At 41.6% G+C, this 57,671-nt stretch carries 40 protein-coding genes (1 of these 40 running past the window's edge); 7 read left to right on the top strand and 33 right to left on the bottom strand.

All coding sequences use genetic code 11. The annotated features are described in order from the left end of the window. Positions 1-92: 92 nt before the first annotated feature. Entirely contained in the window at positions 93-656 is a 564-nt protein-coding gene (locus AQ505_RS15685) for a gluconate 2-dehydrogenase subunit 3 family protein (RefSeq protein WP_062549044.1), read from the bottom strand. 4 nt (positions 657-660) lie between these two features. Then, positions 661-2,340, bottom strand: a complete 1,680-nt coding sequence (locus AQ505_RS15690; RefSeq protein ID WP_062549045.1) for a GMC oxidoreductase — start codon at positions 2,338-2,340, stop codon at positions 661-663. A 187-nt stretch (positions 2,341-2,527) separates the two neighbouring features. On the opposite strand from AQ505_RS15690, the gene AQ505_RS15695 reads away from it, so the two are divergent. Beyond that, positions 2,528-3,373, top strand: a complete 846-nt coding sequence (locus AQ505_RS15695) for an AraC family transcriptional regulator (protein WP_062549046.1) — start codon at positions 2,528-2,530, stop codon at positions 3,371-3,373. A 92-nt stretch (positions 3,374-3,465) separates the two neighbouring features. On the opposite strand, the gene AQ505_RS15700 is transcribed toward AQ505_RS15695, so the two are convergent. The 4 genes from AQ505_RS15700 to AQ505_RS15715 all read right to left on the bottom strand — a co-directional run bounded on the left by AQ505_RS15700 (position 3,466) and on the right by AQ505_RS15715 (position 10,326). Next, positions 3,466-4,413, bottom strand: coding sequence for a metallophosphoesterase family protein (locus tag AQ505_RS15700; RefSeq protein WP_197286190.1), 948 nt, complete (start codon positions 4,411-4,413; stop codon positions 3,466-3,468). A gap of 7 nt (positions 4,414-4,420) precedes the next feature. Continuing rightward, positions 4,421-5,929 carry a SusD/RagB family nutrient-binding outer membrane lipoprotein gene (locus AQ505_RS15705; protein WP_062551059.1) on the bottom strand — a complete coding sequence of 503 codons (1,509 nt, stop codon included), beginning with the start codon at positions 5,927-5,929 and terminating at the stop codon, positions 4,421-4,423. Between the two features lie 10 nt (positions 5,930-5,939). Further along, positions 5,940-9,077: a SusC/RagA family TonB-linked outer membrane protein gene (locus AQ505_RS15710; protein ID WP_082461567.1), complete on the bottom strand. Its 3,138-nt coding sequence runs from the start codon at positions 9,075-9,077 to the stop codon at positions 5,940-5,942. Between the two features lie 166 nt (positions 9,078-9,243). After that, complete coding sequence (locus tag AQ505_RS15715; RefSeq protein WP_062549049.1) at positions 9,244-10,326, bottom strand: sulfatase-like hydrolase/transferase; 1,083 nt, start codon at positions 10,324-10,326, stop codon at positions 9,244-9,246. 194 nt (positions 10,327-10,520) lie between these two features. On the opposite strand from AQ505_RS15715, the gene AQ505_RS15720 reads away from it, so the two are divergent. Further along, positions 10,521-12,881: a mechanosensitive ion channel family protein gene (locus tag AQ505_RS15720; RefSeq protein ID WP_082461569.1), complete on the top strand. Its 2,361-nt coding sequence runs from the start codon at positions 10,521-10,523 to the stop codon at positions 12,879-12,881. 17 nt (positions 12,882-12,898) lie between these two features. Here AQ505_RS15720 and AQ505_RS15725 read toward each other — a convergent pair whose 3' ends face one another. Continuing rightward, the gene (locus AQ505_RS15725) at positions 12,899-13,429 is read right to left on the bottom strand and encodes a Crp/Fnr family transcriptional regulator (RefSeq protein WP_062549050.1); all 531 of its coding nucleotides are present in this window, start codon (positions 13,427-13,429) and stop codon (positions 12,899-12,901) included. Between the two features lie 331 nt (positions 13,430-13,760). Between AQ505_RS15725 and AQ505_RS15730 the strand changes: the two genes are divergently transcribed. Both AQ505_RS15730 and AQ505_RS15735 read left to right on the top strand, forming a co-directional pair. Continuing rightward, positions 13,761-14,351, top strand: coding sequence for a hypothetical protein (locus tag AQ505_RS15730; protein WP_062549051.1), 591 nt, complete (start codon positions 13,761-13,763; stop codon positions 14,349-14,351). Positions 14,352-14,490: 139 nt separating this feature from the next. Further along, positions 14,491-14,937, top strand: coding sequence for a DUF11 domain-containing protein (locus tag AQ505_RS15735; RefSeq protein ID WP_157262409.1), 447 nt, complete (start codon positions 14,491-14,493; stop codon positions 14,935-14,937). A 26-nt stretch (positions 14,938-14,963) separates the two neighbouring features. On the opposite strand, the gene AQ505_RS15740 is transcribed toward AQ505_RS15735, so the two are convergent. From AQ505_RS15740 to AQ505_RS15790, 11 genes are all read right to left on the bottom strand, one after another. Continuing rightward, on the bottom strand, positions 14,964-15,755 hold the full coding sequence (locus AQ505_RS15740; RefSeq protein WP_062549053.1) for a sterol desaturase family protein: 792 nt from the start codon (positions 15,753-15,755) through the stop codon (positions 14,964-14,966). A 1-nt stretch (position 15,756) separates the two neighbouring features. Further along, positions 15,757-18,045, bottom strand: coding sequence for a Gldg family protein (locus AQ505_RS15745; protein ID WP_062549054.1), 2,289 nt, complete (start codon positions 18,043-18,045; stop codon positions 15,757-15,759). A 10-nt stretch (positions 18,046-18,055) separates the two neighbouring features. After that, positions 18,056-20,908 (bottom strand): M16 family metallopeptidase, encoded by a 2,853-nt coding sequence (locus tag AQ505_RS15750; protein WP_062549055.1) that lies wholly within the window; start codon positions 20,906-20,908, stop codon positions 18,056-18,058. Then, on the bottom strand, positions 20,847-23,513 hold the full coding sequence (locus AQ505_RS26955; RefSeq protein WP_231634898.1) for a MutS-related protein: 2,667 nt from the start codon (positions 23,511-23,513) through the stop codon (positions 20,847-20,849). Before AQ505_RS26955 ends, AQ505_RS15750 begins: the two co-directional genes overlap by 62 nt. A gap of 2 nt (positions 23,514-23,515) precedes the next feature. Continuing rightward, positions 23,516-25,825 (bottom strand): Gldg family protein, encoded by a 2,310-nt coding sequence (locus AQ505_RS15760; protein ID WP_062549056.1) that lies wholly within the window; start codon positions 25,823-25,825, stop codon positions 23,516-23,518. 14 nt (positions 25,826-25,839) lie between these two features. After that, positions 25,840-26,763, bottom strand: a complete 924-nt coding sequence (locus AQ505_RS15765; protein WP_062549057.1) for an ABC transporter ATP-binding protein — start codon at positions 26,761-26,763, stop codon at positions 25,840-25,842. Between the two features lie 63 nt (positions 26,764-26,826). Beyond that, the gene (locus AQ505_RS15770; RefSeq protein ID WP_062549058.1) at positions 26,827-27,585 is read right to left on the bottom strand and encodes a DUF4397 domain-containing protein; all 759 of its coding nucleotides are present in this window, start codon (positions 27,583-27,585) and stop codon (positions 26,827-26,829) included. A gap of 18 nt (positions 27,586-27,603) precedes the next feature. Continuing rightward, entirely contained in the window at positions 27,604-29,049 is a 1,446-nt protein-coding gene (locus AQ505_RS15775; RefSeq protein WP_197286192.1) for a RagB/SusD family nutrient uptake outer membrane protein, read from the bottom strand. An 11-nt stretch (positions 29,050-29,060) separates the two neighbouring features. After that, positions 29,061-32,513: a SusC/RagA family TonB-linked outer membrane protein gene (locus AQ505_RS15780; RefSeq protein WP_062549060.1), complete on the bottom strand. Its 3,453-nt coding sequence runs from the start codon at positions 32,511-32,513 to the stop codon at positions 29,061-29,063. Positions 32,514-32,703: 190 nt separating this feature from the next. Next, positions 32,704-33,879 carry a FecR family protein gene (locus AQ505_RS15785; RefSeq protein ID WP_062549061.1) on the bottom strand — a complete coding sequence of 392 codons (1,176 nt, stop codon included), beginning with the start codon at positions 33,877-33,879 and terminating at the stop codon, positions 32,704-32,706. 121 nt (positions 33,880-34,000) lie between these two features. After that, the gene (locus AQ505_RS15790; RefSeq protein ID WP_062549062.1) at positions 34,001-34,594 is read right to left on the bottom strand and encodes an RNA polymerase sigma factor; all 594 of its coding nucleotides are present in this window, start codon (positions 34,592-34,594) and stop codon (positions 34,001-34,003) included. 401 nt (positions 34,595-34,995) lie between these two features. Between AQ505_RS15790 and AQ505_RS15795 the strand changes: the two genes are divergently transcribed. Together AQ505_RS15795 and AQ505_RS15800 are read left to right on the top strand one after the other, a co-directional pair. Further along, positions 34,996-35,934, top strand: a complete 939-nt coding sequence (locus tag AQ505_RS15795) for a hypothetical protein (protein ID WP_157262411.1) — start codon at positions 34,996-34,998, stop codon at positions 35,932-35,934. A 125-nt stretch (positions 35,935-36,059) separates the two neighbouring features. Then, positions 36,060-36,665, top strand: a complete 606-nt coding sequence (locus tag AQ505_RS15800; RefSeq protein ID WP_062549064.1) for a DUF6624 domain-containing protein — start codon at positions 36,060-36,062, stop codon at positions 36,663-36,665. 55 nt (positions 36,666-36,720) lie between these two features. Here the strand turns inward: AQ505_RS15800 and AQ505_RS15805 are convergent, their stop codons facing one another. From AQ505_RS15805 to AQ505_RS15840, 8 genes are all read right to left on the bottom strand, one after another. Next, on the bottom strand, positions 36,721-37,065 hold the full coding sequence (locus AQ505_RS15805) for a response regulator transcription factor (protein WP_231634899.1): 345 nt from the start codon (positions 37,063-37,065) through the stop codon (positions 36,721-36,723). 101 nt (positions 37,066-37,166) lie between these two features. Continuing rightward, positions 37,167-38,984: a right-handed parallel beta-helix repeat-containing protein gene (locus tag AQ505_RS15810; protein WP_062549066.1), complete on the bottom strand. Its 1,818-nt coding sequence runs from the start codon at positions 38,982-38,984 to the stop codon at positions 37,167-37,169. Between the two features lie 186 nt (positions 38,985-39,170). Further along, complete coding sequence (locus tag AQ505_RS15815; protein ID WP_157262413.1) at positions 39,171-39,716, bottom strand: hypothetical protein; 546 nt, start codon at positions 39,714-39,716, stop codon at positions 39,171-39,173. Positions 39,717-39,741: 25 nt separating this feature from the next. After that, entirely contained in the window at positions 39,742-40,080 is a 339-nt protein-coding gene (locus AQ505_RS15820; RefSeq protein WP_062551062.1) for a gamma-glutamylcyclotransferase family protein, read from the bottom strand. A 222-nt stretch (positions 40,081-40,302) separates the two neighbouring features. After that, a complete protein-coding gene (locus tag AQ505_RS15825) occupies positions 40,303-42,759 on the bottom strand; it encodes a multicopper oxidase domain-containing protein (RefSeq protein ID WP_231634900.1) in 2,457 nt (818 codons plus the stop codon). 110 nt (positions 42,760-42,869) lie between these two features. Continuing rightward, positions 42,870-43,358, bottom strand: a complete 489-nt coding sequence (locus AQ505_RS15830) for a DUF3347 domain-containing protein (RefSeq protein WP_062549068.1) — start codon at positions 43,356-43,358, stop codon at positions 42,870-42,872. A 107-nt stretch (positions 43,359-43,465) separates the two neighbouring features. After that, positions 43,466-43,930: a hypothetical protein gene (locus tag AQ505_RS15835; protein ID WP_062549069.1), complete on the bottom strand. Its 465-nt coding sequence runs from the start codon at positions 43,928-43,930 to the stop codon at positions 43,466-43,468. A gap of 80 nt (positions 43,931-44,010) precedes the next feature. Next, positions 44,011-44,976 (bottom strand): helix-turn-helix domain-containing protein, encoded by a 966-nt coding sequence (locus AQ505_RS15840; protein WP_062549070.1) that lies wholly within the window; start codon positions 44,974-44,976, stop codon positions 44,011-44,013. A 120-nt stretch (positions 44,977-45,096) separates the two neighbouring features. On the opposite strand from AQ505_RS15840, the gene AQ505_RS15845 reads away from it, so the two are divergent. After that, positions 45,097-46,248 carry an FAD-dependent oxidoreductase gene (locus AQ505_RS15845; RefSeq protein WP_062549071.1) on the top strand — a complete coding sequence of 384 codons (1,152 nt, stop codon included), beginning with the start codon at positions 45,097-45,099 and terminating at the stop codon, positions 46,246-46,248. Between the two features lie 79 nt (positions 46,249-46,327). Here AQ505_RS15845 and AQ505_RS15850 read toward each other — a convergent pair whose 3' ends face one another. From AQ505_RS15850 to AQ505_RS15880, 7 genes are all read right to left on the bottom strand, one after another. Then, positions 46,328-48,142: a serine hydrolase gene (locus tag AQ505_RS15850; RefSeq protein ID WP_062549072.1), complete on the bottom strand. Its 1,815-nt coding sequence runs from the start codon at positions 48,140-48,142 to the stop codon at positions 46,328-46,330. Between the two features lie 147 nt (positions 48,143-48,289). Continuing rightward, positions 48,290-50,023 (bottom strand): DUF4091 domain-containing protein, encoded by a 1,734-nt coding sequence (locus AQ505_RS15855; protein ID WP_082461574.1) that lies wholly within the window; start codon positions 50,021-50,023, stop codon positions 48,290-48,292. Positions 50,024-50,119: 96 nt separating this feature from the next. After that, the gene (locus AQ505_RS15860; RefSeq protein ID WP_062549073.1) at positions 50,120-51,274 is read right to left on the bottom strand and encodes a DUF3095 domain-containing protein; all 1,155 of its coding nucleotides are present in this window, start codon (positions 51,272-51,274) and stop codon (positions 50,120-50,122) included. Positions 51,275-51,435: 161 nt separating this feature from the next. Continuing rightward, the gene (locus tag AQ505_RS15865) at positions 51,436-52,272 is read right to left on the bottom strand and encodes a glycerophosphodiester phosphodiesterase family protein (protein ID WP_197286193.1); all 837 of its coding nucleotides are present in this window, start codon (positions 52,270-52,272) and stop codon (positions 51,436-51,438) included. Between the two features lie 59 nt (positions 52,273-52,331). After that, the gene (locus AQ505_RS15870) at positions 52,332-53,627 is read right to left on the bottom strand and encodes a purple acid phosphatase family protein (protein ID WP_062549075.1); all 1,296 of its coding nucleotides are present in this window, start codon (positions 53,625-53,627) and stop codon (positions 52,332-52,334) included. Positions 53,628-53,650: 23 nt separating this feature from the next. Then, entirely contained in the window at positions 53,651-55,123 is a 1,473-nt protein-coding gene (locus tag AQ505_RS15875; RefSeq protein WP_062549076.1) for a SusD/RagB family nutrient-binding outer membrane lipoprotein, read from the bottom strand. 12 nt (positions 55,124-55,135) lie between these two features. Continuing rightward, on the bottom strand, positions 55,136-57,671 hold the 3' portion of the coding sequence (locus AQ505_RS15880) for a SusC/RagA family TonB-linked outer membrane protein (protein WP_062549077.1). Its footprint extends 917 nt past the window's final position; 2,536 of the gene's 3,453 nt are visible here — the last part of the coding sequence; the start codon falls outside the window, past its right edge; it ends in the stop codon at positions 55,136-55,138.

The raw sequence follows: 57,671 nt of genomic DNA on the forward strand, positions 1-57,671 counted from the left end.
AAACGGGGCCGTTTTACTGAAAAGAGAAATATCCCTAGCCTTAAGTAATTAAGAGTAGGGATATCTCTACGCAAACGTTTGTTTACCTGTATTTAGGCCCAGGATTTGTCTCCTTTTTTATAGGGAACACTCCCTTCAAATCGCCCAGGCGCAGCCACATAACGCATGGCTTTTGTTGCGCCTATTTCAGAAGTAAAATATCCGAAAAAGGCCAGCTGCTTCATCATGGTAAAATAATGAGATGGCAAATCTCCCTTGTTCGCCTGATGGACTTTTGCTGCTTTATCCAATGCGAGCAGCAGGGACAAGCGCTGAGGGGAGCTTGCTTTTAGAAAATCGGTACCATGCATTTTTTTACAGGCTGCATCCAACTGTATGATTCCTTCCTTAAAGACTTTCTGATCTTTTTCTTCATAACAATCCTCCACAATCACGGTCATGAATGCGCCAACTTTTGCCGCTTTTGCACCTGGGCTTTTGGCTGTATCTGGCAATATTGTATCGGCTACTTCGTCTAAAAAATCCTGATCCTGCTTCGTAAATAAGGTCTGCTTTGCTCCTTTTTTAGGGCTGCAGCCAGTCAGCAGTACATCAGCGCCAATCATCGCCCCACCCGTGAGCAGAGCGATCATTTTCAAAAGTTCTCTTCTATCCATAAAATCAGCTGTTATTTTTCTTTAGTTCAGACACGGCATGGTCCGCTGCCCTGGCGGTTAAAGCCATATAAGTAAGGGATGGATTCTGACAGGCAGAGGAGGTCATGCAAGCACCATCGGTCACATAAACATTGGTACAATCCCATACCTGGTTCCATTTATTCAGCACTGAAGTTTTAGGATCTCTGCCCATTCTTGCGGTCCCCATTTCATGAATTCCGTGTCCTAAAGCATGGCCACCATCATAGGTATTTACGTTTTTCACGCCAGAAGCTTCCAGCATAGCACGCATTTCTTCCTGCATATCTTTACGCATTTTCAGCTCATTCTCTTTCATTTCTGCATCCATATTCAGTACTGGCAGTCCCCATTTGTCTTTCACATTTTTATCGAGTGATACTCTATTTTCATGATAGGGAAGTATTTCACCGAATCCGGTGGCACCGATTGTCCATTGCCCAGGTTCGGTTAAAGCATCTTTTAAGTCGCCGCCAAGCTGTAATTCGGCAATCTCTCTGCCCCATCCTTGTCGGCCGGCACCTCCCTGATAACCGAAACCACGCAAGTAATCCCGTTTATCACCGCCTAGATTAACGAATCTGGGGATGTAAAACCCATTCGCTCTTCTGCCATACACATACTGGTCTTCAAAGCCTTCTACTGTTCCTGAGGCTCCAATATTATAGTGGTGGTCCATCACATTGTGTCCCAACTCCCCACTGCTGCTGCCCATACCTTCCGGCCAGACCTCCGTAGCGGAATTCATCAGAATCCAGGCTGTATTTAAAGTCGAGGCGCATAGAAAAATTATTTTACTTTTAAACTCGATAGTTTGATTGGTTTCGGTATCCAAGATCTCTACACCAGTTGCCTTTTTAGTATCCTTATCGTACAATACCTCTTTTACCAATGAGTAAGGACGAACGGTCAGATTTCCTGTTTTCATGGCCGCGGGTAACGTAGAAGATTGCGTGCTAAAATATCCACCAAAAGGACATCCTTCCCAGCAGCGGTTTCTAAACTGGCATTTTGTTCTGCCTGGAATCTCGGCGGTCAGGTTGGCTACCCTTCCAATGATTAAATGTCTTTTTTCATGGTATTCTTTTTTTATCCTTTCGGCGATGTCTTTTTCCACGCAATTCAATTCCATAGGTGGCAAAAACTGACCATCGGGCAATTGCGGAAGCTGTTCAATAGAGCCGCTGATTCCTGCAAATTTCTCTACATGGTCATACCATGGAGCGAGGTCATCATAACCAATTGGCCATGGCACACCCACATTATCTTTTTCATTCGCTTCGAAATCCATCGGACTCCATCGGTAAGATTGCCTTCCCCATAAGATAGAGCGGCCGCCCATTCGATAGCTGCGCCACCAGGTAAAAGGTTTGGTTTCTGTATAAGGACAATCCTTTTCATTTGCCCATCCATCCATGACTTCTTCGGCAGCTGCCCAACCCCGGTGAATCACCGGATTATTCTTTTTCTGTTCTTGTGTGGTACGTCCGCGATGTTCCATTTCCCAGGGATTTTTCTGAGCGGTTTTATAATCTTTAACATGATCATAAGGCCCTCCCCGTTCTAACATGATTACTTTTAGTCCCTTTTCACAGAGTTCTTTTGCGGCCCAACCTCCGCTTATGCCGGAACCGACAACAATGGCATCGTAAGTGTTATTTTCCAATTTGTGTGTGGTTTATTTTAATTAAATCGCCTGCACCCATCCTTAACGTAATTTTAAATGTACCTAATTACCATACTCCTATTCAACTGTTATATGGCTAAAAAAATATGTTATCTGATCAATTATTAGAATAAATACCCTTATTTTAGGTTAGAATAGCAGATGACCAACACACAAAACAGCTTTAATGAAAACATTAATACAAAAAATTTATGTGGAAGAACACCATTCTTTTGCTTGCCGGACTTATAAAACACCCAATTTTGAAACGGCCTGGCACAAGCATCTGGAATGTGAATTGATCCTGATCACTGCAGGAAATGGGACAGCTTTAATCGGTGATTACATTGGAGAATATAAGGAAGGGGATGTGTTTTTCCTGCAGAGTAATGTGCCGCATTGGTTCAGAAAATTGCAGAATAACGCCATTGGCAGTGCCATTGTCCTACAGTTTTTAAGTGAGTTCTGGGGCGATGATTTTTTATCCTTACCGGAGATGAAACCTATTGCAAGGTTATTAAGACAGGAAAACACCGGGATTCAGCTACAGGGAACTTTATCTATGGAGATCACTGCCATCATCCGTCAACTAGAATATGCGGAAGGTCTGGATCGCATTCAGCTCCTTTTGAATGCGATGCTGCGCATCGGTAGCTCTGCTGAATACAAGGTCATCACCATGGCGAGCAGCACAGGAAATAGCTCTGCGGAGAATTCAGTCATAGAAACCATCATTGATTACTCCTTTAAGCACTTCCAAAGTCCCATCTCCCTAAAGGAAATCTCCGGAATCACCAATATGTCTATTCCTGCTTTTTGCCGTTTTTTTAAGCGCAACATTAAAAAAAGCTATCTAGATTTCCTCAAAGAGATTAGAATTGGCCATGCCTGTAAACTATTAAGGGATACGGATCGTGCAATTTTAGACATCTGTTACAACAGCGGTTACAATAGCTGGGCGAATTTTAGTAAACAATTCAAGGTGGTCTCGAAACTCAATCCTTCAGCCTATAGAAAGCAGTATAAAAAATAAGGCTGGTGGTCAAATACTTTCAATAAAAAAACTCCCTTGAAACGTATTTCAAAGGAGTTTTTAAATGATTATTCCTGTTTTATCTGATCATCCTAACCGATTTTGATCATCCTGTCCGAAATCACTGGCGTAGTTGGATAACCTGGATAATCTGAACCTGCGTATTCCTTACTGCCATCCATATAGGTAGAACTTTTCCCTTTTACCTTCATCGTTCCATTGGCATAAATCGTCACCAATGCCCAAAGCGGATCCTTTGTATGCGCAAATTCATAATCTCTCCCTTTCCTGCCAAACTGATAAGCGGCGCTATTGATCTGAATGTAATTGATGCCATTGTATACGTTATGGTAATCTTCATGATTGTGTCCACTAAAAACAGCTTTGATCTTTTCAAAACCGGCCTTTTTATTGGTTCTCTCAAAAAGCAGGCGCAGCATGGCACCTTCTCGGATTCCATCCAGGTCGTTATCAATTCCCTGGTGACAAAAGATCATCACTGGCAAATTGGTGCTTTCCAATTCATTTTTGAGCCATTGGTACTGGGTCGAACTGATTGACCTGGGATAACCTTTAGACGTATCATTCGCTGGTCTTTCATTTCCATTTAAGATGATAAAATGATAGCCCTTCAAATCAAATGAATAATAAATCCCTTTTGACTTCCAGAAATCTACCACCTGATCATGGCTAAAACCTCCATCCACATCATGGTTACCGATGACGTGGTGCTTTTCGCCATTAAATTTATCCCAGGTTTCCATCAGCGTTTTGTTTGCGGGTTTAGGCGTACAAAAATCGCCGATTTGCAGGATAAAATCAGGCTTTACGCTATTCATTTCTTCCACGAAAGCCTTTACTCTGGCTACCCCATCTTTAATCAGGTCATGGTGTAAATCCGTGAGTAAGCCAAAACTTAAAACTGCTTTTGCAGGGAGTTCTGAGGCGATTCCAGCAGCGGCCTCCAAAGGAAGTGCATGAAGTCCTGCCACTCCTGCCAGCATCAATCCTTGCTTTAAAAAACTTCTTCTTTCTTGCATTTCCATTCTATTTTACTGCCCAGGTTAGTCCATTTTGATTGTCCGCTCCAGCAAATTGACGCTGCAATGCGGCTTTTAAATTTACATCATTTACGGTATATTCTCCTGTTGGATAAGCCCATCTTGTTGGAATCAAATTATTATTGGCATTGGCTGGACCAATATCAAACTTAGGAACTCCTGTTCTTCTGTAGTTGTAATAAGCCTCACGACCAGAATTCTGAAAGAAAGCTACATATTTTTGTTCCAGAATCTGATCCAAGCCTGCTTTAGTATTTCCAACATAGGCATTTTTTGTCAGGAAAGCTGAAATTACAGTGGGGCTGGTGATGCCATAAAACTTGATGGATTCGGTGATGCCCTGTTCGTAATAACTGGCTGCATTTCCTGTTGTCCAGCCTCTGTTGATGCCTTCGGCGATGATAAAATTAGTTTCATAGGCACCCAGCTGAACCGCAGGAATCCCTGAAGGTGAAGAAAGCCAGTAGTCAAAATTGATCATACTCAGTTTTCCGGCAATGGCCTGATCTTTTAAGGTAGTCTGCAATTCGCCGGTGCGTCCTCCTTTAAATGAGCTGAATTGACTGGCATAACCAGGGTCACCACTTAATTTGGCAGAATCAGTCGGCAAGGCCACTACGAATACCCTTGGGTCATTTGTTTTGGTCAGAATGTTCATATAAGTTGCTCCCAGATTATTCCGAAGGTCCTTTTTCAATACGACACCATTGGTTGGCCATAGCGGATAGTTATTGGAAACATTCGAAGTATTGTAAACCAGCTGGAAATTATCCGCATTGCTCAGGATCAATGGGTATTTGGCGGGATTGGCTACAATTGCAGCAAACTGTTCTTTTATTTTCAAATCCGGCGTATCATCGGCACGTTTACTTAAAGAGATCAATACCCTCAGGTGTAAGGAGTTGACCAATTTCTGCCATTTGGCAAGATCACCACCATAAAAGAAATCACCATCCACCTTGGCCTGTGCCAATACAAAGGGCGTTAAATCCGTATTTGCTTCTTCCAGCAATTGCAGCGACTGGCGATAAACTTCTTTTTGTTCATCATATTTAGGCTTAAAATTAGCTTCTGATGCCCCTTTTAAGGCTTCACTCATCGGAATATCGCCAAACATTTCCGTGGCAGAGATGAAGAAATAAGCTTTAAAAAACTTGGCCAGCGCCAGGTATGCTGTAGCAGGCTGTCCTACCCTCATCGCTTCGATTTCCATGCGCTGCACATTTCTCAATTGCGTATAAGCTGCATAATCCGAGGTGGTCCAATTGTAAGACTGGTTTCCATAGTAAGCTTCGTTCATTACCATAAACTGGTTATGGCGCTGATCTGTAGTCCATGGTGCCTGCGAGCTGTTTAGCAGTAAGCCTGTAAAAATCAACTTCGGCGAGACATTTAGGATGGCAGCAGGATCTTTTTGCAATGCTTCCGTTTTTTTGCAGGAAGAAGATGCGATGATCAGCATACCTGCTAATATTGAATATATTTTAGTTTTCATAAGTCTAATTTTAGAAAGTAACATTTAAGTTGAGACCAAAGCTTTTTACCGATGGCGTCTGCAATCCGGCTCCGGATATAAACTGATCCAGGTCCATATTTCTGGTTCCTTTACCTGTGAAATAAAGGAGGTTTCTACCTACTAATGATAGACTTGCTGCACTCACAATCTTTGTTCTTTGCATGAAGCTTGCTGGCACACTATAGGTCAGCACCACTTCTCTCAGCTTCACAAATGTTCTGCTGCGCATCAGTTCATGGTTTGATCTGTTAAAGTTTCTGGCCCAGGTCTGGTACAATACCGGCACATCATTATTGGCAAAAACGCGGGTATCAGAAATCACATTACCATCCTGATCGGTATTTAAAGCACCGCTAACGATCTTTAACCCATCTGTCATCACACTGCCTTTCCAGCTGGAATTTGCTCTGTTCTGCCAGTCCAGCAAACGGTAAGGGCTATCAGATGCTGGGGCAGTTCCGGAGTTCCATTGAGAATCATCCACTGCATTTGCAATCTTTCCTCCAAAACGACCATCCACCTGGAAGCTCAATCCGATGTTTTTGTATTTGAAGGAGTTGTTGATACTCGCTACAAAATTATTATCGCTATAGCCAACAAGGCTTCTATAAGGATTTAAAGCAGGTAATCCATTTGTACCTACAATCATTTTTCCGTTAGGATCACGCTGGAAATCGGTAATAAAATAACCATCGGCTCTATCTCCTACTTTGATCAGTCCATCTCTTTCCAGGATACCGTCAATTTTATTCAGCCAGCGGTGATTTGTTGACCAGTTCAGCACTACATTCCATAAGAAATCGGTGGTCTTTACCGGACTTCCGTCTACCGTTAATTCCAGTCCTTTTCTCACATAAGTGAACGCATTTTTTTGAGTAGAAGTCACTCCTGAAGTCGGACTCACCGTTAGGTTGACAATTTCCGGCCCTTCAATATTATAGAATGCGGCGGCATCAAATCCGATCCTGTTGTTTAAGAATCTGGCTTCCAGTCCTACCTCTGTTGTTTTCACCCTTGCGGCTAAAATGTCAGGATTGGTCAGCACGCCACTATAGGTTACCCCTGTATTGTTGTTCCATCTGGTGGAATAAGGCGTATACGTGGAATTCAGTTTGTAGATGTCGTATTGGGCATCTTCTTTGGCAAGATCAGAGGCTACATTGGCATAAGAACCTCTCATTTTCAGGAAAGAGATCTCTTTTGGCAGCTCAATCATTTGAGAAATCACGGCACTTAAAGACGCTGAAGGGTAGAAATAGGCATTGTGTTTTTCAGGCAAAGTACTTGATTTATCATACCTGCCTGTTAAGTTCAGGAACAAATAGTTCTTATAATCAAGGTCGATCAAACCGTAGGTACTGGCGACTTGTCTGTGCCCATAATCGTTGGTTGGCACCGAAGGCAGCACAGTATTGGCCAGGTCATATACCCCTGGAACGATCAGTCCACCATTAGTACTTGCACTTAATGAGCTAACTTTTACGGTTCTTAAATTTGCAAAAACTGAGGATTTGAATCCAAAATCTTTAAATCTATCGGCATAGCTGAATGAAGCTTCTGTATTGTTTTCCCAGAACTTATCGTACACTTCCTGGTAGCCACCTACTTGATTTACACCATCATTATAGAAGTTCCCTGATACCGGAATTCGCTTAGTGCGGGATCTGTTCCAGGTACTCACATTACTTCTCAGGTTAAAATTCAACTTATCGGTAATGCTGTATTTCATGGAAAGATGTCCGTAGATATCGTCTTTTGCATAGCTGTGCAAGTTTTCATAAGCCGTAAAATACGGGTTGTTATAAATCGTATATTCTCTGTTATACTGCTGAATATTTTCCTGACCAGGTTTCCAGTAATTCTGAAGGTCTCTGACATCGTAATCTGCGCCACCCCAGATGTTCATCAGGTATACATAGCTGTTAGGGCCATAATTGGCATCCGGATAATTTGGGGTAATCTGTTTATTGTAATTGATATTGGCTTCAAACCTTACCTTTTTACCTGCGTTTAATCCGCCAGAGAAATTAAAGTTTGTACTGCCCAATTTGGTATTTGGCACGGTACCGCGCTGCAGCATCTGCGAGAGCGAGACACGCATATCCCCGACTTCACTTTTGGTAGAGATGGCTATATTATTTGTGCTCAGCAATCCATCACGCAGGAAGTTTTTCAGGTTATCTTTTCCCCTGGCGAGCCATGGGATAGGTACCAGTGCTTTGGTAACCGGATCTATTGGGCTATTGTATTGATTGATCAGCTGACCTTCAAACCTTGGTCCCCATACAAAATAGTCATTGTCGTTGATCCCACCACCTTTTCCATCTTTAAATTCGTACTTGAAATTATCACCAGCACCATAAGCTGTCTGGTAATCAGGAATCGCATTGTAACCGGTCTGTAGTTGTGTACTGGAATTGAAGTCGACAGTAAAGCCTTTATTGATGGATCCACCTTTTTTTGTGGTGATCAGGATTGCACCTCTCTGACCGCGGCTACCATATAATGCCGCGGCATTGGCACCTTTTAATACCGAGTAAGTTTCAATATCATCCGGACTTAAATTCCAGGAATCTGAGCTGATGGGCACGCCATCTACTACGATCAGTACCCCAGACTGGCCTCTCAGGTAGATCCCGGCATCTCCGAACAGGTTGGCACTTGGGGTAATTGTCAGACCGGCAACTTTTCCGGTCAGCGAGCTGATCCCATTAGGCTCCCTTGCCTTTACCAGGTCGCTTCCTTTTACTTCCTGAACGGAATAGCCTACTGCTTTTTTCTCCTTTTTAATACCGAGTGCAGTCACCACCACATCATCCAGCGATTTACTATCGCTCTGTAAAACGATGTTATTTGCAGAGATACTGCCTACTTTTACTTGTTTAGTCTTGTAGCCGATCGATCTGATTTCCAAAAGATCTTCCAGTGCTCCAATGATAGTAAATCCCCCTTTAAAATCAGTTGAAGTACTTTTCCCGTTATTTTTGTTCGTCACAGTCGCACCAGGAATGGGCCCTGACTCCTCTGCAACAGTCCCGGTTATTTTGGACTGCCCATACATGTTAATGCTGCAGAACATGAGAAATACTGTAAATAGTAACTTCCCTTTTGTGTAGAATTGATTCATAATTTAGCTATTGATTTGTTTAGCAAAACTAAACTCTGTTTATAAACACACTACTAAACATTCGTTAAGCATTTGTAAACAGCAACCACTAAATCACTGTTTTTCTGGATAAAAAAAGCCCGGTTCTTAATCCAGAACCGGGCCATTGAGAATTAAATTAACATGACTAATGACGCACAGATTTTATTGGCGCTGCTACCGGGTGATTGGCTTTAAAATCAAATCCGAGTAAATTTGCAATGGTTTGGGCAATCTGATCCTGGTAAATCTGGCCGGAATCCTTCATTTCTCCCTGAGCAGGTGTATCTGGTCCCAATACCGCCAGCCAGGTTTCATTAGAATGTTTTGCGGATGAACCGTGGCCGGTCCATTGATCTCCTAAGCCCCTTCCATGATCCGGACAAATGATGAATGTGGTATTGTCTTTATAAAACGGATCTTCCTGCATGGCATTCCAAAGGTTGCCAATCATCGCATCAAGATAGCTGCCGGCATCCAGGTAATAGTCGTATTGACCTGCATGACCAAGGTCATCAGGATCTACAAAATCTATATAGGTAAATTTAGGGTGATTGGCTTTAATATAAGTTTTAGCGATGGCATACGTACCCACATCCCAGCGTACAGAAGTACCAAAATAATTAGGGATATAGTTCTGGATTTCATTAGCCAGCTGCTGAGCTTCGGTTAATTGCTTTCCTTTTACTTTTTCAAAGGGGTTGATTAGGGTAATTTGGTTTCTATCTCTGTTTACAATTTTAGCTACGGGTTCCCATCCTGCAATGGTGACGATCTTATTTTCATAATCTTTCTGCATGTTCAGGAAGTCCAGAATATTTTCATTCGGGTTATTTGGATAGGAATTTGAGTTTATATTTTCATCATAATAGCCGGTAATCGTTTCACTTCTTCCGGGATAGGAGAACCAGTATTTATTTTTAACATTGACCAGGTTACCCAATTCCCGGTTTCCATATAACTGTCCTTTTTTAGCAATGACATTCCAGAAAAAAGGCATCAGTTTATCACGGCGCTCGGCCGCTGTTTCAGCCCAAAACTTCTGGAATACTGCCGCAGAATCTTGTTTACGGTATTTCTTGTTGCCGAGCAGTGCGGAATCGGCACCTTTGAAAATCTCCTGCCAGCGATAGCCGTCAATAGAAATCAGCACTACATTTCTGGTTTTTGTAGTTTGTGCAGTGGCCAGCTGAGTTAGGGTCAGCAGGATTAAAAGCAGTTTTAGTTTCATGATTTAAATTTATAATGTTTAGCAAAACTAAACTTTGTTTATAAATGAATCATTTAGTAGAGGTTAAGGATTTGTAATGCGTGGGGAATATAAAGCTATTAAAACATATAGGTTATCACAATCTATTAACTATTTTTGTGAGATCCAGTAGCTTTCATGCTCCTGGATCGCTCTTCCCTACTTCTTATAAATCAATGACAGAAAGACATTTTTTTTCCATATCCATTCGCCATACGATCGCCTTATTATTGGCTCTATGCCTTTCTATTCCTGCCTTTGCGCAGAAAAACAAACATACAGACCAGGACCATCAGGACATTTCTATCCTTTCCGACTCGGCTACACTAACGAAAAGCGATTACCTCAGCCATCTTGAAAAAGTATTTGAAACGGTTAATAAAGTTCCTGTTACGGTAGGCTCCTTTAAGAAGCTGACACCCATAGCCGCGCATTTAACACAGGATGAAGCTGCCCTTGCTTTACTTAAAAGCAGGCTCAATCAAAGTGATAGAACGCCGAACCTGCAAAATCTGCAGATGGATCAGACTTTATTGAAAGAGCTTCAAATTAACAATAAGGATTGCCTGACGGATCTCGAAGAATATGAAAAAGAATTAAGGGAACTAAAAACAGAAATTCTTAACCTGCGCAAGGATACGGTGCTGATTAAACTTTTTACGCTGCCCTCGATGCGTACGCTGTTTAAAGACGAATTTGCAGAGCTGGAGAAAAAACACCTGGTCATGGATAGCCTCCTAAAAACAACCACGTTATCCATAAATAACCTGCAGGCAAGAACTTCAGCGAACCTGATCAACATTAAAGAACTGATGTACCTGACGGACAGACAGCTCGATGCAGTGAGTATCAAAGCTTTCGGGAAAGAACGACGTTACCTTTGGGAGTCTGCAACGAGTAACAATAGAGGTGTTGGCTTTCGTAAGTTCATCAATGGTGAGCAGGAAATATCAGCTTATTACTTCGTTTATACGCGCAGCAGCCGCATTTTATTGATCTTTACCTGCTTGACTTTCTTCTTCTGGGTATTCTTTAATTTCAGGAGCATGAAGCGGCACGACCGATTGGAAGCGCTCGACGATTTCTCCTTGCTGAATCCCCATCCCTACCTGATTACCTTTATCATGCTGTTTACCCTAGCACCGATATTCGACCTCAAGGCACCGGCATTATACATCGAGTCTGTACAGATTATACTCGCGATTTTACTGACATTTTTCTTCCGTAAAAGGCTTTCATCAAAGTTGTTTTACTATTGGTGCATCTTTGCAGTACTCCTGTTAGCGCCTGTTTTTCTCCGTTTATTAGGGATGCCTCCAAGATTTCAGCGCTGGCTCCTAATGTTCCTAAGCATCAGTTCTACGGCTTACGGAACCATCATTTTAAGGAAATTGGATGAGCAGGAAAAAAGATATAGAATGATCCTGGTGACTGGGTATATTTACACGATCTTCGCCTTCATTGCTATATTTTGCAATCTTTTCGGCCGCTTCACACTGACCCAGATTTTCTATTCCACAGGTGTCAATTCTTTGTTGAATGCCATTTCCTTAACCATCCTGGCTAAAGTATTGGTGGAAGCCTTTTTACTTCAAATGAAAAGCAGCAGGATTCGTAAAGGTTACCCTGAATATTTCGATTGGCACCCAGTGATTTCAGGTCTTAAAAGGATTACAGGGATTGGTGCAACCATCATTTGGTTCGTGATATTCACCACCAACCTTAATATTTTCAATGGCCTGTATGAGTCTTTAATGGAAGTGCTTATAGAAAAACGAACGATTGGGAACTTCTCCTTTACCTTTGGTGGCATCGTCCTGTTTTTAGGCATCATCTGGACCGCCAACTTTTTACAGAAATACATTGCCTATTTCTTTGGAGATACTGGCGATGATGATATTGAAGACAATAAAGGGCAGCGTTCAAAATTACTGATTACACGTCTGATACTGCTCATTGGGGGATTCATGATCGCGGTTGCCGCATCAGGACTTCCAATTGACAAGATTACCGTCATCCTTGGTGCCCTTGGTGTGGGTATCGGACTAGGTTTACAAAATATAGTGAGCAATTTCGTATCCGGGATCATCCTTATTTTTGATAAGACTATCCGGATTGGAGATGTGGTAGAATTGAGTAATAAAAAAGGAAGAGTGAAAGAGATTGGTGTTCGTGCCAGCACACTCCTTACCGAAGAAGGTGCAGAGGTTATTATTCCTAATGGCGCAATTTTATCGAACAACATCATCAACTGGACGCTGAGCAACAATCAGATGCGCATAGACATTTCTTTAACGATTGCTAAGCCTTTCAATTCAACCGAGGTAGTGAATCAGATCAGGGATATTATTATCAATAACAACAACGTCTTTATCAATAAAGAACCGGTGATCATGATCAGTCCGGTGAGTAAGCTGAACAGCAATATAAAAATATACTTCTGGTGCAAGGACATTTCCAATGCGGATATGACCAGAAACATCGTTATTGCACAGATATTTGAAGCCTTTGAAGAGAAAGAAATTGAGATCGTATAAGCCACTGCAGGTGTGAATTATGATTTTCTGTTCCTGATCCGGCTTAAAGAAACAGCGGTAATGCCTAAATACGTCGCAATATAGTGCTGAGGTACACGCAAAAGAATTTGTGGATGCCGCTCCAGTAATTCCTGGTATCGCTTCTGGGGACTATCCTTGATGCGGGAAAGAAAAAGATGCTGATACCACAAAAGCCTGTCGAATGTATGGTCTTCTATTTTCTTTCTGACTTCCGCTGAGTTTTCCATTATCATGAGGAAGTGATTTCTGCTCAGGTAAAATAACGTGCAGGGCTCTATGGTTTCGACATTGAACTGACTCGGAGCCAGGTTTTTAAAACTCTCTATGGAAGCAATGCTTTGATTTTCAAAGAAAAACTGGCAAGTGACTTCTTTACCATCATTATTAAACCATATTCGAATACAGCCTTTTTTAATAAAGTAAATTTTATTGGCTATTGCCCCTTCCTTTAATAGGACCGTCTTAGCAGGCAGTTCCACTGTCTCAAAAAGATCCTGATATTTCTCCCAGTCCGGTATATTCATCATTTAGCTCAATGGTAGTTATAAATATTTTAAATATGATGATGATCAGGCCGAAGCTATCAAAATCTTGCTACACCTACCAATGAACAAAGCTAGGAAACATTTTTTTTCCTATTATAATTTAAAACAGTTAAACTACATTAAAACACTCACCATCAACACCTAAAGAACCCATATAAATAGTAAGAAAACATCTCATCCCCCTATCTTATGAAAACACCTTTACTTAAGAACATTCTCCTGTTCTTATTTGTTCTAGGTACCCTCAAAGTCGCAGCTGAAGGTAGTAAAGAACTCACGGCCAAAGTTGGCGAAACGCTATATTTAGGTTCCAGTGCACAAGGGATTAGTTCAAAATCCAAATAGCTGGTACATTGAGGCTTTCGATGTTTCTGTAAAAGGCCTTGGTCAGACAGTTGTACCGGTACGTGCGTTCATGAATTTGTTTTCCGCTAATGCCTCTAATGTTGCCAACAATTACGGCTCATTTAATGGTGTTTTCAATCTGCTCACAAGAGATGGTTATAAAAATACAGTAAACACCAATGGAATGCAGGGCGCCGCATTTCAGTTTTTTGTCAACAATAAAGGATTCAGAGATGGTGCTGGAAATGCTCTATATAAAAGTGTAAAGGGAATTGGCACCACATCCAGCGCAATTCCGGTTCAAAATCCAACAGCGCCTGATGATGCAACCAATGTAACCCATAAGTTATTTTTTAATGCCCCTTTGGGTGATCTCCCAGCTTCGGCACCATCAGCGTCAGGCCCAGTTTGGCTGGTCAATTCTATCGTTCATCCGATACTCAGTGCACTTAGTTTTAGAGGGATTGACGGAACGCCAAATCAGGCAGGAACCCACAGATCAATGGAAATAATCCCCACAACAAACAGTACTGAGATGATACAGATATTCCAAACATAGGCATCCCCTCCAACCCCAAAAGAAATCTGGCAGGGATCAATAGCAGTACCAATGGCCATATCTGGAGTAATATCGGAGGGCTAATTTCGGAGATGATAATGGCATGGACAGCTGGGCATATATCCCAATTACGCCATTAATGAACCTTTTAGCCTTTCGCATTTTGGATACAGATCTGGAAGTAGTTTCCATCACTAGTTATCCCACTTCAATTTGTGAAGGAAAAGCCGCTAGTTTTGTAGTTACAGTAAGAAATAATGGTCCTGATCATGTGTTAGGAGCCAAATTTCATCTGGATTTGCCTGCCGGACTTACCGGCAGCACCGTTACGCCATTAGTAACTGCAGGTAAAGCGCTGCTCAACTCTTCTAACCTTACTGCTGCAGCTTATGACGCCACATTGAACATGAACAATGCCGCAAAGCTGACATTTACCATTAATGCGACTGTTTCTACCTTACCTACCCCAACAAATCCTGATGCTGCTATATCCACCGATCCAGACCAGGAATGCAATGCAGTACCATCCGGACCAGGGTGTAACAACATCAAAGATGTGCAGATCAACGTTATACCCGAAGCTTAATGCTCTAGCCTTCTGAAGCCTAATTCTTAATCAAATGAAGTGTCTTTATGCAATTTCCCAAATCGCTGTTCCTGCATTCGGTCATAGTCTTTCACATAATCCGGGTGTTCCGTTTTCATCCACCTGTCCCATACCCTTAAATACAATCCATAATTCCCTTTAAACTTCTGATGGTGCAGGTTATGAAAAGTAGAGGTATTTACGATTTCGAATAAGAACGTATTTCGGAAACCTTTGGGCATAATTTCATAGCCCAAATGTCCGTATACGTTGATGATAAAAGAGGATAAGGCGAACAGCGCCAAGGTGATTGGATGCAAAGGCATGGCGAAAACCAATACAATCATCACTGCTCCTTCTGCTATGGCTTCCAAAAAATGAAAAGAATAAGACGTCCAAGGAGAAGGATTGGTAGATTGATGGTGGACCAGATGTGTGGTCTTAAACAACCTTTTATGGTGTAAAATCCGGTGCATCCAGTAGAAATAAGTGTCATGAACCAATAAGGTCAGCAACAGACTTACCGGAATCCACCATATCGGATATGCATGTAAATCGGTATAGATGAAGGTGTATCCACGAATTCCTTCGGAGAGCGCGATGATGGCCATGATGGCCAGCACGAGACTAGACACTGAAGAATGTAGAATTTCCCGCAGGAAATCGGCCTTACCCGCCAGCTTACCTTGGATCTTATTTCGCAGCAGGTTTTTGGGAAAAAGCAGGTAAAAAACTAAAAAAAAGATACCTGCGATGGTAAAATATCTACCTATAGTGAGGAGAAATGCCCAGCTAATATTTTCAAGCAATTGGTTCATATTATTTACGTTTTCTGCGAATCAGGATTACCAGTCCGAGAAGGAAAAATACACCTGGGATTACGCCATAATAAATTATTTGTAAGATTTTTGTACTGATCTTAGTCAGCGTTGTTACATTGTCTTTAGGATCGGGCCTGCTCGTATCTATCGGGAATTCTCCGTAGGCGAACCATTTGAAAATACCTAAAGCAAAACCGCTGTTCATAGTCTGCATATTCATCCTTGAAAGTTCCGCATTGCTTAAAAAGTCGGCATCTCCGGAAACCATGATTCTTTGTTCTTTATGCTCGCGATTTCTGGTCAGCATCAAAGCAGTAGGAAAGCTTCCTTTCTGATCACCTGCCTTTGCATTAAATACTGCTGCTGCCGAATCCAATACCAGTTTTCCATTTTTCAGCCAGCTGCTTTCCGGGTTGGTCATCAACAAAGGATGAGCGGTAAAAGATCCTTCAGGATTATAGGCTAAAGCTGCTGCTCCTGGCATAGACACCACCCATTTCCGTAGATAATAAGGCTGTAATTCCGGAGTCATCGCTGCTGCGGCAGCTGCTAAATTTGGCGTAACCAGATCATTTGAAAAATCTTTGCTCTCTTGAACCAAGGTTCCTTTCAGCATCTTCACACCCAGGGAATCCAGTAGGGGATTGATCACGCTTTGTTTACCAGCCTCTCCGGCAAGCATCAGGTTCCCACCCTGATCGATGTATTTCTGGATTTTAGTCATAGCCCGCGTACTAAAAGCCACTTTAGGATCTGCAATTACCAATGCCGCAATACCTGCAGGAATCTCTGCATTTTCTAAAGACACACTGTCTACATCGAATCCCTGATTCACCATTGAGCCTCTGCTTAACTTTGTATTTGCCAAAGTTTTATAATCTCTGTCCCCTATTTTATTCATGCTGCGCTGATAACCGTCCGTTGCAAAAACAATTTTCGGCGCATTTACAATCAGTCGTTTTAAGGCAGCACCAGTTTCTGCTTCTTTCGGCCAGAAATAGCTGTCAGGAGAAAAAGTACGCAAGAACGTAGTTTTACCCTTATACTTTAGCTGCATCACTACTCTTGCATTTTCACCTTCCAGGTTAATCTGCTCTTTAATTTCTGCAGGCGTCAAAAATTTGCGCAGGTCTAGTTTATTCAGGTTAGACATAAACATTACGTAATGACTAAAAGTAAAATTCTGCTGTTTCAATTGTGCTGTGATCCCGGGGATACTATCGTAATAGTACACCCAATTTAACTTAATATTGGGTTTAAAACGTAGGTAAGGCTCCCATCTGGCAATATCTGCAATCCGCTGATTCGGTTTCGCCTGGTTGTAAGAATCTTCCAGACCGTTGATGTATTCGGTCATTTCCACCGGCTCGTCACCCATTTTTTTAAGGATTTCCTGCGTGTTTTTACTGATGGTATTCTGTTTGGTGGCGGTGGCATCGTAATAACCAATCATCTGCTGACGGGAGCTGACATAAGTGATCGTTAAACCGACCAATACAATCAAAGTATATCGCATCACTTGCTGCAACACGGTTTTCGATACCCGTTCCAATTCCAATTTAGTAATCGTTAAAGCAAGAAACATCCCGGAAATCACCAGGTAATAAATGACATCCCGGCTATTCAGCAATCCAGACATCATTCTTGCCGTACGGTCCGGCATAGACAGACTATGGGTCAGGTCACGAATAAAATCGATCCCCTGTCCTATTCTGCCAATGTAGTTCATAAAGGCCAGCACTACAAAAGTGCTGATCGCAGCTACCGCCTGATAGTTCGTTAAGCTGGATACAAAGATCCCTATGGCTGCAAAAGTGTTGAGCATTAAATAAATGGCCAGTAAAGCCACAAAAATATGTGGGTAGTCAAAATTCGGGATATAAATCGCACCGACCAATATAAACAGGCAAATCACGGCGATGATCATGAGGTTATACACCATCATGGCCAGAAATTTTCCATAGATCACCTGGCTTAGTTTCACTGGAGAAGAATACAGCAGTTTTATACTTCCACTACTGGTTTCCCTACTGATGATGCCCATGGTAATCAATGGAATATAGAGGTACAATTTATCCAGAATACCACTAAGCACACCGAAATATTCCGGATTGATAAATAGCTTATCTGTGAGCGCGCTGAGTCCTGCTCCGCGTGCTAAATCTGGTAATCTGGGGGTAAAACCCATACTCATCTGTACGAATAAGATGAGCAGCATGAGCCAGGCAATTGGTGAATAAAATAGCAGGCTAAGTTCCAGCCTGGCTATTTGTATAATTTTCTTCATAGGGTTATCATCAAGGGTTAGTTTTTTCAGGCATTAAAACCAGTTTCACATAGTTTTTATCCTGAATGTATTTTGCAGCTGCTTCCTGAACAGATTTTGTACTGATGCCATTTAAAGCATTCCCATATTCAAAAAACTGGTTCAGGGATTCATTGTTCATCACTTGCGAAGCCAGGTAATCCATCCAGAATTCATTGTTCCTGGCCCCTGTTTCGAGTCCAACTTTACGTGCAGCTTTAAACTTCTGCAAGTTTTCTGCGGAAGGGCCTGATGTTCTCATTTTATTGAGTTCATCTTGTACTGATGCGTTCAGTTTCTCTACATTCTTTGGCGCACAATCGAAAGAGATGACCAATGCAAACCTGCTTTTCGGATATTTAGATAAACTAAGCTGCACATTTGGGGTATAAGTTCCGCCCTCCTGATCACGAAGACGCTGCGTCAGACTAATAGTTAAAGCATCCGCTATTGCATTCATTTTAATTGTGTTCTCAAAATTGTAGTCGAAATCACCTGAATACGCCAGAATTACACTTGACTTCTGTTCTGTGCCTTTATACACGGTTTTAGCAATCCTTCCGGCAGGAATGTTAATTCCAAGATCCTTTGCCTTTTCAACGACCCTTGTCGAAGGCAGGGAGCCCAGGTATTTTTCCAATAATGGTTTCAGTTTTTCGGCTGCTATATTTCCTACAAAAAGGAAGGTAAAAGCTGCTGCATTGCCAAAACGTGCTTTATAAATTTCAAAAGCACGGTCTAGCTGTATGGCTTCCAGGCGACTGATACTTTGTGGTTTTTTACGGCTGCTGTAATTTCCCAAAACCAGGTTCACAGTGTCCATAAACACTTGCGATCGGTTATCTTCTTTATTGATCAGCTGCTCTTTAGCTCTTCCGATGAGTGTCTGAAAAGACTCCTCATCCTTACGGGGTTCCATAAAATAAGCATGCAGCAACTCCAGCGCAGCTGGCAAATCTTCTGTAGTGGTACTGCCATTAAATCCCTGATACTGATCCAGGATAAAGGGGCTCAGCTGCACCTTTCTTCCGGTCATAATTTTCCCCAGCTGCAGGGCATCATAATTACCAGCTCCTGCAGCAGCTACGATATTCGCTGCATTCAGGGCACTTTCGTAATCTGCATCTCCAGATAAAGAAGTTCCGCCTGCAGCAAAGCCTTTGATCAGAATCTGATCATTTTGAAAGTCTGTTTTTTTCAACAATACCGTCATGCCATTGCTCAACTTGATCTTTTGAAGATCAGCTGGTTTAATTTCCTCTATAGCAGTAATCTTTCCTGGAACAGGTTCTTTTTTAAGCACTGGAAGGTCTAATTCCTCTTCTTCTACAGGAGGCAGATTTTGCGCATATACGCTTTCTATCCATTTCAGCAGGGTCGCTTCATCCGGAAGAAATGTTTTATTGTAAGCAGAAGATTTCACAATGATGTCCCGATCCTCAGCTTTCATATACGCCTTCATCAGGTTATTGATTTCATCTAATGAAACCTCAGGCAGTAATTCTTTCGTCAGTTCTGCCTCTTGAACGATCCCTGGAGCAGCATTACCTGTTAGAAAATGCTGGAGATAGGGTTTGATCAGTACTTCAGAACTGGTCTTATCTTTTTCTCTCAAAGCTTCATCCATTTGGAACTGGTAGGCTTTTTTCACCCTTCCCAATTCTGATTTTGTAAAACCTTGTTCTTCCATCTGACGAAGTTCCAGCCATATACTTTTCAATGCCTGTTCGGTCTCTCCTGGCTTAGTGCTTAGGTTGACAGAGAAGGAAGTTATCCCCCCAGAAAGCGGCGTAAAACCGACAATCGGTAATCTTCTAAACCGAATACTCACCAGCTCTGCCAGCAATCTCTGTTTCAAATCTCCAAGGTAATCTGCCTTTGTCCTGATCGTATCCGCCAGCTGTTTCTTCATGATCTCTAGAGAGACTCCAGAAAATTCTGAGTCTATGAACTGCATATATTGGTTTTTACCCGTCAGGCTGACGCGATAGGCCGGACGTGCTGTTGCTTTTTCCGGGTTTTTCAAGTCTGAAAATTTGGCCTTGATGTCTTTCTCCATCTGGTCTACATCCACATCTCCGACTACCAAAATAGCCTGAAGATCCGGACGATACCATTCCTTATAAAAACTGCGGATTTCTTCCGGTGTCACTTTTAAAAGTACTTCTTCAATTCCGATGGGTAAACGCGAACCATAACGGGAATTATTGGTATAAAAAGGCAGGCTTTTTTCCTGTAGACGTTGTGCAATCCCCTGACGGAAACGTTTTTCTTCCAGGATCACATGACGTTCACGCTCCACATCTTCCGCTTCCATATTGGCATCCTGCGCCCAATCGCGCATGATTTGCAGGCCATTGGCCAGTAATTCCGGATGGTCTGAAGGTAATGGAAGCTGGTATACTGTTTCATCAAAACCAGTATTCGCATTGATGTCTGCTCCAAAACGTACCCCTGATTTTTCCAGGTAGTTGGAGAGTTCTTTTTTAGGAAAGTGTTTTGTTCCATTAAAGTTCATGTGTTCTACAAAATGGGCAATCCCTCTTTGCTGATCTGTTTCCAGAATAGAACCCACTTTATTAGCCAGGTACATTGTGACCCGTTTCTCCGGTGTTTTATTTTTGCGGATGTAATAGGTAAAACCATTAGGCAGTTTACCCATTCTTAGTTCCGGGTCAAGCAGCAATGGCTGTCCATCCTGACTGGTTTTACAGGCAAAAGGAATACAAAGCGCCGCAAGAAATAAAAAGCTTAAATATTTATATTTGATGAACATGATGCGGTTATAAAGAAGATTTTTGAATGGCCTGATGCTTACCTTTAATGATGTCAACGATCTTTTCATTTTCAATGATGATCATACCTTGTCTGTCGGTGGTGATACCGGAAGCCAGTGTATACGGATAAGTAGGTACCCCATCTTTCATCACTGTAGGCAGGAAAGAGAATTGCAGGTTATCACATTGTTTCCCTAAAGCTTCCCCCACTTCAATAATGTGTGTAGAAACCACAAAGAAACTGTTCCTGTTTGCTGCAAAAGCTTTTGTTACGGCCAGTGTGGCATCATAAGCATCTTTTACGTTTGTTCCTTTAAACAATTCATCAAACAAAACGTACAGATCCAGGGATTCACTCACTGCTTTAGCCACAGTTTTGGTACGCAATACTTCCGCATAAAAATGGCTGTAGCCCATATCCAGGTTATCAGAAACATTGATCGAAGAGAACAAACCATCTTTCACTGAGAACTCCATAGTTTTTGCTGCGACGGGGAAGCCCATGTGGGCGAGGTAAACCCCAATTCCCATAGACTTCATGAAAGTAGATTTCCCTGCCATGTTAGCACCGGTTAAAAACAGGACGTTGCGGTCCTTCGTTAGATGCAGGTTATTCGCAATTCCATTCCTCAATCCGGGATGGCGGAAAGCCTGCATGTTTAGCACCATTTGATCGGCAGGCAATGCTGTGGCATATACAAAATCATTTTCAGCGGCAACTGCGGCTACACCTGTAAATACATCCAACTCATAAATGAGTTTCAGCAACGTTTCCATCTGGTTCATCATCGCATGACGAATCACATGGTCGTTTTTAATCAGCTGCATTAAGGAAGGCTGCTCGGCTCCTTTCATAAGAATAGCTTGTAACCTGCTATCCTGAAGAATATTTATGGCAGTGTCGAGATATTGCTGATAGACGCCAACACCGGCTTTTCCTTTCAGCTCCGTGAAGAACTCCTGAAAGGCTTGTAAAACTTCAATCGTCACCGATTGTCCGGCTTGTAACTGCAATAATTCTGCACTATGAAAAAGCGTTTGCTGGAACTTCTTGGTAAAGATGCCCCAGGCTACACTTGGCAATGCCGCACCTGCTCCACCAGCCAGATAATCTTCCATCGACTCCACCTGTGAGCGGATCACTGGAAAAATCACGCGGTGCTGCTGGAAAAATGCAAATAAAGCACTGCGTTTATTGATCAGTTCAGGCTGGTTCAAAGGCTGGGCAAACATACCTTCCAGCACTTTCTCTCCACCCCTGGTTTGCAGGCGATTGAAAAAACTGTAAATTGATTGCTGTTTAAATTTTCCCTGCAAATTCAGATCTTCAATAGTTTGTTGATCTGCCGTAAGATTTTGCGGTGTCTTTTTCGCTTCTTTTTGATCACTGATCAGCTCTAGGACACCTTCATTATTGATGATGATCATCCCATGTCTGTCATCGGTAATTCCTGCTGTTAGCGTATAGGTATAAACTGGTTTGCCATTTTCCATTCGGGTAGGCAAATAGCGAAAAATCATGTTGCTGCATTTCTGCTGTAATACATCACCCGCTTCCATAATGTGTGTAGAAATCACAAATAGGGAATGTGGTTTACTGGCAAATGCTTCCATGATGGCAATTGTACCTTCATAAGCATCCTTCACATTGGTTCCACGAAACAGCTCATCGAACACGACAAACAGGTTCTTTTCGGCACCAAGTTCAACCGCTACTTTTTTCACCCTCAGCACTTCTGCATAGAAATGACTGGCGCCCATGGCCAGGTTATCCGGCAGGTTAATGGTGGTGTACATGCCATCACATACGGAAAACTCCATTTGCTTTGCCGCAATTGGAAAACCAAGGTGTGCCAGGTACATCGCAATGCTGAGTGATTTCATAAAGGTAGACTTGCCCGCCATATTAGCTCCGGTTAGGAATACAATATTGCTGTCGGGGGTCATCTCCAAAGCATTGGTCACTGGCTTATTCAGTAAAGGATGACCTAGACCTTCCAGTTTTAAACGGTTGGCATCACGCTTTAATGCAGTAGCAAAGCTGTAACCTCGTTCCTCAGCTACCCTGGCGATAGAAATATATACATCCAGGTGGTAAATGTGCTGCAGGATTTTCTCCATTAGCGGACGCTGCTGAAAGCGTAAAATATTGTCGTATTCTACAATTTTACCGGAGGAGATTTTTCCTTTTCCATGGTCTGCAAAGATAATTTCCAATGCCCTGGAATTGACAAGTTCCAGGATTTTCTCCACTTCTTTACCGTAAGGATTATCGGAAACTTTTGGCTGAATGTCCAGCATAAAGCTTCTCAATCCCTGTAAGATTTCCGTTAATGCGGTCACACTTTCTCCGGCCGCTTTAAAATCTGCCATGCTGAAACCCTGATTAGAAAGGCGACTGCGGGGATCGGTATTGGCCAGGTATCTTTCTGCTTCTTCAAAACGGTTTCCCTGTAAAGGAAAAACAGCTTTATCGCCCTGAAAGTACCGCAGAGTGGCTACCCTTTCATTGATCAGTTTCTCATCCGAAAGCGGATTCCGAAACAAATCTTCCAGTAATGCAGCTCCACCTTGAGTATAGGTTTTATTAAAAATATGGTAGATCGAATCGCTTCCCGACTTGGAGAAGATATTCAGATCATCGATCGTTTGTTTATCAGTTATAAAGCTCATAATTATTTACGTTTTCTGCGAATCAGCAGCACCATTCCGAACAGGAGTATTGTGCCGGGAATCAGTCCATAATACAATATTTCTAAAGTGCCGACGCCAGTTTTGCTCAGCAGTAATTTATTATCTCTGGATTCTGGACGGGACATATCTATAGGGAATTCCCGGTGGACAAACCAGCTAAAAACACTGACACCAAAACTACCGTTCAGCACCTCTATATTACTCCTGGTCAATTCTTTATTGCTAAAGAAATCAGCATCACCGGCTACTATAATCCGCTGTTCCTTGTTCTTTAATTTCCTGGTCAGCATCAATGCTGTAGGAAAAGTGCCTCTTTGATCGCCATTTCTGGCATCAAACACCAAAGCTGCAGAATCCAGTACAAACTGTCCCTTTTTGATCCAGGCCGTCTTTTCATTGGTCATTAAAAGCGGATGAACGTTAAAAGCTCCGATATGCTGATCGCTTAACGCTGCTGCACCGGGCATCGCTATTTTGGCTTTTTCCTGGTAAGCTTTTTCTAAATCAGGTGCCATGGTGACTGCGGCGGCGGCTAGTGTTGGCGTAACCAATCCATAAGAAAAGTCTGTACTGCTCTGCACAAGCGTTCCTTCCAACATTTTTACGCCCATTGAGTCCAGTAAAGGATTCACTATGGATTGTTTCCCTGGCTCTCCAGCAATCAATAGGTTTCCACCATCTGCTATATATTGCTGTAGTTTGGCTTTTGCAGCCTGACTAAACTGAACTCTGGGATCACCGATTACCAATGCGGCAATGCCGGTTGGAATCTGGCCATTCTCCAAAGAAACACTGTCTATATCAAAACCGAAATTGATCATCGAAGACCTGGCGAATTTATTATTAGCCAACATCTTATAATCCCTGTCGCCCAATTTATCGATGCTCCGCTGATAGCCATCCGTTGCAAAAACAACTTTCGGAGGAGTCACGATTAAACGTTTCATCGCTGCTGCGACTTCAGGCTCTCCCGGCCAGAAAGTAGCATCGTCAAAAGTCCTTAGAAAAGTAGTTTTCCCTTTATATTTAAGCTGAAAAACCAGCCTGTCATTTTCACCGCGCAGGTCTACCTGCTTGCGAATCTCTTCTGGATTTAAAAATCCAGCAGTATCGATTTCGAACGCCTTGGCTCGTTCTGAGAATAATGTTTTTAAGCTTTTCCCCTGATTCATGATATAGAACTGAGGATCGCGATAATCATAATAATAAACCCATTTCAGGTTGATATTAGATTTGAAACGCAGGTAAGGCTCCCAGCGTGCGGTGGCTGGAATACGGCCAACAGGTGCTGCAAAGCTATAAGAACCATGTAAGCCATTCACATAAGCGGTCACTTCCAGTGGCTCCTCGCCCATCTCTTTTAAAATATCCTGAGTGGCTTTAACAATCGTATTTACTTTTGTATAAGTTGCATCATAATAGACAATTGCCGGCTGACGGGAGCTTAGGTAAGCGACCGACAAGCCAACCATCAATACCAGCAGGTATCTGCCCGCATGATAAAGAAAGGGTTTGCTGCCCCTACCCAGCTGTAGTTTTACAATCGTAAAGCCGATAAAAATCCCTGAAACCACAAGGTAATAGATCACATCACGACTGTTCAAAAGACCGGCAACCATACGTTCCGCCCTGCTTGGCATAGAAAGACTGTAAGTCAGGTCGCGCACAAAATCCAGACTTTGTCCGAAATTACCGATGTAATTCATAAAAGCAAGGACAGCAAAAGTACAGATCGCTGCCACCACCTGATAAGTAGTTAAGCTGGACATAAATATCCCGATTGCCGCATAGGCACTCAGCAGTAAAAAAGTAACCAGTAAGGCCACCAATGGGTGCGGATAGTCGAAATTATCAATAAACAAGACCCCGACAATCAGGAATAGCCCCATTAAAGCAATGATCACCATGTTATACACCAGCATGGCGAGAAATTTCCCGTATACTATTTGACTCAGTTTTACCGGCGAAGAATATAGCAATTTGATCGTTCCGCTGCTGGTTTCCCGGCTGATCATTCCCATCGTTACCAGTGGAGTATACAGATACAGGCTGGAAAGAATGCCAAAAAAGATCCCATAAGGAAGATTGCCTACTTTGATGCTGATGGTAAAAAACTTATCCGTCAGGAAAGAAAAAGCAGGAATAAATTGCTGGATATGCTGTATTTCGTCTATTGCAGGAATCAGGTCAAAGCTCATTTGCAGGAACAAGATCATGATGAGCAGCCAGGCTATAGGGGAATAAAATAGCAGGCTCAATTCCAGTCTGGCTATTTGTACTGTTTTTTTCATTTGTGTGGTCGTACTTAATTAGAGAATCTGGACAATTGGGCAAAGGTTTCATCTAATGAACTCTTCTCCATATTCAGTTCACGCAATCGCCATCCTTGCTTTGCACTTTCCAGTACCAGCGTTTCAGAGATGCTGCGATCGCCATTAAAGTAGAGTCTGAGCTGTTTTTCCGTCAGGTATTCTACTCTGGTGATGCCTTCAATGGCCAGCAACGCATCTGCCGGAGGCGCATTTTCCATTAAGGCGATCATGCTGTGCGGCGCTACATAGTTGTCGAAAGCTTCCATGGTATCTGAAAATACAATCCTTCCGCTTTCGATCATGACGATCTGCTTGCACAGGTACTGCACTTCAGTCAGCACATGGGTAGAAAGAATGACTGCACGTTCTGTGGCAATGTCTTTGATCAGTCCGCGGACTTCAATGATCTGATTGGGATCCAATCCATTAGTAGGCTCATCAAATACTACTAATTTTGGATGGTGAATAATCGCCTGAGCAATCCCTACCCTTTGCTTAAAACCGCCGGATAAATTCTTGATCAATCGTTTGCTGATCTGTGTTAATCCGCAGCGTTCTTTCACTTCATCCATGGCAGATTTCAGTTGTTTACTGTCTATCGAACGCAGAATGCCACAATGTCTGAGGTATTCATCAACTGTTAAATCCATATATAAGGGGGGAGTCTGCGGTAAAAATCCGATCTCCTGTTTCGCCCGTTCCGGCTCTCTACTCAGGTCGATCCCATTGATGATCACTTCTCCTGCGGTTTGTGACAGCACGCCGCAAAGGATGTTCATGGTCGTAGATTTACCTGCTCCATTGGAGCCTAACAAGCCTACAATCCCACTCCTTGGGATCTCTATATTGATGTCACGTATAGCCCAGCTGGTACTATAACGATGCGACAAACCGCTAATACGAACGATTGGTTCCATAGTTAAATATTGGATTAAGAAAATGTATTGGAGAGCAGGCTTAAAAAAGCCTGCTTTTGTGTGTTAATAGTTGTCGAACAAAAAGGTTTTTTGTTTCAATAGCTCGGAACTTTCCCCAGGTAAGCCAATCAGGGCAATGGTAAAATTCCTGAATCGCCATTTATTCTCAGAGGGCTTTTCCAGTTCTGTCGTTGTATAGCTGGCAAGAAGCTCCTGTGTGGCCTGGTCCCGGAATTCAAAAGTGTAGTTGCCGGTTTTTAAAGTTGCAGTATAGCTTTTAAAGTTAGTAATTCCTTTGTAAGCCAATCCTTCTACTTCTTTACGTTCCCCATCTTTAATCAGGTATACATTTATGGGTTTACTTCCATAAGAGAGGTTGATAAACCGAATGCCAAATGTGCTGTCGGCTGCTTGATGAACGGGTGGAAGATAGGTGTCCAGCAAATAATCAGGATTTTCCTTTTTGCCTAAAAAATATAGCGTATTGATACTGCCTTTTTTTAATTTAAGCTGGAGGTCAAATAGCGGTTTATCAGGCGACAGGGTATCCGGGTAGCTGTAAATCGCCAGAGGCTGATCTTCTTTGGTAATGGCATATTTACCACCTACATTAAAGACCCCATAATCAAACAGTATAGCGAGGTAATAACGATTTAAAGGTTCAGTTCCTCTAAAGCTAGGCAGCAGCCTTAACTGCCCGGGCATCGCATTAAATAGTGTAAGATGCGTAAGCACAGGAGTTTGTTCTGTTTTTTTACAGGAAACAAATGCAAAGCATAGCAGACTAATAAATAAGATATATTGAAATTTATAAATTTTCATGTGGTTCAATTTAGGTGATTAGTAACCAGGATTTTGAGTCAGGTTATTATTTGACTGGATCTCAGAAACAGGAATCGGATACAGCAGCTGGTAATCTCCTGCCCAGGGTTGTTTAACCGAAATAACAGAGAGCTCATCGTGTGCTTTTCCTGTTCTTTTCAGGTCTAACCAGCGGTGTCCCCATTCTAAGAAAAACTCTGTTCTTCTTTCTTTCTCAATAGCGAGTACTACTGCTGCTTTGGAAAGCCCCATAGGAAGTTCAGTGACACCCGCACGGGCACGAATGACATTTAGATCTTTAATTGCAGGATCCAGCTGTTGGTTTCCAAGGGTGATGGCCTCCGCTCTGATTAAGTATTGTTCGGCCAATCTGAGCATGGTGTAATACTCTGTTATTGGCGCATTCACAGCAGAATTCCCTAATCCTATTTTGTATTTATTCACATAATAAGTGGTAGTACCTGCGATAGCAACCGGCATCAGCCAGGAAGACTTTCTCTGGTCCTGATTTTCGAATACCTGTACCAGCTCATTCGCAACACGGTAGCCGTAATATTGACCAGGTATGACTGCAGGAAAGGCTCTGAAAGCATACCCTTCAGGGGTCGCATTTCCACGAGGACTGATTAAATTACTCTGCTGTAATTGCCAGATGGCTTCCTTATTATTCTTTAAAAAGACCTCATTTAAATCCGGCCTCAATTCGAATAATGCAGATTGATCAATCACTTCTGTTGCTGCTGCAGCTGCATTGGCATAATCTCCTGTATACAGGTAAACCCTGGCCAGCATTGCTGTTGCAGCCCATTTATTGGCACGAATGCGTTCTCCCAGCTGCGATCCTGAAAAATCAGCAGAGAGGTTTGCTTTGGCATCCTGCAAATCTTTAATCACCTGTGCATACACTTCAGCTTTAGGTGTACGGGTCATCTTGGCCGTCTTGTTAAAATCCGCGGAGAGTGCCAATGGTACATCTCCAAAAAGATTCACCAGATAGAAATAGCTGTAGGCTCTTAAGAACTTAGCTTCAGCAGTCAGCTTGATTCTTACCTCCGTGTGTAATTTTGCAGAAGTGGAGGCACTGATCCCTTCAATAATGGCATTAGCATTATAAACATTACTATAAGCACCGACCCATAGTGCACGGGTGGTATAGTCTTCTGTTGGTATTTTATTGCTGTAATATGGATTGGGACTACTGCTGGATAGGCTGAGTTCATCAGCACCCATGCTGCCCAAAGAAGTGGTTAAACCATTTCCAAAATTAAGTGCGCCTTCTTCATTAATCAATTGTGAATAGGCACCAGTCATTGCAGAATTGGCCTGACTGTCATTTTCAAAAACCTTATCTGTGGTAATGGTATTAATGGGATCAGGAATCGCGATCATGTCCTTACAGGAAGCACACAACAGAATGACTGCAGTGAATAAAATATAGCGGTTTAAATTTCTCTTAATTGTCATCTCGATAGGAATTAAAAAGTTACGGAAAGGCCACATAAATAGATTTTGGCTGGTGGAAGCGCTCCAAAAGTCTGTACATCAGGATCAAAACCGGTCACATTGCTGATCACAAATACATTTTGAGCATTCATATAAATCCTCAGCGATTCTGCGCCTAATTTTTTCGCCCAATTTTGATTCAGCGTATAAGAAAGAGCCAGATTAGACAGGCGCACATAAGAAACATTTCTATACCTGCCATCAGAATTCGCAAACTGATTTGTTCCCTCATTAAACATCGTAGTTGCTTTTGGGTACAAGGCATGGTCACCTGGGCCTTTCCAATAATTCCCCATGATCTGTCTGGGTAGATTGCCTAAGTTTCCAGCATATACGTCAGAGTTATAGTTGGGATCAGATCCTATAAAATTATTATAATTGAAGGTGGTACTCAGGCTAAGGTTCTTATAACTAAAATTGCTGGTCAGTCCGCCGGTAAGTTTTGGCGAAAGGTCTAAAGACACGTATTGGTCGCCTTCACCAGCTAAACCATTGGTATTCTGCTCGATATTACCATTCTGATTGTAATCTTCCATCTTGTAAACACCAGTCAGGGGATCTACACCTAAATAGTGGAAAAGATATTTGGTATTGATAGATTTACCTACTTTCAATGTATTTGCAAAAGGGGAATGCGCGATATCCGGATAAGAAACCAGTAGATTCTTGTTTCTGGAAGCAAACAGTGCCACCGACCAGTTAAACTTTTCATTTTTAACCAGATCTGCATTTACTGTTAAATCCCAGCCCCTGTTGTCTACTACTGCTGGCCAGTTGGATACTACACTTGGGAAACCGGTATAAAGCGGCGTAGGGAATTGGGTCAGCTGGTTGTCGCAGCGTTCGCGGTACAGATCAAACTGCACATTAATCCGGTTTTCTAAGAAACCAATTTGCAGCGCCCCTTCCATCTTTTTATTCACCTGCCATTGGTAATTTGGATTTAAAGCCAAAATACTAACGAGAGAACTGGAACCATCATAATCAGGTAAAGCGGTACCATATTGTTTATTTTTAGCCCATTGTGCCAGGTATTTATAATCGCCAATCGCATCACTACCCGTTAAAGCATAACTTCCCCTCAGCTTCAGGAAACTGATAAATTCAGGAAGCGCTTTTCTAATGCCCTTTTCTTCTGTTAAAATCCATGCTGCGCCAATAGAACCGAAATTACCGAACTGGTTGCCTGGACCAAATCTGGAGGATCCATCTCTGCGGAAGTTTAGGTTAAGAATATATTTCTCTTCCCATTTATAATTGATCCTGCCAAATACTGCCGCATATTTATAATAACCAACATCTCCGGTAGGGTTAAAAGTAGCAGGTGCCAGAAAAATTGACTCTATGAAATCATCGCTGTCATAACCAATGCCTGTGATAGAATTGGCTCTTGTTATATTTTTTTGCAAAGATCCCCCTAACAGTAAGGAAAGCTGTCCATTGCTTATTTTCGTCTTGTAATCCAGCTGTGGTTCAACCAGCACATTCATATTGGTATTGCTGCCAAAAAATGACGATCCTGTTGGGTTGGTGATCGGATCCTGTGCCCGAATATAACTCAGGTATTTATTGGTATTGTTGCTGTAATTGTACCCAAAATTGGTGGAAAAATTCAAGTTGTCCAGGATCTCATAACTCAATCGCAGGTTGCTGGTGATCATGTGTGTATCAGAAAAATAGGGATTATCCAATACGCCAAAAGGAAAAGTCACTTTTGAATCTGGAGCGGCTCTCCATGGACCAAAATTAAACAGGCCATCAGGTCCATAAATATCAGGAGCATTGGGAGGCAAAGTCACCATGCTTGGAATACCAGTAGTATTAACAGTCGTATAGGTATACATCCCTCCCAAATCTACTTTAAACTTTCTATCTGCAGTTTTATGTCCTAGGTTAAAGGCTAATCCAGCCCTTTGATTACTGCCTGTGCTGGTCAGGATTTCGGTTTGTTTTCCATAATTAGCCCCAAGGCGAAATTGGGTTTGTACATCTCCACCGGTTAAACTCATGTTCACATTAGACTGTTTCCCAATATTTCCCCAAAGTAATTTTTGCCAGTCGGTCTGTTTATTCTGGTCCCAAAGCACTAGATCAGGTGCATTGCTGATATCAGGAATAATATTGTCATTTTTAAACGCCTCTCTTCTGATTTGCAGGTATTCCGGTGTACTGAGTACATCCCAGTGTTTTGTTACTTCAGAAAAAGCCTGTTCTACGCCTATTGAAAACTTAGTTGCTCCAGGTCTGCCTTTTTTAGTCGTGATCAGGATGACCCCATTCGCTGCCCTTGAACCATAAATCGCGGTCGCATCACCATCTTTCAAGACTTCAATACTTTCAATGTCTTTACTATTGATGTTAAACATCGGACTCTGACCTCCTGTAGGGGAATGAATATTCTGGGTAATTCCAGTAGATCCTGTCTCGTAACTGGACATCCCACCTACTTCCAGGTTATTTTGAGGTACCCCATCAATCACGTACAAAGGATCAGAAACAAAATTAGGGTTAATGGATTTCCTGCCTCTGATTTCTACTTTCACCGGACTGCTTGCATAACCATTTGTAGGCGTTACAATAACGCCGGGAATCCTGCCTTGTAAGGCCAGTAAAGGATTCATCACCGGCTGCTGTTCTAATTCTTTAGAAGTGATTTTTGAGATGTTACCTGTGCTTAAACGGCGGTCTGTGGTACCATAAGCCTGCACCATCACTTCATCCAAAAAGGATACTGATGGCTCCAGCATGATGGTCAGATAAAAGCCTGCAGCTGTTTTCACCACGCTCACATCCTTAGAGAATGAACTCGTATTTGGAGCCATTTTTTCAAATTCTCCCAACCTTACCTGTACGGAATCAAATCCTACAGAACTAAAGGTGATGACGCTATTTTCTTCTAGCTTCGGCAAAAAAAATTCTCCCTTAGCATTAGAACCGACGTTTATTTTTCTATTCTTTACTTTAAGTGTGACGCCGCTTAAAGGTTCATTCGTCTTTTTATTGACGATATTTCCGCGTACTTCTATATCACCTGCAAAAATTGCCGCGACACGATCCAGGATAGTCGGCACTTTTGCCTTCAGTAAAACGGTTTTATTTTCAATTTTATAAGTGATCGGCTGGTCGGTAAAACACTTTTCCAGCACCTCTTCTATCGATGCGTTTCTCACAGAGATAGAGATGGGTTTACTCGACTTGATGAGTGCTTCACTAAAAAGGAAGTCGTAACCACTTTGCGACCGAATGTCCTTTAACACCTTCTCCAACTGGGTATTTTTCGTATTCAGGGTAATGCGCTGAGCGAAACTGCTTGCACTTACCTGCATCATTGTAGCTATTAAAATAACGGTGGTGAATCGTATCATTAATAAAATCTTATTCGCATACTTTTTCAGTACGGATTTGTTCGTATAGGTTTTATACATTTCATCTGGTTTAGGACAAATTCTTAGCGGCCGATGAAACCGTAACATTGTATTAACTCACAATATTTGCTAAGTTTGTTTGTCTGGTTTAGGTTGATAGGATCTCAAATTTTTATGAACGTATCCAGCATCGGTCAGGAGTGTTTCCAGCACTTCTGACCTCTTTTTTGGATTACGTTTGGAATAGTATCTATTTCTTAACGATAATCCTCCTTCCTTCAATTTTAAAGTGGACATTCCCTGTATAGTCTAGCATATTCAGTAATTCAGAGACATTTTTATCCCTGGAAATCTCGCCTTTAAATTTAAAATCAGGATCTGGCTGGCTTTCATAAACCACTTCCACATCGTACCATCTGGAAACTTTAGTCATGATAGACTGTAGGTTTTCATTGAATTTAAAATAACCATTTTTCCAGGCCAGTACATCTTCCAAGTCTACATCATTGATCACCTTCATATTTCCCGGAGAAACCTGTGCCTGCTCGCCAGGTTTGAGAATCAAAAATTCGATCCCTTTAGCTGCATTGCCTGCATTGGCAGAAACTTTCACACTTCCGGATAGCAAAGTGGTTTTTACGGTTTTCTCATCGTCGTAAGACATGATGTTAAAATGTGTCCCCAATACTTCCACTGTCTGCCCTTTTGCCAGGACACGGAATGGAGATTTTTTATTGTGGAAGATTTCGAAATAGGCCTCTCCTTTTAATTCTACTTTTCTTTCTTTAGCGGCAAAACTTACAGGGTACTTTAAACTGGAAGAAGCATTTAAAAATACTTTTGAGCCGTCTGGCAGAATCACCTGCCACTGGCCGCCGCGCGGTGCTTCGATGGTATTGTATTCCGAACTGCTTTTTCTGGAAGCATTTGGAGCAATCTGGTAGATCAATTGTCCGTTTGCCGTTTTACTGATGGTTACCCCCTCCTGCTGTGCCAACTGTCCATTTAGCGCATCAGTCAGGCTAATTTTCCGTCCGTCAGAAAGGGTCAGCACCGCTTTATTTTTACCAGGATGAATGTCATTTTTAACAATCTGAGGCCCAGCAGCATTTTCATCATTGCCATAGAACCATATTGCCGTCATCGAAATCAGTACTACAGCAGCGGCAGCGGCTATACTATAACGCCAGATTGATTTTCTTGAAGGGGGGAAACCGACAGTGCGTTCAATTATAGGGCGTTCAATTTGCTGGTCAATATTTAGCCACATCTGTTGTTTTACCTTCAGATAGTCCAGGTCTTCAGGCTGCTGCTGCTGGAGCTCAGATTGCTGAACAAACCAGTTTTCGACCAGGCGTATTTCTTCCTTTAAGGCAATGCCTTCATTATACTTCCTGATCAATTCTATTACCTGTTCGTTATTCATCTACATGTATCAGTTTTATCCCTGATTTATAGTAATAGCCATGAAAAGCCCTCAGGGAGTAGATGGAAATGACAAAAAATAGAAAATAATTGTAATTAGCTGATTTTCAGTGTTAAATATTTCAGTTTCTTTTGGAAAGTTCAATAATAATTAGTCCGACTGGGGCATAAACGGCTAGTTTTGAACGAAGGATTTTCAAGGCATTGTTCACTTGCTTTTTTACAGTTTGATCAGAAAGACCTAGTTTATCGGCAATTTCTGCATGGGAAAGGTTGTCCTTACGGCTCATTTCAAAGATGATCCTCATTTTAGGAGGTAAATTGTCAATCTCGCGCTGTACAATGATTTTCAGTTCACGCTCATCAATGTCCTGGATTGTTTCCATGCTCACTTCTGAAGCATATTTAGCCAAAGAAGCAATGTGATCGTTTTTAAGCTTGTTGCGCTTTATGAATTTTAAGACGCGGTTTCTGGCACCGATGTAAAGGTATCCGGCAATGTTATTGTCTTCCTGAACAAGTTCCGGTTTATCCCATAGGCCCACGAATAAATCCTGTACCAGGTCTTTGGATGGCTCCTCGTCCCTTAACATCTGATTTACCTTGTAAAACATCAGCACTGCATATCTATTGTAGATTTCTGCAAAGGCCTCATGGTTCCTGTCTTTTAAAAGACGGACCAATTCAGAATCCGTAAATTCAGAATACATTTTCATTATAACCGATATTCCATGCCCCCCAGCATTTTAAAAAGAATAAAACAAGATTTGAGAATTAAGGGGAAGTTCTTAGCAATTAGCTAACCGTATCATTATCCCCTCTTAACAAACGTACATAAATATTTTTTACGATCACAACTGAATTTGATTTGAGCTGATAGTCCAAACCTCAGGATTTCCTCCAATAAAGAGTCGAAATAAGGCCGGATTTAAAGGTTAAAAGCACATATAAATTAAAATTGACTTATAAATTTAATTATGATTAGCTTAGAAAAATATATCTGAAAGAAATCAATAAAACAACTTGATTTATTTAAAAATATTAAAATGACATTTACCCTCACTCAAAGTCATATATAGATTAATTATCCTGAACAGAAAACACAAATACAAACCTTATGCGATGTAGTATTATTTTAATGATTTCCATTGGCCTGCTGCTTTCCTCCTGTGCTAAAAAAGACCCTTTTGGTCCCCTTTACCCTAAAAGAGACAAATGGGAACTCCCCTCTTTAAAAGATAGCACAGGTAAATCCTATACTTTTGCTTCGACCTACGACGGCAAACTTGAACTTCGGGTACGGAAGCCTGATGGTTCTCTTTTACTTGCTCATGTCTATGAAAACATGGATTCCCGTCCATTGATAAAAGCTGATATCCGTTTTAAGCTGACTGCTCCAAAAAAGCATATTGACATCAATATGGCAACCATATCTGCTAGTATCGGTTCTAGTCCCATCAAGCTCCTGCAAATCCTATCCAATGTAAACCTGCAAATCCAGCAAGTATACACCAAAGTATACCCTATTTCCTCTTACGGTGATTTAGGTTATAATGATTACGAAGGAGCAGTGGTCCAATGGGACAAGGGTTCTATCTTAGTACGGGAAGCTACACAAGGAGAACTGATGGGTATGGAGCATTTTCTAACAGCAAGAGGCACACGCCTGGTGTGTTACAATAACGATTTTTCCCCAAGGTTCGTCAAAAAAATTAACCTCAACACGGCATACTATCCTTACAACTACCAGGAATATATACCACTGAACAATACCGAATATTTAAGTTTTGATATCGCTGCAGGAATCATCCGCAGAGCCTTCCTAAGCACCAGTACAGATGACCCATACAATTGGGACCGACCATATAAATGGGAACTTGACTTGAGTAAAGTGGAGCGACTGCCCTCTGGATATAAGGTGAAAATTGAGGACTACAGTCTTACCGCTGACCAGATGGAAGTAAAATATTCCACATTTGATCGGGATGGGAAACTGGTAAAAACAATAACACATCATTGGGAAGTGTTAAATGGCATGCCTACCGATAGATTTTAATCACTTTCCAAAATCTAGTTCTTATATTGAACACAGATCATTCAATCCATCACATGAAAACAACGTTATTGTTATTTGCACTAGTTCTGATCAGTCATAATTGCTTCTCTCAAAAGCAAATTAACATGGAACTAAAGAAAGAACTCGATGCTATTCTACTAAGAGATCAAGCAATCAGGGAATTTTTTGATACCGAAGTCACCGAAAAGAGAAAAGATACACTTGCCCAGCTATTAAATTATCCAAAGGCAGCCATAAGATGGAATATGATGGATGAAATTGATTCTGTCAATCTCGTAAGCGTGGAGCAGATCATTTCAAAGTATGGTTATCCAGGGAAAACTATGGTAGGAGAACCAGCAAATACCGCTGTATTTTATGTGATCCAGCATGCTCCAAGTAAAATATCGACGTATTATCCATTAATTGAACAGGCTGGTAAAACTGGGGAACTCCCCTTTAAATATGCAGCTATGATGCTCGACAGAAAGCTGAACAATGAAAAGAAAGAGCAGGTATATGGTACGCAGGTATTCATGTACATGATCAACAATCCAAAAACGGGCAAGAAAGAACCTTTCGAATATGTGGTGCCCATACAAGATGCTAAAAATGTCAACAAAAGGCGCAAAGCAGCAGGTTTTGACACCACCGTTGAAGAGAATGCATTGAAGTTTGGCATCACCTATAAAGCCTATACGCTAGAGGAAATTGCGCAAATTATAAAATGATCAGCGATCGGTACCTTGATCTATTACTTACATTTAGAAAATCCATTGCATACGTTTAGAATTTATACAAGCCGTTCTTAATTGCATACAGCAGGAACCTGGTTCGCGATTTAAGACTGAGTTTTTGAAATAAAGAATCCCTGTAATTATCAACTGTTCTGGGGCTCACAAACATTTTATATGCAATCTCCTTATCAGTTAACTCCGTACAGCAATGCACCATAAATTCAAGTTCCCTTTCAGTAAAGGAGATTTCAGGATTAGAATTAAATGACCTCATCAGTTTACCTGAAACCAGATCGTTCAAATAAACGCCTTTTTCGTTGACTATTTTAATCGCATTCCGCAAATCGGAAGGTTTTGATTCTTTGATGTAAATCACTAAAAAGAGAGGTACCAATAAAAGGATAGAGGTTAATATGCCACCTTAACTATTAAACGCAGCTCATCATAATATCTATGATCAGCTGCGTTAATGGTTACTGAGCCTCGAAGTATGACTTACTTGGTCAGCAAATCAGTCACTTTTCCATCCACCTTATTATTGCTTAACTCCGCTCCGATTACCCTTTCAAAAAGCACTCGCTTTTTATTGGAATGGAAGGCTGGGTAGGCGGTATTGGTCGTAATGTTATTATTTTTAAAAGTGATGCCATCTACCGATTTCGCATACAATACAGGTTGGTCAAAAGTATCAAACTTGTTGTTTTCTATCTTGATACCAGAATGAAAGTATTTCTTTTGATTTTTAAGATCTAGGATCTCCGGATAAATCGAAATGACCGCATTGGTAAATTGATACATACTAGTCAAAGCATTGATAAATGTATTGTTACGAATGGTAATATCTCTGCAAGATCCGGTTTCATACCAGCCATTGCTGTCGCCGCAAAGTACGATCGCACTACCCGAAGTATGGTCAAATAAATTGTCTGCTACCAGTGTTGGTTTTGGTGTACTAAACAACGCCCCTCTTGCCCTGTTGTTGCGGATGGTATTGCCCGTAAAAACTACCGATGGTGTCCATGATAAATTTTCAATGCCTACATCTGTTTTCGACGGGTCAATCTCCTTGTCCAGCGCATTGGTAAACTCAATCTTAAACTCTTTAATCGGATCCTGCGGATTAGCTCTTAATGGGGTAATTGAAGCAATAGTATTCTTTGCATCCCATAGATCCATCGTTTTAGATTGAATGAATTGAACCGTATCCTGTACAATGCCCCAGTCGAAACCAAAAGATTGTCCTTCCATATACCTGCCGATCAAGGTATGATCATCCAATCTTTTCATCATTTTCAGATAGGTACCATGAATATTGATTGCATCATCCATCATCCCTTCATACATGCCATTTTTCGACACAATTGCTCCTTTGCATCCAGAAAAGTGGGTAGCATCAGCTTGCGTAGTAAAATATCTAGGGTCGTTTTTACCCCTTAAGCATACACCGAAACCATCCATATAAATATTTTCAGTAAGCTGTGCCAAAAGGCCCATACCCTCTGCATAATGTACTTTCACATTTTCCAAACGGATGTCTTTGCCTTTATGTACAAAAATACCGGGATTAGGACGACCCCAGCCTCTCATTGCAATGACTGTTCCAGGGATCAGCTTTTTGTTCTTCCAGTGGTACGCTTTAATCTTTCCCGGAGAAAGCTCAGCTACACCTTTAGTGCCGACTCTAATGTCGCCACTATCAAAAATAATATGTTTAGTACCGTTTTCGAAGGCGATACCCGAGTTGGGCTGCAGCTCCCAGTCTTCGCCCAAATTGTAGAAAGTGCTGTCTTTTATTTTATATTTTACCCAAGGAGCAGTTTCAAAAGTGATGCTTCCTGCTGCTGCATCGTTTGCAATGATCTTTACCTGGGTAATTTGTGGTTTTTCAAAATCTATGCTCAGGTTCTTGATCTTTACATTGCTGCTTTCAATTAAGGCTAAAGGCAGCATACGCCCATGGAACATCAAATCAGCACCATTGCCATCCAGCGTAATGTTTTTGAATTTATCTAGTTCAATACCTACAGTCTTTGGATTAACCTGATCATGGTTCGAGATATAGTATTCTCTTATTACTGCTCCTTCAGGATAAAACTGGTACTTTCCCTTTTGAAACTGAATAACAACAGCTTCCTGATCAGTAGTTTTACGTTTAATCTCATTCAGTAATTTCCCTAATAAAGGGCTGATGTTTTCTCCAGTGTTGGGTTTTATACCATAAGCAGATAGCTTATACACTTTGGTGGTAGTTTGCGCGGTTAATGGACGTACTAAGCTAAAAGTTAATAAGACCAGTAAAATAGTTTTCTTCAAGTGGTTAGGTTAAATTGTGTTTATGATATATTAGAATTCTAAAACTACGATTTTACCTATAAAAAAATGGCCTTAAAATTAATATCATCAGCACTAGCTTATGGTTGCCAACGCTTAATCCTTGAGCCCATAAAAGCAGCTGATTCCAGCAAAGCATTTGATCATGGGACAAGCTATAAAAAATTGCTAGAAAGAAATTGTTCCACCTTCAAAAGGTACCGGCAGGTAGAAACGTCCGGTACTTAAATTCTGAATCTTAAGTATCTTTTTTGCGGTTTTATCCAGGAAAACCTTAAAATAAAGCTTATCCGTAGACTGAGCACTTTCTAATACCAGAATTGATTTTCCCTTCTGCTGACTAATGGCATAACTATTCAAATCTAGGGAAAAGCTATAGAAATTCCGCCTTATATCGTAATCTGTATCCAGGTTCCTTTGAAGAGTAATGGTATCAATAGCCATCGCCTTACGTATCGACGCTCCCCCTTCAAACTCGATCAATTCACGAAATACATCGTTCTTTTTAAGCAGCGTATCCATATTTAGCTGCCAGGAAAAACTTAAGGGTGATTCCTGAGCAGCTTGATCAATAAGCTTTAAAATAGGCGAGGCATCCAGCAAAAGCTTCCGTTTTTCAGCGGGTGTTTTTCTAATTTCAGGAGGAAGAAACATACCCTTTGATTTAACCTGAGCATGAGCTATCCCGAAAACAGCCAGAAATATAGTCGGCATAAAAATCGCCGAAATAAATCTTAACCTACGCATTGATGTAAACCCAGGCTTTTTTTCCTGATGCTAATAATACCTCTACCCTTTTATAGTCCTCCACTTCATACTCATCTGTTCGTTTAAGGTCGGCTGCAGTAATTTCAAAAACCATTCCATCAACAGTATCTGTACTCTTGCCCGTATATTTAACCATCGGATGCTGTGAAGCGCCGCTTAAGGCAATGACAGCAGGATCAGTAATTTCAATCATAGACAGGGCATAACCAGTTAAATGGTCTAATTCGCCTTTCAGCGTTCTGCCGTAGTTTTCTATCTGCACGTCCTTGTGCTGGAGTGTTCCGTAAGAGAATAAGTTTTCAGTAGTCATAATGAACCTTAAAATTGAGGTATATACCTCAAAGATGTAAATAATATTTGGCAGGGAAACACAGCTGATCACAAGAATTGAACGCTATTGATATTAAATCAATACTATATGATTAAATAAAGACCACTTTTCCTTTACAATTAAGCGCAAATCCAGGACAAATTCCATCAAGGATTGATCAGTGATTATTTTATCAAAATGACCCCATAAATTTGCTCCAGTTTAATAGTTAAAAGTAAGTCCGGCACCATAACCCATATCGCTATCGTAATGAGTAGATAAACCCAGGTATTTAGTCACAATGTATCTAAATCCTGCCATGTACTCCTTATCTGTATTGACCATAAATTGAAAACGCAGTCGTTTTGAAATCGGAATATCTTCTCTCATCAACTGGAATCTAACATTTCCCTTATGGTCTACTGCGGCGTCTGCAACGACCAACATCGGCAACGTATACTGAAGCCCTATATGAAATACATGTCTGAGGTTTTTCGTATTGCCTTGTCCAAAAAGGTTATTGCCAGGGTCCAATGATTGTCCAAAAATATTCTTGTCCATCAGATCTACCGTTCTTTTACGAAAATCCCAGCCCACATAAGGAAATAACCATTGGTTTCTGCCAATGTACCGTCCAAAATGACTTTCTGATTCGTACCCCATTTTTCCATCAAATCCCACACGCCATTCCGTAGTAAAACGATAACGCGTATTGGACAGCATGATCTCTCCATCAGAACCATTACTTTCAATTCCAATTCTAGCCATCGGGTGAAACATTCTGTCGTCTGCTTTAAGCATTTTATAAGCATGTTCCGGGTTAGGTAATTCTGGATTTGGCGGCGAGTTCTCATAACTAAACACCCTCCCCATACCACTCATCATGTGGTACAAAATATGGCAATGGAAAAACCAGTCCCCGCCAGCTGCTGTCGCCGCAAATTCTATGGTATCTCTTTCCATCGGCATAATATCCAGGACATTTTTCATAGGTGCATTTTCTCCTTGTCCATTCAACACCCTGAAATCATGACCATGCAAGTGCATCGGGTGACGCATCATACTGTTATTGAAAAGAATAATCCTTACATTTTCTCCCTTCTTAATTAGGATTTTATCGGTTTCTGATACCGTTTTATTGTCTAAACTCCAAACATAGCGGTTCATGTTTCCCGTAAGGTCAAACTTTAGCTCCTTCCATGATCCTTCAGGTAAAGTGGTCTTATTAGGATCGCGAAGCATACCATAGTTTAAAGTCACTATATCCTCTGGATCATCAGCCATATTCATTCCTGCCATGCTTTTATCGTTGGGCTGCTGCATACGGGGCATACTTTTGTCATTCGACAGCCGCATTCCTGTGTTTTTAGCTTTCGGTTTTGGATTTTCTTCACCTGACACCTCCGGATACATCACCGTATTCATATCCATCTCCTGATTCTGCATTTTCATCCCCTCCATCTCCACCATATTTCCCCGCATATCCATCATATCGTTCATCATCTTCATTCCGGCAAAGTATTTCAGCTTCGGTAATTTTGCAGCAGGTACCTTTTCTCCCTGACCAAACCACATAGAGGCTGATTTGGTGCGGTCTTCTGGTGTGACTAGAAATTCATAATTTTTATTTTCCGGAATGGTAATGACGACATCATAAGTTTCAGATGCGGCGATGATTAACCGGTCCACTTCTACCGGTTCTACATCGTTTCCATCGGTAGCGACTACGGTTATTTTACCACCGGAATACGTCAGCCAGAAATAATCAGATGCTCCTCCATTGGCTATTCGTAAACGAACTTTGTCTCCCGCTTTAAACTGAGGATGAAGATCCTGGTTTTTACCGTTGATCAGAAAAGCATCGTAATACACGTCGCTCACATCCATTGCAGTCATCCGCTTCCATTCGTTGCTGAGCTTGGTTTTGAAATGACCAGATCTGATAGCCTCCGAATAACTTTGAGTGGTGCCTTTTTGTATCGCAAACCAATCGTTCGCATTTTTCAAACTACGATGGACTTCCTCAGCTTTCATATTTGTCCACTCACTCAATACGACTGGAATAGTTGGGATGTCCCACTCTTTCCTTTTGTTTATAATGAAGGCCCCATACATCCCAATTTGTTCCTGGAATCCGCTATGGCTATGGTACCAATGTGTCCCATGCTGAATGATAGGGAATTTATACACATAGGTGGAATGCGGTTTAATTGGCATTTGCGTCAGAAAGGGCACACCATCCATTTGATTTGGTAAAAATAGCCCATGCCAGTGCAGCGAAGTCTCTTCATTTAACCTGTTATGGACATAAATCATGGCGGTATCACCTTCGGTAAAGGTAAGTGTTGGCATTGGAATTTGTCCGTTTACAGCGATGGCACGCTTTGTTTTCTTGCCATAAGTTACTGTAGTATCTGCAACATAAAGATCATATCGTACGGTACGGGCTGCCTGCTGATTTACAATGGTTTTAATCAGCCCTAAATTAGCTTTCGCTATTTTGATGTTTTCCATTGTCGGGTTATGGTCCTTCATCTGCATCTCCTCCTTATCTTTGGAAGGATCCTTCATGGGCATGTCCATCTTATGATGTGCTGGCATTTTCATTTCTTTCCTCTCCTGAGCAGCAGCGACAGCAGTATAGAAGATCAATAAAATGACCCTGAATATGTTTTTCATTTCCTTGATAATTAAGCCTTAGTTTAACAATGTAACCTGCCCATTTATTACCTAAAGGCAGGTTACAGAAATTATTGATGAAAAGAAAAACTCATCACCAAATTGCAGTATTAATTTAAAGTTTCCTTTACTGCTCCACAGGTTAACATCTGCTTTCCATAGTAAGGGTTTTTTATCTCGGCTTTATCAGACAGCCAATAGCTCTTTTTCATCGGGCAATAGTCGTAATAAATGGACCCGCTGCTCAGCTTTACAGCTTTGGCCAGCTTAAAAATATTGGTCGAAAAATCAGCGAAATGATCACGTTGATGGGCAATATCTTTAGTATCCGAAATGTGTTCTGCATCTAATGCCAGTTTTTCCTGAAGGCCTGTAAAAACCGTCCTTTCCGATGGAGTCATTGATTTCGTATCTATGCCTGTCAATGCTTTAGAGAATTCGGTCGCTTTTAATGCCGCTGTTGCAGCATCAGAGTTTACTAACGCATTTTTGATGTCATAGTAAGCCGTTAATAAGGATGGTGTTTGGCTGCTTTGAGCAAAACTAGGATTGATCCATGCAGCTGCAATTAAAACAACCGCTAAAAATATCTTTTTCATAATGTAATTTTTTAATGTTTATACTTATTCCGGGTCATAGCAAAAGCTATAAGCACGTTTTTTTTTAACCTGACAGTAAATTAGTCAGGTGGAAAAATCATTAAATCTTATATCTGAAAACTTTGAATAATTATACGGATGTCTGAATTAGGCGGTCTTTCTCTATGGTTTACCTCAGCATTTTGATCTAGTTCAACAATACTTACAGGAACGAATAGATCATAAGTGTTAGCTGACAGTAACACCACAGGCATCAGCACTGGCAGCTTGCTGATTTCAGGAATTAATTTGCTTTGAGTCAGCAAATCATTGACTAAAATCTTACAGCAAAGATCTTCATTTGAAAAGCTCAGACCTGATGCAGTATTGGTTTTATGCTCATGACGGTGTTCCTGACTTTTTGGATGATATTGCTTATCATGGCCCACATGATGATGCTCCTTCATCTGGGCCGACAGCTCATGAGCCTGGTGATCCTTATGCTGGTTCGCTTCCATTCCGAGTGCACAGCCAAAACCCACAAGCGTATTGAGCAGGAATATCACCAATAGAAAGATAGCTTTACTTTTCATTTCAATACAAATCTAGTATAAAGGTGCAAAAACACTTTTACACAATTCCGTGTTTTTTTTATATCTCATTGGTAGCTATACTATTGTATCATCGCATACTTTTTAGGTTTATAACCCTTGTGTTTTTCGAAAATCCTGCTGAAATGGCTTAAGTTCGTAAACCCCATTTGGTACCCCGCTGCTGATACGGAAAGTCCCTCCTCCCTGATCAGGTTTGCAGCTTCGTTGATTCTTAATACCTGATAATAATTATAGATGCTGCTGCCAAAAATCTGTTTGAATAATTTGTTCAATTTACTTTCACTCATATTTACAGATACAGCAAGATCCGCCAGCAAAGGCGGTACACTCAAATCAGCCATGATCTTTTCCCTGATCTCGTACATTAACTTGGCATCGGCACTATTGATTGGATAAGTAGTTGCCTTCTTCCGTTTCAGCAACTCCATAAAAAAAAGATAAATCAATTCTTCAGACTTTAGTCTGAGGAAGAAATCTCCCAGTTGTTCCTTACCCTTCCGTTCCATTATTTCTTTGGCTGCCGCTTCCATTTCAACTGAAATAATTTCATCATACAAATAGGCTTGATGCCTTGAAAAAATCATTTGTAACACCTCATGGTCTTCTTCTTTATGCAGCAATTCCTTTAAGAATTCCGCTTGAACAGAAATGATCAGGGCATTAACCGGGCTTCCCGCAGGTACAAAAATTTCCAGATCCATCTCAGCAGAACAAACTTGTACCGAAGGAATCAATCTCAGCAGCTTTTCTTGATGGCCAGCATACTTCATGATGTTGCGAAAACTGAACGTAATCTCCTGAGATGCTATTATAGTGTCAGCCCCTATTCTTTTGAGCAGGAAATCACTTTTTAATTCGTAATGCTGAATTAAAATAGATAAAGGTCCAAGAAAAGCAGTGCGGATAAAACCATCCCCTACGGCTTCAGGCAGGACAAATAGGCCATCATTTACCTCGCTTTTCAGCGTACTGGCAAAACCTTCCATCAAATCCTGGCCTGATCCTGTATATTCTAAAGGCATCATTGAATTCTAGATAAAAATACAATATAGGACTATTTTTAAAGTATTACAGGCTATTTTCAACCTATTACAATCCACACCTTTGTCTTACAAATTTTGATTTACCTATTTATTTAAGAAAACATGAAAACAACATTAATAAAGGATAAAAGAATTGCGATCATCGGGGCTGGTCCCGTAGGATTGGTCACCGCAAGACTCTTACAGATGCGTGGTGCTCAGGTGACCGTTTACGAGCGAGATAAAAACAAAGATACCCGCATCAGTGGCGGAACCTTAGATCTACACCATGATAGTGGTCAGCTCGCACTGAAAGAAGCAGGTTTACTGGAATCTTACTTCAGCAATTCCAGGGCAGTTTCAGAGCGTCGATATGACCAGTTTGGCGAATTGCGTGAGGAAGAACTTCCCAGCCCGGCCACAAAATTTATGCGTCCTGAAATAGACCGCAGAGATCTGCGAAAAATCGTTCTGGATGTACTTCATCCACACACCGTCATCTGGAATAAACAATTTAGCGGAATCAGCAGCTTAAAAGATGGCTATGAACTATCCTTTAAAGATGGAAGTACCATTACCGCAGACCTGGTTATTGCAGCAGATGGAGGGAATTCCAAGTTACGTTCCAGCCTCACCGATGTGATTAAAGTATACACCGGGATCACGATCATTCAGGGAGATATCCAAGCGTCTGAAACCTTAGCCGCAGTCATCAATACCATGACAAATAAAGGAAACCTGATGGCTTTGGCTGAGGAAAAAATGATCTTTGTCCAAACCCGAAGAAATGGGAGTTTGAACTATTACATTTCCTTCCGTCAACCAGAAAATTGGCTAGAAAACACAGGATTGGACCTTAAAAACCTCCCGGAAATGGCTGCTTATCTGCATGATGTTTTTCGGAACTGGCATCCGGCATACCATCAGCTTTTTAAAGCGAGCAATGAATATCAAGTCTTGCCAATGTACACTTTACCAGTTGAAAAAGCCTGGGATCGTTTTGAACCCATTGCATTAGTAGGCGATGCCGCACACCTCATGCCTCCTTTTGCCGGAGTGGGCGTCAACATTGGATTATTGGATGCACTGAACCTGGTGAATAACCTGACCAGCGAAAAATTTCCGACCATAGCCGCAGCCATCCAGGATTATGCATCCAAAATGTTTATCTATGCCGCAGCTGCGCAGGCCGATACGCTGGAAGCAGAAACCGGCATCCATCATTCCGACGCTATTAATCAGAATAAACCAACTGGCCGGAACAAGGAATATTAACAAGCCGACGAAAGCGCGTTTCGAAGCAAATGAGTCTACAGAAGCCCTTTAAACCTAGATAAAAGCGTTTTTTTGACAGTTATTCCGTAGTTAATGATTTAACTATTTTCACTGCGTTTTCATTTCCCGGCTCAAGTTTTAAAGCTTTTTTATAATTCTCCAGCGCCAGGGATTTATCGCCATTTGCAAGATAAGCCTCACCAAGACTATCAAATACATCTCCAACTTCTGGATACAGCAAAGTATTTATCAGGAAAATATCTATAGCTTTTTTATACATTTTGGCATGTAATAACTGATAGCCCTGTTGGTTGATATAAGATACACTGAGTATACCATGATCAGGATGATCAATTTTCCCCTTTTTAAAAGCGGCTAAGCCCTCCTCAAAGCGTCCCTCCAGGACCAAACTATAAGGAGTACGGGCTTCATCTGTCATTTTTGGGTTATCGTAGCGAATTGGATCGTTTAACATCGAGTAAACGATATACATTTTCTGGTCTGTTGGATTGGTCAGAAACTTTAATTTTCGCTCCCAGCCATTCTGCACATAAGTATCTGCTGCTACTTTAAACAATTCAGCAGGTTCTTCCGCATTGTTTTGGAGGAATAGTCTCCCTTGCTGTTCGTAAACTTTTGTCTGACCATAAGTATCCGTCTGATAAAGGCCTACCGCTTTGTGGAAATCCGCCGCATTTAAGCCTAATTTTTTATAGATTGGAAATTGAAAATCCGGCCAGTTATAAGTCGTCGCAACTGCACGGATGAGTTCATTAATCAATTGCGGCTGATTTCCATTGCTGAGGATGGCTACCCCATCGCCATTTTTAGTATTTGCGAAAATCTGACTCGAAAAACCTTCATTCCAGCCGCCATGATTAAAATACTGCGTCTCATTCCTTTTTTCCAGAAATAACCCCAGCCCTTCAAAAGGTTCAATAAAAGGACTAACCATTTTCTGCGCCATCGTTTGTGAAATCACTTGATGGCTATCGCCCTTTAAAGTAGCCTGCAAATCGATTATAAATTTCGCAAGATCTGTTGCGGTCGTCCAGAGTCCGGCAGGAGCCATTTCAGGATAAGTATGTCTTTTACCTGGAACTTCTGAATGATTGGGTAAGTAACCGGTTGCCGCAAATTTCAATTGTGCGGCGGATAAAGGCTGGTCATAAGTACTGTTTTTCATGTCCAGCGGACCGAGCACAAGTACTTTCATCAAGTCAGGATAAGACTTTCCTTCGATATCGATCAGCATTTGCTGTATCACACAATAGCCGCCACCTGAATATCGTAAAGCTCCACCAGGTGTTTTATCCACTCGGATTGCTGGAGAGTTTGCTGGTTTTTCACCATTGAGCACCTGAATAAGTGTAGGAATGGATTCGCCAGCCACATATCCTCTAAACCCACCAACAGTAACTCCGCCGCTATGGCTTAATAAATGTTTCAGGTTTACCTTTTTTGTATTAGTAAATTCATTATCAGGAAGCTTCCAGGATTTAAGGTAGCTATTTACATTCTCCTCCGCATTGATTTTACCCCTTTCCACTTCCTTTAGTGCAGCATAAGCACTTACCGGTTTACTGATAGAAGCTGCCTGAAAAAGCGTCTCACTGGTTACGGGCTGTTTACTCGTTTTATCTGTGATGCCGTAGTTTTTAACATAGGCAATTTTCGAATTTTTGATCACCGCAATCGTCAGCCCGGGAACTCCGTAATGTTTCATTCTGGATTCAATCGTCCAAACGGAATCTCCTTCAAAACGAAGCACAGGAATTAATCCCGACTCCACTTTTTTGATCATTGCCTGTGTATCGCTGCCAGATTGGGCAAACAGCTGCTGACTACTCAAAGAAGCGATCAGCAATAAAGGAAGTAAGGGTGAGAATTTCATATTGCTCTTTTTCTAAAGACATCAAAACCTAGTCAATAGTTACAAAATTCAGAGCATAATTATGATTTCCTTCACCGCTCTTTTCTAAACAGCCTACGATGAAGGAAATCACAATTCATTAATTGACAGTTATTGCTGCAAGCTGAATTATTGATTCAGCAGTGGTTTTACTTTTTTCAGCTGGTCATCAGCTGTGGTCTTCGACAATGATTTGATGTCGAAAATCTCGAGAGCCTTATTCAGCTCATTTAGCTGTTTAGTTTGCTTATTTTTAGCATAAGATGCTCTCAAATACTTGATTTTTTCAAAATCCTGACCTCCTTCAACAAGTTTTTCAAACCTGATAGAACTCAGCGGACCTGGATAAACCATATAGGTATCACCAGCTGGCCAGGTGATAAAACGGCTGTCTTTCAGTGGATTTTTTGTCCAGCTGTTATAAGCCCAGCGTAAGTATCCTTCCATATTTTTACTTGCAGTATACCAGCCGATCCAAACGCCTTCTGCTGGTGAAGAGAAAGTAAAACCATTTGGATAAGGCTCTGTGCAGCAGGTATACCAGGTGCTCAGCTGACCTTTTTCCTTACGTTTTGCCAAAGTAGCTGCCGGGAACTCCCATCTTGAAGCAATACAATACACATCAATGTCCTGCTCTATTTCTGGATGATAATCTCCAGCCAATGCAATTTTCCAGTTTTTATCCGTCTCTTTTAGTAATTTGATGACAGATTTCATGGCCTCCATTGGTCTTTCGTCCATGGCAATATAAGTTTTGCTGAACCATTCTTTTTGTTTCAGGTGCTGTGTGAAGTCCAGCAGCATCGTCTTCCAAAAAGCATTATAAGCAGGCGTACCAATTGCCTCTGTAAATAACGCTTCTTTTTGCGCAGCTTCATCGTAATAAGTGAAAGCGATTTTCCAAGGCACCATACTGTAACAGTTGATGCGTTCCGTAATGCCGCAATCCATTACAAAAGATATATATTTATCAAATAAACTGTAGTCATATTTCCAGGTACCATCCTTTTTCTTGGTCCATTTTACTAAACTCGGATAGTCGTCATAAGTTTGATGCCCCCAAGGTTCATTTACAATACTTGCAGTAATTGTTTTTTGACCTGCATCGGCCAGCATCGTGTAGTAATCTTTCATCAATGAAAAATGTTCAGGGCTCCAAAGCTTCGCATTGTGCACGCGGGCTATAGCCGCTGGATGCTGCCATAAATCTAAATCATATTGCCATTTATTAGGCGCTGGCAATGTCTTGTCCAATACCTGAACCGTTACAGCTAAAGCATATTCCTTATCCCCTTTTACCTTAATAATGCCTTTATAATTGCCAGGAATGGTGTTGGCTGGTACTTTGATGCTCAACCAGATTGGCTGAGTCGTATGATTCTTCAGTAATACTGATTTAGTTTTTGTGTCGATGGCATCAGCTACATAAGAAGAATCGAAATCCTGTGGTTTTCGGTGGCCGCATCCATTTCTAAATTCATCAGTGATGACATAGTCCAGAAAGCCAGCCGTTATATTTTCTTTTTTAATCGCATGCCCTTGTGCATCTTTAAGGTCATTCAGCTGTACGCTGATATTGTTCAAACTTTTGTTTGCCCATACCAATACTTGTGTATGTATCTTTTCACCTTTCCAGGCTTTTGCTAACCAGACTTTTTCCAGCGTCACTTTTGGTGGCAATTCTCTTGCAAAACGCACATTAGAGGAGGCAAAACTTACATTTAACCCATTAGGTACTTTAGCCCAATCCGCCTGAAGAATTTTAGGATTTATCAAGGGCTTTTTTTGCAGCGCTAAGCTTGCATCCTGAGCCTTAATATTTAAGCAAAAGAAGGATAGACTAATAAAAAATAGCTTTTTCATAAGTCTAAGTTAGCCAATTAGGGAAGAAGGAAAAATGGCTACTGTATCAGGACTGTTACGCAAGCGTTTGTTTAAATGTAACAATATGGATAGGTTTCATGCGGACACCAATTTAGACTTCAACATGATTGCTGCTTTTGTATATCCTCCCTCAGATCCATCTACAAAATGGACATGACCTTCTTCCAGATCACGCACATAGCAAGACATGACGGCGTCATTACTAATGTGGATGCCATATTTAACCTCTCCCTTCTTTTCTAATTCCTCCAAAGCGCTCAATAATTTTAATCTTTGTCTGTCATCCCCGGAAATCACGGTATTTATCTTCCCATCGATGACCAGTGTATCAGACATCTCCACCAATCGATTCAGGTAATTCTTGCCTGGTGTGGTATAAAAATAAATGTAACCATAGAGATTGGTCAGCCAGGTACGGACCAGTTCAACGAAATTCAGCGCTCCAACTCTTCCCCGCAGCTCCAGACGCAGGCGGTTAAAAGTGGTTTTGAGCTTGAGTTTTGCTACTGAAATTGGCTGCCGCTGCCGCGGTTCCCCATAAATATCATCCAGCAGTTTAAACACTTTACTGAATACGGCAGACTGCTCATGACCATTGTCGGCAAACACTAAAAGGGTGACCACCTCCGTACTATTTTCAGGAGGTCCGATTTTATCCCATCGGCACTGCATTCCAGTAAGATCCAATTCGGCTGCTACATCCGCTAACTGGCCAAACAAATAATCTTCGGCTTTGATCAGTCGTTCTGCATAATTCAACCCTGTTCCCAATACTACAGGTATGGAAAATGAACTCGAAATATTGAATTTACTGATCCGAAGTTCGTGTCCCTGGTTATAAACCTGCTGCACAGGAACTGTACCCACACGGAGCTGAAGGCCAAAGTTAAGCAGCACATTTTCTTTATACCGCAGCAGCAAATTCATTAGCGCAGGCAATACTGAGGGAGGAACGATAAATGTGGCCCCATCTCCTCCGAAAAAAAAAGGGACTGTCATTCCTGTTTTGAAAACAAAATTCAACACGGTGACAATGCTGCCGGTAGCTAGAAAATTAACAGTTTCATGCTTTCCCTCCTGTATCGCTTTAGTAGATCCCTTAATGTCGCTAATGATCACATGCCAGTCCTCAGGCACATGCTCAAAAAGGCTGGTATTTTTCAGCAGTTCAGGCAGAGACAGTTTATGCGCTGGTAAATGATGATAAAATAAGTCGCTGGTTCCCTGCATACGAAAAACAATAAAGGTTCATTGAAACTACAACAAATCCTGGATAAAACAAATACCTAGAAAAGTACCTGCCTTAATCAGAAAACAAGGATAAAACAACAGCTTCTTCTGGTCAGAAGAAGCTGTTGTTTTACCGCTATAAAAATGAAGAAATGCCTGACTTAACGTTCTGAAACTTTTAGTCCATTACGCAGGTCATTCGTTTTCAGGTATTGAATCAGCGCTGCCGGGTGATCCGTTTGTACCCCCTGAACCCCTTTCTCCATGGCTGCTTTCCATTTTATCGGATCTTCGTCTGCCATCTGCACATCCAAAAAGATCGACAATCCCTTTTCCCTCATTGCAGCTACAAGTGCTGCGTTGGGAATATTATCGGTCGCTTCTAAAGGCATTTTCTTAAGTACAGCGATCAGCTCCTCATTAGTTTTGATGCTTTTTGGCAAGCCAGACATTAATGGCATCTGTGGCGCCAATTCGCGCCAGGATTTATAATCTTCCATTTTGTTGATATAAACCAATACTTGTTTGTCCATACCAGCAGCCTGAATTTCCTGGTAGGCCTTTAAGACATCAGCCGCTTTAAAATCCAGGTAAATGTGAATTCGGTTCTTACAGGTTTTTAAGGCCTCCATAAAGCTTGGCACACGATACTTCTTGCCATCCCTGGCATTCAAACTTAGTTTTTGAACTTCATCCAGGTTTAAATCCTGAATTCTGCCTTTTCCATTGGTCGTCCCATCTACAGTTTCATTGTGGAGTAAAACCAAATGACCATCACGGGTGGTACGTAGGTCTATTTCCACGTAATCAGCGCCAAGTTCAATAGCTTCCTCAATGGAGACAATGCTATTTTCAGGTTTTACCAAATGGCTTCCCCGATGGACGATCACGATAAAGCCATTTTTAGATTTGGGCAGCGGCGCTAATGTCCGCTGTCCAAATGAAATAGAAATGAAGCCCATCAAGATCAGTGTGAAAAAACTTGTTTTTCTATTCATGATCATCATTTAAATGATTATTATTTTGTTACTGCTATTTCTATGATCCTCTTAGCTTGTTATTGTGGTGATTGCTTTGCAGCAGGATTCAGGTCTGTAAATTCAGCGGCATGGTCTCTGCTTGTTTTTTTCAGAGAGAAAGCATCGAACAATTCGCCAGAGGTTTTATAGGCTTCAAACTTTAAATTCTGGCCATCAATATGGATGGTTTGAAAAAGCTGTGTATTTTCCAAAGAGACATTCATCCATTTGGCACCATCCACTTTATACATTTTAGGACCGGCTACAGAAACCAGGTAAACTGGTCCGCTGGCCTCTCTACCCGATAATCCACGGGGCAGATTTTGTCCGCGGCTATACGTATGGTCATGTCCCTGTAACACCAGGTCGATGTGGTATTTATCAAATAATGGCTTAAAGCGTTCCCTGAAATCTTTATTGTCCCTGCTTTTAGCTGTAGAAAAGATAGGATGATGAAAAGTAATCACTGTCCACAATTGCTTGTTTTCTTTTAATACATTTTCCAGCCATTCATATTGGATTTTAGCAGCCGCCTCATCCAGGATAATCATTTGAGAATCTAAGGAAATGACGCGGACGTTTTGATAATCGACATAATACACAGATTCCTCTAAACCTTTAGGACCATTACCCGGCAAAGTATACTGCACGCCCCAATGGGGATCAAGGACAAGTTTTTTCTGCTCATCTCTTACATATTCATGATTTCCTGGCGAAGGTAAGCTAGGAATCATTCCATTGATGAAACCGCCTCCGTAATGCCACTCTCCCCATTCCTTATCATTGTTTGAGCGGTTGATCAGGTCACCGGTATGGATAATGAAACGGGCATCCGGCTGCTGCGAAAATGCTTTTCTAATCACGCGCGACCATTTTGATCGGATATCATTCTGCGCATCGCCCAGATAAATAAAAGAAAAAGGCTTATTGGTATCTGAGGCAGTGGTAAATTGAAACCACTCGCTCCAATGCTCCCCTGCACCTACACGGTAAGCATATACCGTTCCTGGTTTCAGGTTGTTAAAAGTAACCTGATGGTATTTTGCTGTGGCATAGTTATTTCCGCCGGATAAAACACGGGATCCTGCGTCATAATTCGTAATTGATTCTTCCAGCGCAGGACTGGAATCTTCTGCTTTAATTTGTGCTTTAGCAGCATTAATCGTAGTATCTGTACGCCAGGTTACCGTCTGACTGATTTCAGGATTTCCGGTCCAGGTTAAAATCACACGATCTGGAAAAGGTTTAGGATTAAAATCCTGGGCATTGGTTTCGCTGAGGCCAGCTGTTACCAGCATGACCATGAGCGCAATTGAACGTTTAAATATATTCATCTTGAATTTGAGCTATTTATAATTTATTTCAGGGACCACATGAGTGTCGTTTCCTTATCGGCGCCAAAGGCGGACACTGCTTTTTGATAGTTCGCTTTATTTTTAGCGCTTTCAGAATCCGGGAAAACATAACGTTTTGGAATTCCGCGGCCAGCAGCCAGCGGTCCTGTCACGAAAGCAGGATACCCTGTACGACGCTGATCAAACCAGCCTTCAGCACCTTTAAACAGCATCGCCATCCATTTCTGGGTCATCAGCTGCTCTTGTGTACCATCGTATTTTACGATCGCCTGATCAAAATAAGTGGCAGCTGCAGTCAGCGAATAACTGCTCATCGATTCTCTTATCCCTTTATAATACAACGATTCGGCACTTTCGCCAGGTACAGTTAACTTCCCTTTCTGCATGGCTTCTGCCAGGATAAAGCAAAGCTCAGTATAAGTCACCAGACTTGCTTTCAATAAAGGGTTTGAAGAGGCACCATTCTTTCTGAAAAAACTGGACGAAAACACTGAAACATGATCCTCACCGCCGTTGTATGCCGCAGGGGCGTCAATCGCATTCGGTACGCCAACATATCTATTCAGGTCTACCGTTGAACCGACAGTACTTTTAACGGGCTCTACCCATCCCGCCAATCTAGGGTCGTTTCTTTGCAGCAAACGATCCACCAGTTCCTTACTTACTTTTGTTTTCTGGTAATCAAAATCAATCATTGCCAGCGGTCCTCCAGGCCAGCTATAGCCAGCCAGATTTCCTAAATAAGGGATTTCTGCATTATCAGCACTGCTTTCAAAAATTGGGAAATTCGTTTTATCATTGATAATTTCCTGCATTTCAGTAAAGGCCGGGCCATAATTTTTCGAGATGCGCAGCAGCATTCTTAAGCGCAGGCTGTTGGCAAATTTACGCCATTGCAAGACTTTTCCCTTGAACATCACATCCGCTTTGACATTGATATCCGGTGCTCCGCCTTTTAAAAGATCATTGGCTTCGCGCAGTTCCTTCAATAAATCAGGATAGATCGCTTGCTGCTGATCATACTCCGGATAAATCAAATTGCTCTCTTTAGATTTCAGCGCCTGTGAATAAGGAACATCCCCATATAAATCCGTTAAATAGCCGAAGTTAAAGGCCTTAATAATTTTGCTGATCGCCACATATTGATTTTCAGAACGTTTCTGTGCCGTCTCCATAAAGGTTTTATTGACAGAAAGACGGGCATAAATATCATCCCAATCCACTGGTCCCCAATCAAAAAGATCATATCCCGTATTGCGAACCAAGGTCAGGTAGCGTGCTGCAGATGCTGGTCTTCTGCCCACTGCATTTTCCTGATAGGCATAAGCAGTAGACAATACGACTTCAGACATCAGAAACTCTGTATTGGTCGTTTCCGGGGAATTCGGGTTGGTATTGATTTCTTGAAAATCTTTAGTGCAGGCAGCCAATAGCGTCACACCCAGCACCAGAATGGTTTTATATTTGAATTTCATTTCTGATAATCATTAAAAATTACAACTTAATTTAAAGCCAAAAGAGCGTGTTCCTGGCAGCGTCCAGTGACCAACGCCCAATTTGAATCCTTCGGTCACACTCATGGTACTCTCCGGATCATAACCCAATCCATTGGCCGTCCAGGTATACAGATTTCTACCGATCAGGGAAATAGAAAGGTTGCTGATGGGTAGTTTTTTTAACAATTGCTGATTAAATACATAAGTCAATGAAGCTTCTCTTAACTTCAGGAAAGTTGCAGAGTAGGTTAAGCGCTCATAGTATTTGTTATAGGTGTTGTTGTAAAAATCAGAAGCAGCAATGATCACCTTGTTTTCAGAATAGCTGCCGTCAGTATTGGCGATAAAACCAGGAATAATCATTCCGTCATTTCTACTTCTTCCTTGAGAATCTACCCATGGCAAACCTCCGCTTTGGGCATCTCTGCCGACCAGCGTGTTGTCTGTTAAACCGGCATTGATCAAACTTTTAACAACGTAAGAGTAGAAATTACCGCCTTTACGCCAGTCTAACAAAACGTTAAGCGTAAAACGCTTATAACTAAATGTATTGTTAAAACCGACCGTAAAATCAGGGTTGTAATTACCCACCTTTAGGTATTCGCTGTTGTTGCGGATATAATGTCCGGTTTTATCTAATAAAGCAGCACCAGCATTTGGTCCCGTTGGTACCTTGGTATAACTCGGTGTATAGAAATCTCCGATTTTTGTCCCCTCTTTAATCAGGTAACGAATATTATCACCATCGGCACTGCCCATAGAATATTCAGGTAAACCTTCCATCAGCGAGATCACTTTGTTTTCATTCTTTGTGAAGTTCACATTCATTTCCCATTTAAAATCAGTCTTTACCGGAACGGCGAAGAAGCCAATTTCCCATCCGCTGTTTTGGATGTTACCGGCGTTGATCAATCGGTTTGAAGCACCTGAGGCAATGGTAGTAGGAATATTGATGATCTGGTTTCTTTTATTTGTTTTATACCAGGTCACATCCAAACCTAAACGGCTGTCGAGGAAGCGTAAATCTCCACCAAACTCATAAGAAGTAGCAATTTCTGGTTTTAGGAAATTGTTTTTAAGGTTAAACTCAATAGTAGCTCTTTTCACATCACCCCAATCCTGGTTAAAAGGAACGGTGTTGTACAATTGGTAAGGATCCGTATCACTACCTACCTGTGCCCAGTTGGCCCTGATTTTGACAAAAGACAGCACATTAGACTTAATTTTAAACACATCTGTCAATACAGTGCTGAAGGAAACAGAAGGGTAGAAATAAGAATTGTTTTCTGGAGGAAGTGTGCTGGACCAGTCATTCCTTCCCGTCACATCCAGGAATACCATGTCTTTATAGGCGGCATGTCCCATTCCATACAAACTGTTGATTCTCTTACGGGAGCTATATTGCGAATTGGTAATCGTTCCCGCCTGTGCATTGTTGATATTATAAATACCAGGGATACTCAAACTTTCGGTACGCTGCGCCGTACTTCTTCCCGTTTGATCCATCTGGTTTCCTCCTGCAGAAAGGCTGAAAGACCAGTATTCATTTAAGGTTTTCTTGTAGCTCAAAAGGAAATCTGTATTCTGCTCCTTGAAGAAACTATTGTCTACCCCATAGCCACCAAATTTAAAACGTTTAGAACTAAAAGGACGTTTGGTTTCATGCTGTTCATTGTACATATCCAGGCCAGTACGCGCCATTAAACTCAGGTCGTTAGTCAGGTCAATTACTGCCTGTACGTTCCCGGTGATGCGGTTTCTATCGTAACCATTGGTATGTTGATAGGCAACAAAAAATGGATTATCCGAATCATCAGGAGAGAATTGCTCCAGGTTTTCACGCCCTGGTTTCCAATAATTCCTCAGATCGTTGATGTTCATATTGGGAGGCATGGAATACAGCATCTGGGTAACGCTTTCCCTATAAGCCGATGGACGGTTGTCACTTTTATTATTTACATAACCGAAATTGGTGCTGATCTTAACTTTAGGATGCAGCACATAAGTTGCAGCAAGGTTTAAAGTATTCCTGCTCAGATCGGTGTTGGGAACAATCCCTTGATTCTTCAGGTTGGTATAGGAAAGTCTGTAATTACCCGATTCATTCTTGCCGGTAATGGCGAGATTATTGGTATACGTAGAACCAGTTTCATAGAAATCTTTCACATTGTTTGGATAGGATACCCAATCTGTAGGAATTGGCTTTCCATTGGCATCCAGCGGACTGTTCCATTGCAGGTGTTTAGTACCTACATTCAATCTAGGACCCCAGGCCGAACTGGTAGAAACTGCCGGATCATCAGTATAATCTCCAGCACCAAACTCAGTTTGGAAATGAGGGAAAAGATAGGCTTTATCATATTGAGCGCTGGAATTGAAGCTTATTCCTAAACCTTTTTTGTTGGCTGCACCACTTTTTGTGGTAATCAAGATGACACCACTTCCTGCCCTGCTGCCATATAAAGCGGCAGCACTGGCACCTTTCAACACAGTAATCGTTTCTATATCATCCGGGCTGATGTCCGCA

Source organism: Pedobacter sp. PACM 27299, from assembly GCF_001412655.1.
Lineage (GTDB): Bacteria > Bacteroidota > Bacteroidia > Sphingobacteriales > Sphingobacteriaceae > Pedobacter.

Bases quoted from the DNA above. Each gene is read 5' to 3' on its own strand.
- AQ505_RS15685 (WP_062549044.1), bottom strand. From the start codon at position 656: ATGGATAGAAGAGAACTTTTGAAAATGATCGCTCTGCTCACGGGTGGG.
- AQ505_RS15695 (WP_062549046.1), top strand. From the start codon at position 2,528: ATGAAAACATTAATACAAAAAATTTATGTGGAAGAACACCATTCTTTT.
- AQ505_RS15700 (WP_197286190.1), bottom strand. From the start codon at position 4,413: ATGCAAGAAAGAAGAAGTTTTTTAAAGCAAGGATTGATGCTGGCAGGA.
- AQ505_RS15705 (WP_062551059.1), bottom strand. From the start codon at position 5,929: ATGAAAACTAAAATATATTCAATATTAGCAGGTATGCTGATCATCGCA.
- AQ505_RS15710 (WP_082461567.1), bottom strand. From the start codon at position 9,077: ATGAATCAATTCTACACAAAAGGGAAGTTACTATTTACAGTATTTCTC.
- AQ505_RS15715 (WP_062549049.1), bottom strand. From the start codon at position 10,326: ATGAAACTAAAACTGCTTTTAATCCTGCTGACCCTAACTCAGCTGGCC.
- AQ505_RS15720 (WP_082461569.1), top strand. From the start codon at position 10,521: ATGACAGAAAGACATTTTTTTTCCATATCCATTCGCCATACGATCGCC.
- AQ505_RS15725 (WP_062549050.1), bottom strand. From the start codon at position 13,429: ATGATGAATATACCGGACTGGGAGAAATATCAGGATCTTTTTGAGACA.
- AQ505_RS15735 (WP_157262409.1), top strand. From the start codon at position 14,491: ATGAACCTTTTAGCCTTTCGCATTTTGGATACAGATCTGGAAGTAGTT.
- AQ505_RS15740 (WP_062549053.1), bottom strand. From the start codon at position 15,755: ATGAACCAATTGCTTGAAAATATTAGCTGGGCATTTCTCCTCACTATA.
- AQ505_RS15745 (WP_062549054.1), bottom strand. From the start codon at position 18,045: ATGAAGAAAATTATACAAATAGCCAGGCTGGAACTTAGCCTGCTATTT.
- AQ505_RS15750 (WP_062549055.1), bottom strand. From the start codon at position 20,908: ATGAAAAGATCGTTGACATCATTAAAGGTAAGCATCAGGCCATTCAAA.
- AQ505_RS26955 (WP_231634898.1), bottom strand. From the start codon at position 23,513: ATGAGCTTTATAACTGATAAACAAACGATCGATGATCTGAATATCTTC.
- AQ505_RS15760 (WP_062549056.1), bottom strand. From the start codon at position 25,825: ATGAAAAAAACAGTACAAATAGCCAGACTGGAATTGAGCCTGCTATTT.
- AQ505_RS15765 (WP_062549057.1), bottom strand. From the start codon at position 26,763: ATGGAACCAATCGTTCGTATTAGCGGTTTGTCGCATCGTTATAGTACC.
- AQ505_RS15770 (WP_062549058.1), bottom strand. From the start codon at position 27,585: ATGAAAATTTATAAATTTCAATATATCTTATTTATTAGTCTGCTATGC.
- AQ505_RS15775 (WP_197286192.1), bottom strand. From the start codon at position 29,049: ATGACAATTAAGAGAAATTTAAACCGCTATATTTTATTCACTGCAGTC.
- AQ505_RS15780 (WP_062549060.1), bottom strand. From the start codon at position 32,513: ATGTATAAAACCTATACGAACAAATCCGTACTGAAAAAGTATGCGAAT.
- AQ505_RS15785 (WP_062549061.1), bottom strand. From the start codon at position 33,879: ATGAATAACGAACAGGTAATAGAATTGATCAGGAAGTATAATGAAGGC.
- AQ505_RS15790 (WP_062549062.1), bottom strand. From the start codon at position 34,594: ATGAAAATGTATTCTGAATTTACGGATTCTGAATTGGTCCGTCTTTTA.
- AQ505_RS15795 (WP_157262411.1), top strand. From the start codon at position 34,996: ATGCGATGTAGTATTATTTTAATGATTTCCATTGGCCTGCTGCTTTCC.
- AQ505_RS15800 (WP_062549064.1), top strand. From the start codon at position 36,060: ATGGAACTAAAGAAAGAACTCGATGCTATTCTACTAAGAGATCAAGCA.
- AQ505_RS15815 (WP_157262413.1), bottom strand. From the start codon at position 39,716: ATGCCGACTATATTTCTGGCTGTTTTCGGGATAGCTCATGCTCAGGTT.
- AQ505_RS15820 (WP_062551062.1), bottom strand. From the start codon at position 40,080: ATGACTACTGAAAACTTATTCTCTTACGGAACACTCCAGCACAAGGAC.
- AQ505_RS15825 (WP_231634900.1), bottom strand. From the start codon at position 42,759: ATGAAAAACATATTCAGGGTCATTTTATTGATCTTCTATACTGCTGTC.
- AQ505_RS15830 (WP_062549068.1), bottom strand. From the start codon at position 43,358: ATGAAAAAGATATTTTTAGCGGTTGTTTTAATTGCAGCTGCATGGATC.
- AQ505_RS15835 (WP_062549069.1), bottom strand. From the start codon at position 43,930: ATGAAAAGTAAAGCTATCTTTCTATTGGTGATATTCCTGCTCAATACG.
- AQ505_RS15840 (WP_062549070.1), bottom strand. From the start codon at position 44,976: ATGATGCCTTTAGAATATACAGGATCAGGCCAGGATTTGATGGAAGGT.
- AQ505_RS15845 (WP_062549071.1), top strand. From the start codon at position 45,097: ATGAAAACAACATTAATAAAGGATAAAAGAATTGCGATCATCGGGGCT.
- AQ505_RS15850 (WP_062549072.1), bottom strand. From the start codon at position 48,142: ATGAAATTCTCACCCTTACTTCCTTTATTGCTGATCGCTTCTTTGAGT.
- AQ505_RS15855 (WP_082461574.1), bottom strand. From the start codon at position 50,023: ATGAAAAAGCTATTTTTTATTAGTCTATCCTTCTTTTGCTTAAATATT.
- AQ505_RS15860 (WP_062549073.1), bottom strand. From the start codon at position 51,274: ATGCAGGGAACCAGCGACTTATTTTATCATCATTTACCAGCGCATAAA.
- AQ505_RS15865 (WP_197286193.1), bottom strand. From the start codon at position 52,272: ATGAATAGAAAAACAAGTTTTTTCACACTGATCTTGATGGGCTTCATT.
- AQ505_RS15870 (WP_062549075.1), bottom strand. From the start codon at position 53,627: ATGAATATATTTAAACGTTCAATTGCGCTCATGGTCATGCTGGTAACA.
- AQ505_RS15875 (WP_062549076.1), bottom strand. From the start codon at position 55,123: ATGAAATTCAAATATAAAACCATTCTGGTGCTGGGTGTGACGCTATTG.